Origin of the sequence: Streptomyces sp. NPDC001904 (genome assembly GCF_040297005.1) — a bacterium.
Lineage (GTDB): Bacteria > Actinomycetota > Actinomycetes > Streptomycetales > Streptomycetaceae > Streptomyces.
On sequence record NZ_JBEOYI010000027.1, the window covers coordinates 1 to 57,069 of the forward strand.

Genomic DNA, 57,069 nt, shown 5'->3' on the forward strand with positions numbered 1-57,069 from the left:
CGTCGTGGCTGGTCGCGCAGTTCCCCGCGCCCCTGAAAGGCCTGCGGCCTTCAGGGGAGGCTGCGCGCAGCGCATGCCTCAGGGGCGCGGGGAACTGCGCGAGAAGCCCCCACCGGGCCGCAGCCGGGGACGAAAGCGTCCGGCGGCCGGAGACTTCCCGGCTGCCGGACGGCAAAGGCACAGGTCAGCGCGCGTACCGCATCAGCGCCCGCACCATGTGACACGTCGTGTCGGACGGCGGATGGATACCGACGAGCTCGGCCGTGGCACGGATCCTTCGGTTGTGGGCCTGCTGAGGAAGGTAGACGCCGGAGTCGAGCAGAGCGATCGCCAGCCGCATGGCCTTGAGGCGACGGTTGTGCGTGATGTACCAGTCGCGGGGCTGCCCCGCGGGCAGCGCCTTCTTCGCCACTGGTGTGTACGGAAGATCGATCAGCATGGGTGCGGCAGCGGGCACGGGCATCCTCCTGTCGCGCATTCTCAAGAGCCCCCGAAGCTCTCGAACACTGCTTCTATTCTACTGCTCACCACTGACAAAAGCCGCTGGCCAAGCCCCAGTTGACGGTGTCTCTCGCGTACCGTTGGCCCCATGGAAATCTGGCTCAACCCGGCCTGCTCGAAGTGCCGCAGCGCGCTCTCCCTGCTCGACGCGGAGGGCGCCGACTACACCGTCCGCCGGTACCTGGAGGAGGTCCCGACCCCGGACGAGATCCGTGCCGTGCTCGGCCGGCTCGGGCTCGAACCGTGGGACATCACCCGCACCCAGGAGGCCGCCGCGAAGGAGCTCGGCCTCAAGGAGTGGGCGCGCGACGCGTCCGCCCGGGACCGCTGGATCGAGGCCCTCGCCGCGCACCCGAAGCTGATCCAGCGCCCGATCATCACCGCCGACGACGGCACCGCGGTGGTGGCCCGCAGCGAGGAGGCGGTACGGGACGCGCTGGCCCGGCGCGGCTAGGACAGGAGCGGAGCCTTCGCATACGAGTTCACGGGCCACCCCCCGCCCCGCGCGGCCCCGGTAACACGGGGTTCACAGACGGGCAACCGACGGGAAATCGCCCGTTGACATGCTTCCGGCCAGAAAGAGACCCGCTCCTAGAGGATGTGGCCCCGTGACGTTCAAGGCTGAGTACATCTGGATCGACGGCACCGAGCCGACGGCCAAGCTTCGTTCGAAGACGAAGATAATCGCCGGCTCGCCGGACGGCCTGGACGCGCTGCCGATCTGGGGCTTCGACGGGTCGTCCACGAACCAGGCCGAGGGCCACGCCTCGGACCGCGTCCTCAAGCCCGTCGCCGTGTACCCGGACCCGATCCGCGGCGGCGACGACGTACTCGTCATGTGCGAGGTCCTCAACATCGACATGACCCCGCACGAGTCGAACACCCGGGCCGCGCTCGCCGAGGTCGAGGCCGAGTTCGGCGCGCAGGAGCCGATCTTCGGCATCGAGCAGGAGTACACCTTCTTCGAGGGCGACCGCCCCCTCGGCTTCCCGGTCGGCGGCTTCCCCGCCGCGCAGGGCGGCTACTACTGCGGCGTCGGCACCGACGAGATCCACGGCCGTGACGTCGTCGAGGCCCACCTCGACAACTGCCTGAAGGCCGGTCTCGGCATCTCCGGCATCAACGCCGAGGTCATGCCCGGCCAGTGGGAGTTCCAGGTCGGTCCGCTCGCCCCGCTGGAGGTCTCCGACCAGCTGTGGGTGGCCCGCTGGCTGCTCTACCGCACCGCCGAGGACTTCAAGATCTCCGCGACCCTCGACCCGAAGCCGGTCAAGGGCGACTGGAACGGCGCGGGCGCGCACACCAACTTCTCGACGAAGGCGATGCGCGAGGGTTACGACGCGATCATCACCGCGTGCGAGTCGCTGGGCGAGGGTTCCAAGCCGCTCGACCACGTCAAGCACTACGGCGCCGGCATCGACGACCGCCTCACCGGCCTGCACGAGACCGCCCCGTGGAACGAGTACTCGTACGGCGTCTCGAACCGCGGCGCCTCGGTCCGCATCCCGTGGCAGGTCGAGAAGGACGGCAAGGGCTACATCGAGGACCGCCGCCCGAACGCCAACGTCGACCCGTACGTCGTCACCCGGCTCCTCGTCGACACCTGCTGCTCCGCGCTGGAGAAGGCCGGCCAGGTCTGAGAGACGGCTGAGTTTCGGCCATGAAGCGCTTGAGGGCGTCCGCATCTTGTGCGGGCGCCCTCTCTTTCGCGTACTCCATCTGCTTCAATACGGGTATGGCCAGCTTCCAGAACATCACCGCGCAAGGTCGTCGTCACGACCTTGAGCCGTTCTGGCCTTCCCGGCAGCACCACGACTTCGACCGGGTGTGTTGCCGCGCGTGAACGCGCAGGCCCTCTAAAGCCGCCGCTCGCACCGCGAGCAGGACGGCCTTCGGTCCGCGTGCATGACGTACGTCCTTTCCCAGACGGCTTCTCGCGCGAAGGTTGACCACTCATGTCTCACGCCCGCTCCCTCTCCGTCGCTCCCTCCCCCGCCCGTACCCGGCTGCGCGCTGTCGGCAGTGACGAGGTGGACCGCCTCGTAGACGTCTCCGAGTTCCTGCCGCCGGGCGCCACCCTGCTGCCCGCGCCGCCGCACACCCTGCCGACCCTGCCGGGCAACCCGCCGATGATCGGCTACCTGGTCCTCGTACCGGCCGACCAGCAGCCGCTGCTGCCGCCCCGGCCCGCCGCCGCGGAGCCGGCCGTCCGGTCGGACGGCGACGGCCTGATCGGCATCGACGGCGCGGAGCGCACCGCCAGTGTCGACGGACGCCAACTCGACCTGACCTACCTGGAGTTCGAACTCCTCGCGCACCTCGTCGCGCATCCGCACCGGGTGCACTCCCGCGACCAGCTGGTCACCACGGTGTGGGGCTACGGGCACGTCGGCGACGGCCGCACCGTGGACGTGCACGTCGCCCGGCTGCGCCGCAAGCTGGGCGCGGAGCACCGCAAGGTGATCCAGACGGTGCGCCGGGTCGGCTACAAGTACGCGCCGCCCGCGGGCCGCTGAGCCCTCACCCGCTCCGGGGGTGGTGCTGGGTACACCCCCGGGGACGGGTGCCCGCGCCACTGCCCCGGGCCGCCCGCGGCGGCCACACTGTGAGGACAGCGTGACACGGGCAGCGGAGCGGGACGGGGTGCGGGATGGGTGCGCGGGTACGGGGTGCCGTCGGGGCAGGGGTGCGGGGGCTGGTGCTCTCCGCGGTCGGGCTCGCCGGATCGATCACGCTGTTCGTGCTGTCCGTCGTCTCGATCGCCCTCGTACCGGTGGGGGCCGGGGCCCTGACCACACCCTGGGTCCTCACCCTCGTCCGGCACTGGGCGAACTGGCGGCGAGTGGTCGCCGCCGAGTGGTGCGGGGTCCGGATACCGGCGGCGTACCGGCCGTTCCCCGGCCATCTGCGCGGCGGGATCGTCGGGCAGCTGGAGCGGTGCCGGCTGCTGCTCGGCGATCCGGCGACCTGGCGGGATCTGCGGTGGCTGCTCGTCGACATGACGGCCGGATTCGTGACGGCGCTGCTGCCCGCGGCGCTGGTCCTCTATCCGCTCGAGGGATACGCGCTCGCGGCCGGCCTGTGGCGGGTCTTCACCGACGGCTCCCGTGTCGGCTGGTGGTACGGGTTCGTGCCGATCAGCGGTGAGGGGTCCGCGCTGCTGGCGGCCCTGCTGGCGACGGCGCTCCTCGCCACCGGGCTCCGCACCGCCCCCGCCCTGCTGCGGGTGCACTTCCTCCTGACGCGGTCCGTGCTGGCCCCGGCCGACGGCGAACTGGCCGCGCGCGTCGCGGTGTTGACCGAGACGCGGCGCGACGCCGTGGACACCTCGGCGGCCGAACTGCGCCGCATCGAGCGCGATCTGCACGACGGGGCGCAGGCCCGGCTCGTCGCCATGGGCATGGACCTGAGCACCGTCGAGGCGCTGATCGAGAAGGATCCGGCCAGGGCGAAGGCGCTGCTCGCGCAGGCCCGGCAGTCGTCCGCCGACGCGCTCACCGAACTGCGCGACCTGGTGCGCGGCATCCATCCGCCGGTGCTAGCCGAGCGCGGACTGGGCGATGCCGTAAGGGCGTTGGCGCTGCGGCTGCCCGTCGCGACGGAGGTGGAGGTCGGCCTGTCCGGCCGGGCCGAGGCCCCTGTGGAGTCGGCCGCGTACTTCGCGACCAGCGAGGCGCTGACGAACGCGGTGAAACACGCGGGCGCGGACCGGATATGGGTCGACATCAGCCACACCGACGGCCACCTGCGCGTCGCCGTCACCGACAACGGCCAGGGCGGCGCCGTGCTCCGGGACGGCGGCGGGCTCGGCGGGGTGGAGCGCCGGCTCGCTACATTCGACGGTGTCCTCGCCGTCAGCTCCCCCGCGGGCGGTCCGACCATGGTGACCATGGAGATCCCTTGCGTGTTGTCCTAGCCGAAGACCTGTTCCTCCTGCGGGACGGTCTCGTGCGGATGCTCGAGGCGTACGACTTCGAGATCGCGGCCGCCGTGGAGAGCGGGCCCGAACTCACCAAGGCGCTGGCGGAGTTGGCGCCGGACGTCGCCGTCGTCGATGTCCGGCTGCCGCCCTCGCACACCGACGAGGGATTGCAGTGCGCGCTCGCCGCTCGGCGGGCGCGGCCCGGGCTTCCGGTGCTCGTGCTGTCCCAGCACGTGGAGCAGCTGTACGCGCGCGAGCTGCTGGCGGACGGGACCGGCGGGGTCGGATACCTGCTGAAGGACCGGGTGTTCGACGCGGAGCAGTTCGTCGACGCGGTGCGGCGGGTGGCCGCGGGCGGTACGGCGATGGATCCGCAGGTCATCCAGCAGCTGCTCGCGCGGCGGGCGGTCCAGGAGCCGCTGGGCGGGCTCACCCCGCGCGAGCTGGAGGTCCTGGAGCTGATGGCCCAGGGCCGGTCGAACGCGGCGATCGCGGCCCAACTGGTCGTCACCGAGCGGGCGATCGCGAAGCACACCTCCAACATCTTCGCGAAGCTGGACCTGGCGGTCTCGGACGACGACAACCGCCGGGTCCTGGCAGTCCTGGCCTACTTGGACCGCACCCCGTAAGGATGCGGGCCCCTGTCCGCCCCGCCAGGGGCGCGGGGAACTGCGCGACCAGCCCCCACCGGGCCCGCACCCGCGAACGGCGCCGCACGGCGGACTGCCCAAGGCGGGGAAGGCAAAATCCCGGACCCCTTTGAACACGCGGGCCCGCCCTTGCGTACGTAGTCCCATGGGACGCACCTCACGGAAAAGGCGCTCATCGCTGGCGACGCGCATGACCATCGCGTCGGCCGCACTGCTCCTGGGCGGAGGTGGGCTGGTCGCGGTGAACGTGTACGCGCAGGCTCACGAAGAGAACTCCGCGGACACCGGGCAGCAGAGCGGCAGCGGCGTCGTAGCGAAGACCACCACCATCGACTGTCCGGACGTCGGCACCGCGCTGCCCGACGTGCCGGACGGCGCCCGCGGCCGGGTGGACGGCGAACTGGCCGCCATGGACACCCAGATCACCCGGGCCTACCAGCGCCTCGCGCAGAACCGGGCCGCCGCCGCCCAGGACCCCGGCTGGGTCGAGAACAGCGTCCTGGGCCCGCTGAAGGCCAAGCGCGGCGCCGCCCTCGACCGGATCGGACAGGAGATCCGGCGCTCGGGCGGCAGCGCGCCGCAGGGGCTCGGCGGGATGGCGCAGTGCACCCAGCGCGCCACGGACGACAACGGCGGCGACTCCCCGGCCCCGTCCACCGCCCCGTCCGCCGATCAGACCGCCGGTCAGGCCGGCGCTGCCTCGGCCCCCGCCCCGTCGGCGCCCGCCGCCTCGGCGCCCCCGCAGCAGGGCGGGACCGCGGGCGGCCCGGTGGCGGCGGACTTCCAGGACATCACCAAGGTCCGGCCGAACGTCCAGCAGGCCAGGAACGGCCGCTCCGCGTCGACCGGCACCTTCACCACCGCCTGCGGCACCAACGCCAACAAGCTGCGCAACAGCGACAACGTGATCGTCGCCCCCGGCGTCACCAACGGCGCGCACCACATGCACGACTACGTCGGCAACCAGAGCAACAACGCCTTCGCGAGCAACGACACCTTCGCGGGCGCCGCCACCAGCTGCCGCAACCAGGGCGACAAGTCGACGTACTACTGGCCGGTGCTGCGCGTGCAGGACGGCACGCAGGAGGCCGACGCGAACCAGGACGGCGGCGGCAAGGAGGGCAACGTCGGCAAGATCCTCCAGGCGCGGACGGCGAGCATCAAGTTCGTCGGCAGCCCGCGCGGCAAGGTCGTCGCGATGCCGAAGTTCCTGCGCATCATCACCGGTGACGCCAAGGCGTTCACCAACGGCACCGCGAACGCCAACGCGCACTGGAGCTGCACCGGCTTCGAGAACCGGCAGCTGACGGACAAGTACCCGATCTGCCCCCGCGGCAGCCAGGTGGTGCGCAGCTTCAAGTTCCAGAGCTGCTGGGACGGCCAGAACACCGACAGCGCCAACCACCGCACGCACGTGGCGTTCGCCGACGCCCAGGGCAACTGCCAGGCCGGCTTCAAGGCGATCCCGCAGCTGACCATGCGGCTGGTCTACGACGTGCAGGCGCCGAAGATCGCGAACGGTCAGGTGAAGAACCCGTACGCGGTCGACGGCTTCCCCGAGCAGCTGCACAAGCCGATCACCGACCACGACGACTTCATCAACGTCTTCTCCGACCAGCTGATGCAGCGGGCGACGAACTGCATCAACCGGGGCGACCGGTGTAACTGACCGGCCGCCCCTCCCGGCCGCTGCGCGGCCGGTTCAGTGGTGACCCGTGTGCCCGGAGCCGGGCTACTCCTCGTGACCCCCACCACCGCTACTCCCCGAGTGGTGCGAGGAGACCCGCTCCACGGTCCCGCCGAGCCGGCCGCGCAGCTTCGTCACGACCGCGTCCGGGCCGACCACGATCCACTTACGGCCCACGAGATAGTCGCCGCCGTAGTCGTCGGCGACGTCCAGCCACTCGGCCTGGCCGCGGTCGGTGGCGAAGGTGGCGAGAACGTAGCGTCCGGTGCCGGTGCCGCAGGTCGCCTGGCGCAGTTCGGCGGCGTCGGTCTGGACCTCGGGGTCGCAGCCTGCCCGACGGGCGATCTGCTCCAGCGTCCCGGTGGCCGTTCGGGGGATCTTCGGTGCGTCGTCGTGGGCCGCGCCCGACGTGCATCCGGCCGCGGCCGCGGCCAGTACGACCCCTGCCACCAGCAGCTTCCTCATCGCGCTCTCCTGTCCGGTACGTGTCCGGCGGTCGTTGTGTTCCCGCCAGCTCCGCGCGCACCGTTGAGCACGGACCTGCACCCGGTTAGCGTGCGCCGCACCATCCGTGACGCACAGGGGGTAGCAGGTATGTCCGCGCCAACGCGACGCACGGTCATCGGCACGGCAGGTGCCATCGGTCTCGGCTCGGCCCTCGGAATGGGTCCTGGCGCACCGGCCGCACATGCCGCTCAGGCCCTTGATACGTCGGCGGCGCGCGCCGCGCTCAAACGGCAACTGCCCCGTCATGCGGACCAGTTCCGGCTCACCCTGGTCGCGGCGCGAGGCGGCGTGGACCGTTTCCGGGTCTCCGGGACACGGGGCCGCATCGAGGTGTACGGGACGACCCCGGCGGTGCTGCTCGCCGGTGTCCACTGGTACCTGAAGTACACGTGCGGGGCGCAGATCGCGTGGAACGGCAGCCAGCTGGACCTGCCCGCGCGGCTGCCGGCGCCGTCCCAGCCGCTGGAGAGATCGACGTCGCTGCCCCACCGCTTCGCGCTGAACGACACCAACGACGGCTACACGGCGCCGTTCGCCGGCTGGCCGTACTGGGAGCGCGAGCTGGACGTCCTGGCGCTGCACGGCTGCAACGAGGTGCTGGTCGTCGCCGGCATGGAGGCCGTCTACCACCGTGTCCTGAAGGACTTCGGCTACAGCGACGAGGAATCGCGGGCGTGGCTGCCGGCCCCGTCCCACCAGCCGTGGTGGCTGCTGCAGAACCTGTACGGGTACGGCGGCCCGCTCTCGGCCGAACTGATCGCCGAGCGGGCCGCGCTGGGCCGCAGGATCGTCGACCGGCTGCGCGAGCTCGGCATGCGGCCGGTCATGCCCGGCTACTACGGGCACGTGCCGAAGGGGTTCGTGGAGCGCAACGGCGGGGACGCGCACGTCGTGCCGCAGGGCGTCTGGCACGGCTTCCAGCGGCCGGACTGGCTGGACCCGCGCACCGAGTCGTTCGCGAAGGTCGCGGCGTCCTTCTACGGGCACCAGCGGGACCTGTTCGGCGACATCGACGCGTTCAAGATGGACCTGCTGCACGAGGGCGGCACCGCGGGCGACGTGCCGGTGCCGGACGCGGCACGCGGGGTGGAGACGGCGCTGCGCGCGCACCGGCCGGACGCGACCTGGGTGATCCTCGGCTGGGAGGCGAACCCGCTGCCCGAGCTGATCGCCGCCGTCGACAAGGAGCGGATGCTGATCGTCGACGGTGTCTCGGACCGGTACACGTCGGTCACCGACCGGGAGAAGGACTGGGCGGGCACCCCGTACGCGTTCGGCACCATCCCGAACTTCGGTGGCCGCACCACGATCGGGGCCCGCGCGCACATCTGGCAGGAGAAGTTCTTCGCGTGGCGCGACAAGCCGGGCAGCGCGCTCGCGGGCACGGCGTTCATGCCGGAGGGCACGGACCGTGATCCGGCCGCCTTCGAGCTGTGGTCCGAGCTGGCGTGGACGGACGGCGGCCTGGACCGGGCACGGTGGTTCGCCGGGTACGCCGACTTCCGGTACGGCGGCCGGGACAGGGCCGCCCGCGCCGCCTGGCAGGCGCTGCACGAGACGGCGTACCAGCACAAGGCGGTGGAGCGCTCCGACCCGCACGACTCGCTGTTCGCCGCCCGCCCCGACCTGTCCGCCGACCGCGCCGCCTACTACGCGCCGCGCGCCCTGGCCTACGACCCGGCCCGGTTCGACGCCGCGCTCACCGGGCTGCTGGGCGTGGCGGCCGGGCTGCGGGGCAGCTCCGCCTACAAGTACGACCTCGTGGACGTCACCCGGCAGGCCCTCGCGCACCGCAGCCGCCAGCTCCTGCCCCAGCTGAAGGCGGCGTACGCGGCGAAGGACCAGGCGACGTTCAAGGCGCTCGCCACGCTGTGGCTGAAGCTGATGCGGCTGTCGGACGACGTGACGGGCACCCATCCGGCGTTCCTGCTCGGCCCGTGGATCCAGGACGCCCGCGACCTGGCGACGAGCGCCGCGGAGCGCGCCGAGTTCGAGCGCTGCGCCAAGGTGCTCATCACCGTGTGGGGCGACCGGGCCACCTCCGACCCCGGCAATCTGCACGAGTACGGCAACCGCGAATGGCACGGCCTGATGGCCGACTTCTATCTGCCGCGCTGGCAGAAGTGGCTCGACGAACTCCAGGACGCGCTGGCGGCGGGGCGCGCGCCGGCGGCCGTGGACTGGTTCGCGTTCGAGGAGCCGTGGACGCGGGAGACGAAGGACTACCGGCTGCGCCCGTACGGCGACGCGTACCGCACGGCCGCCCGGGTCCGTGACGTGCTGGCGGCCGCCCCCTACCAGGGGTCCGTGACGGTCACGGCGGAGCCGCCCGCGTTCCCGCCGAACGGGCACGCGCGGGTGGCCGCCACCTTCCACAACGTCAACGGGCTGCGCGCCACGGGCCGCGTCGACTTCACCCTGAAGGGCCTCGACGCCGAGCCGGAGGGCGCCACCCACCTCAGGAGCGTCGCCCCGGCGGGCACGGGCACGGTGGCCTGGCGGGCGAGCGCGCCCGCCACCCCGCTCGACAAGCCGCTGCGCCCGCTGCCGTACGAGATCGACGTCGCCTACGGGCCCGCGGGCGCGGAGCGGATCACCGCCGTGCACCGGGGCACCCTGTTCGAGGCGGGCCCGCTGGACGGGGGCTGGAAGACGTACACCAACAACGGGGCGTTCTCCGGGCAGTTGGGGGACGCGTTCGCGATCGACGGCGGCGGCGCCGACCTGTGGAAGGGCACGACGGAGTTCGGGACGGTGTACCGGCCGGACGCCTTCACGGACGGCACGTCGGTGGTGCTCCGCGTCGACAGCCAGGACGTGACCGGCGCCTGGGCGCGGGCCGGCATCATCGTGCGCAACGCGCTGGCCACGCCCGGCTCCGCGGGCTTCGTCAATCTGTCGGTCACCCCGGCGAACGGGGTCGTGCTCTCCTACGACACGAACGGTGACGGCACGCTGGACACGTACAAACGGATCACGGGCATCAAGGCCCCGGTGCTGCTGCGGCTGACCCGCTCCGGGGGTTCCGTCACCGGCGCGTGCTCGACCGACGGCGGCGCGACCTGGCGGACCGTGGCCACGGCGGCCCTGACGGGGGCGGCGGCGACGCAGGACGTGGGCCTGTTCATGAGCGCGACGAACGGCGGGAACGGGGCGCGCGGCACGGTGGAGTTCAGCGGCTGGCAGCTGACGTAGCGGCCGGCCGCCGTGCGCGGCGGCGGTGACGGGGGCGGGACGCTGTGACCATCCCATGATTCGCTCGTTCAGCTGAGCGTGCAGTCAAAGGTGCAGCAATCCGAGCCCTCGTCCCCCGCCGCACCCGCCCCGGCCGACGTGATCGACGTCGAGCAGGCGGAGGCCGCCCTGGTCGAGCACTATCCGCGCCTGGTCCGGCTCGCCTATCTGGTGCTGCCGCCCGGCCTGGGGCGCAACCGCCGGGTGCTCACCGCCCACTCCGTCGCGCAGCGGGCGCTGCCCCGCGGCCGGACGGAGTCCACGCCGACGGCCGGCGGCGACCCGGGGTACGGGTACGTACGGCTGCGGGTGCTGCGCAGCGCCCTGGAGGCGGGGCTTCCGCTGCGCCGTGCCGCCTGGCCCAAGCGGGCCCAGCTGCCGCCGCTGCTGCCGCAGGTGTGGGGGCTGCGGCTCTTCCCGAAGTCCGGCGGCGCCGATGAACTCGCGCTGGACCAGAAGCTCTCCGCGCTCGACGGCCCGGCGCGCGCCGCGTACGTGCTGCGCGGTCTGGAGCGGCTCGACGACACCGCGGTCCGCGCGACGCTGCTGGCCGCGGGCTGCACCCCCGAGGTTGTTGCGACGGCGCTGACCACGGCGGCGACGGTCGAGCCGCAGCCCGCGCTGCTCGCCTCCCCGGAGTTCGACCCGTGTTCCCTGCACGCCCGCCCCACCGATCTGATGCGCCGCCGCCAGCACGCGAAGGCGGCCGTCGCCGGGCTCGCCGCGCTCGTGGTGTGCGGGGCGCTGCTCGGGCTGCCCGGGCGCGACAGCTGGGGTCCCGACGGCGCGGCGGCGCCGCCGTACGCCCGCAATCCGGCGGGGCAGGCCGCGCTGGATCCGGCGAAGCTGACGCGGGTGGCCCCGACGGCCTGGCAGAGTTCCGCGCGCGTGGACTTCTCGGTGTGGCCGGCACGCGGGTCGCTCGCCGACGACACGGGCCTGCTGCGGCGCGCCCTCGCGGTGTGGGCGCGGCCCGGCCCGGCCGTGCAGGTCTCGGCGACGCCCGGCACGGCGGCGGGCGCCCCGCCCGGACCGGCGCAGTTGCTGTACGCGGGCGAGATCGACCAGGCGCGGGTCGTCGTCCTCTACGACGGTCTGCGCGTCGTGCGCTACGCCGAGCCGACGAGCGGGACGAGCGGCGCCGCCCTCGACTTCGCGCGGGTCGACGGGGCGGACGCCGCACAGTCCGGCGCGGTCGTCCTGGACCGCTCCGACGGCAACGTCCGCTATCTGACGGCCCCCTGGGTGACCGGCGCGTCCGTCCACGATCTGCTGAAGCCGGACGCGGCGGCCCAGAAGCTGTCCCGGTCGGCGGACGGTGCCACCGCGCCGTTCGCCAGCCCGGCCCTCTCCCGGTCCTGCACGTCGTGGAACGCGCTGGCGCTGACCGATGCCACCGGCACCCGGCTCACCACCGACCTCGGCGAGCTCGTCCCCGCACACCTCACCACGGGCAGCCCGGACGCGCCGCACGACTCGGTGCCCGCCGACTGGGCGGCGACCGCCTGCTCGCTCGCCGCGGCCCGCTCGCACGGGGTGCGCTCGGTCAACTCCTGGTCGTACGCGCGGCAGGAGCTGCCCGAGGCCAACGGCACCGCGGAGTGGGTGTGCACCCGCGCCGAGACCTGGCAGGGCGGCAGCCCGCGCACCCTCGGCCTGTTCCGCACCCCGGGCGCGACGGCCTCGGTGGTCGCCGCGAAGTCGCAGACCTCGCCCGCGTGCGGCTCCCGCGATCCGCTGGTCCTGGCCGGCGTCCGCTGGAAGTCGCGGGCCGGGGTCTGGTACCTGGTCGCTGCGGGCAGCAAGAAGGTCGACTCCGTGACGGCGGCCGGTTCCACGGTGCCGGGGAACCTGCTGGCGGTGAAGGTGGCGCGGGGGGCGAAGGTGTCGCTGACCGGGCGCACCGCGGGAGGTGCGACGGTGGCGACCCTGAAGTGAGCGACCCTTGCTGACGATCACGTAAAGAAAGTCGCCGCAAAGGGCTGTACCCCTGCCGCTACCCGTCAGTACATTGACGCCATGTCTAATACGCGCGTCACGCTGAAGGCACGCCAGGTGTCCTTCGCCTGGGACAAGACCCCGCTGCACTGGCTCCCGGACGACCCGTTCGCCACGCACACCATCAACGTGCTGCACCTGCTCCTGCCGGCCGGTGAGCGCTGGTTCGTGCACGTGTACAAGCAGGTCCTGCCCCTCATACGGGACGACCGGCTGCGTGAGGACGTCATCGGGTTCATCGGGCAGGAGGCCATGCACTCCCAGGCCCATGACGAGGTGCTGCCGCACCTGCGCGAGCAGGGTCTCGACCCGACGCCGTACACGGCCCAGGTGGACTGGTTCTTCGAGAAGCTGCTCGGCGACCGCACGCTGCCGCCGGGCAGGGCGCGCGAGTGGTGGCTGATGGAGCGGGTCGCGCTGATCGCGGCGATCGAGCACTACACGGCGTTCCTCGGCGACTGGGTGCTGAACGCGGACGAGCTGGACCGGCGCGGCGCCGACCCGACCATGCTCGACCTGCTGCGCTGGCACGGCGCCGAGGAGGTCGAGCACCGCTCGGTGGCTTTCGAGCTGTTCGAGCACCTGGACGGCGGCTACCGGCGCCGGGTGCGCACCTGGGCCACCGCCTTCACGGCGCTGGTCTTCCTGTGGCAGCGCGGCGCGCGGTTCTTCATGGAGAACGATCCGACGCTGTCCGACGGCAAGGCCTCCTTCAAGGCCTTCTACCAGGGCGGCAAGCAGGGCGTGCTGCCGTCGACCGGGGCGATGATGCGGTCCATCCCCCGCTATCTCAGCCGTGGTTACCACCCGGAGCAGGAGGGCGACACCGCGCAGGCCGTCGCCTATCTCGCCGCGTCCCCCGCGGCGACCGCCGCCGAGGCCCGCAGCGCCGCCCGCGCCGGAGCCGCCCGATGAACGCCCGCACCCTGACCAGGGCCGCCGTCGTCGCGGGCGCCGCGCTCGTCGTCCGGCGCGCGCTGCGCCGCCGGGTGCAGGGCTCCCCGCTGTGGCCGATGCCCGCCCTGGAGGAGCCGGTCTCGGGGCGGCCGCGGGCCCGGGCGCTGCGCCTGCTCGTGGCGGGGCACGAGGAGATCGCCGACGGCGTGGTCCAGCTCCGCCTGGAGGGCCGTGAGCTGCCCGCGTGGCGGCCGGGCGCCCACCTCGATCTGGTGCTGCCGTCCGGACTCGTCCGGCAGTACTCGCTGTGCGGCGACCCGGAGGACTCCTCCTCGTACACCGTCGCCACCCGGCTGATCCCGGAGAGCGAGGGCGGGCGCGGCGGATCGCGCGAGGTGCACGAGGGGTTGCCGGCGGGCGCGGAGGTCGAGGTGCGCGGGCCGCGCAACCGCTTCGCGCTGGACGCGGACGCCCCGGCCTACCTGTTCATCGCGGGCGGCATCGGCATCACGCCGATCCTGCCGATGCTCCGCGAGGTGGCGGCGCGCGGCGCCGAGTGGCGGCTGCTGTACGGGGGCCGCGGCCGGTCCTCGATGCCGTTCCTGGAGGACGTCGCGAAGCTGGGCGCCGACCGGGTCACCGCCGTCCCCCAGGACGAGGCGGGCCTGCCCGACCTCGCCGCCGCGCTCGACGCCACCGCACCCGGCACGGCCGTCTACTGCTGCGGGCCCGAGGGGCTGATGGCGGCCGTGGAGGCGGCGCTGCCGGAGGGCCGGACCCTGCACCTGGAGCGGTTCGCGCCCCGCAACACGGCCGACGGGAACGGCGCGTTCGAGGTGGAGCTGCGCCGCAGCGGCAAGGTCGTCGGCGTCCCCGCCGGGTCCACGGTGCTCGCGGCGGTCCGCGCCGAGGTGCCCGCCGTCTCGTACTCCTGCGAGCAGGGCTTCTGCGGGACGTGCCAACAGCGGGTCCTGGAGGGCGAGATCGACCACCGCGACGAGCTGCTCACCGACGCCGAGCGGGACGACTCGATGCTGATCTGCGTGTCGCGGGCACGCGGTGACCGTCTGGTGCTCGACCTGTAGCGACCACGGCGATGACCGGCGTCGACGCTCGGTAGAGTGTTCGGTATGGCTACCGGGGTGCGGCGCAGAATGGGAGTCGAGGAACGGCGACGGCAGTTGATCGGGGTCGCCCTCGAACTGTTCAGCCACCGCTCCCCCGACGAGGTCTCCATCGACGAGATAGCGGCCGCCGCGGGGATCTCGCGGCCGCTCGTCTATCACTACTTCCCGGGCAAACTCAGCCTCTACGAGGCCGCACTGAAGCGGGCCGCGGAGGATCTGGCGGAACGTTTCGAGGAGCCGCCCGAGGGTCCGCTCGGGGCCCGGCTGCTGCGTGTCATGGGCCGGTTCTTCGACTTCGTCGACGAGCACGGTCCCGGCTTCTCGGCGCTGATGCGCGGCGGCCCGGCCGTCGGCTCCTCCGCGACGAACGCGCTGATCGACTCCGTGCGGCAGGCCGCGTACGTCCAGATCCTGGCGCACCTGGGGATCGTGTCCCCGTCGCCGCGGCTCGAACTCGTCGTCCGCTCGTGGATCTCGCTCGCCGAGTCGACGGCCCTGATCTGGCTCGACGGGCGGCGGATTCCCCGCGCGGAGCTGGAGCTTCAGCTGGTGCACGACTTCGCCGCGCTGGCCGCTGTCAGCGCCGCGTACGACTCCGAGATGGCCGCGTTGCTGCGCCGGCTTCTCGCCGGGGAGTCCGTCGACGGGCCGTTCGCCGAGCTGATCGGGCGGTTGTCCTCGCTGGCCGCTGTCTGAGTTCTCAGCCGCGCGCCGACTTGTAGCCGGGCTCCAGGTCCCGTACCTCCACCGAGAAGTGGGCGCCCTCCGGGTTCTTGATGTGGGTCGGGAGCAGGGCGAGGACCGCCTCCGTCAGGGCCTTCTTCACCTCCTCGGTGCGGCCCGACAGCAGGGCGATCTCGATGTGGACGAGGTCCGCCGGTTCGGTGCCGTCGCCGACGACGGTCTCGTCGGCCCGGCGGAACCGGGTCTTGCAGGCCGCCGTGCGCGCGGACACGGTGTCGACGCAGGCCTGGTGCACGGCGCCGGCGAGTGCGGCGCGGTCGATCCGGTCGTCGAGGCCGGCGGAGTGGTCGACGGTGATGTTCGGCATGGGGGCTCCGGGGGTCTGGTGCGGGCGGTGTGCCCCTCACCTTTACGGTGATCGGCATGACGGCACAACTCGCGTTCCGCAGAGCGGACGCCGACGACCTGGACGTTCTCGTGTCGCTCTACGACGACGCGGCCCGCTGGATGGTCGACAGGGGCATCGACCAGTGGAAGCCCGGCGAGAAGGACGCGGACCACTTCCGGCTGCGGATCAAGGAGGGCGAGGTGTGGATCGCGGCCCGCGACGGCGGCGTCGCGGGCGCCTTCGAGCTGTGGTGGGAGGACGAACCGGCGTGGGGCGCGCAGCCGCCGGTGGCCGGGTACGTGCACCGGCTGATGGTGCGGCGCGGCGCCCCGGGCGGCACCGGCGCCGCGCTGCTGGCCCACGCCGAGCGGCGCATCGCCGAGACGGGCCGCTCGCTGTGCCGCCTCGACTGCGTGGCGACCAACGCGCGGCTGCGCGCCTACTACGAGGGCCGGGGCTACGCGGTCGTGGGCGAGCAGCCCTTCAAGGCCGGTGCGGGCGGCAGCAGTTACGGCGTCACGTTGCTGGAGAAACCCCTGGGCTGACGCGCAGGGCGAGGAGGGCGATGTCGTCCGCGCGGTCCTGGCCGAAGCAGGACATCAGGGTGTCGCACAGGGCGTCGGGTCCGGCCGGGGCGACGGCCGCGGCGCCGCGCAGTTGTTCCATGGAGACGGCGAGGTCGGTGCCGCGGGTCTCGATGAGGCCGTCGGTGACCATGAGCAGCCGGTCGCCGGGCGCGAGGGTCAGCTCCGTGGGGGCGGGGCGCGGCAGGCCGAGGCCGAGCAGCGGGCCCGCGGCCGCCGCGTAGTGGGGCGCGCCGTGCGCGGGCAGGACCAGGGGCGGGATGTGTCCCGCGTTCGCCACCTGGACGCGGCCGCTCTCGGGGTCGACGAGGATCAGGCAGAGGGTCGCCGTGGTGTCCGGGTGGTAGTGCTGGAGCATCCGGTCGATGCGGTCCACCAGCGGGCCGGGCCGCGGGTCCTCGATGCTGTAGGCGCGCAGCGCGTGCCGGATCTCGACCATCACGGTGGCGGCGTCGAGGGAGTGCCCGACCACGTCGCCGATACCGGCGATGACCCCGGCGGGAGTGGGCAGCGCGGCGTAGAAGTCGCCGCCGATCTCGGCCTGCTGGGAGGCGGGTTCGTAGCGGAAGGCGACCTGGAGGCCCGGTATCCGGGGCAACTGGGCGGGCAGGAAGCTGCGTTGCAGGGTCAGGGCCACGTGGCGCTCCTGCTCGTACCGGAGGAGGGGTTCGGCGGCGAGCACGGTGGCCCGCGCCAGCTGGGTGACGAGCGGGCCGATCCGCCCGTTCGGGTCGGAGTGGACGGGGGTGACCAGGCACACCGAGAGGCCGTCGCGGCTGCGGGCGAGCACCAGCCGGACGTCGCCCGGCCCGACGTACATCCCGGGCCACAGCGCGCCGGGCAGGACCGCGGAGCGGCTGCTGCCCCGGGCACACAGCACCCGCCGGATCAGGGCGGCGGCCCGCTCCTCGTCGCCCGCGCCGGGCAGCCCGGTGCGCTCGGCGTGCCGGGACAGGCCGGCGTGCACCTCGCTGTCGTCACCGAGGACGAACACGGCGGCCGGCCGGCCGGTCAGCCGGGCCGCCGCGTCGGCCGCGGCGTCGGCCAGCTCGGCGAGACAGCGGGCGCCCTGCACCTCGACGACGGCTTCGGAGAGCAGAGTGAGGCGGGTGAACTGGGCCTGTGCGTCGGTGAGTTCGCGGGCGCCGCGCAGGGCGGCCCGGACCACGGCGCGGATCTCCTCCGGCTCCGCGGGCACCGTCAGATACGCCTCGCCGCCCGCGTCGAGCCCCTGGCAGCGGTCGACCGGGCCCGAGGGGCGGGCGGAGAAGTGGACGACGGGGATCCCGGCCAGCGAAGGCAGCGCCTTGACCCTGCGGCACAGCTCGAAGCCGCTGAGGTCGGGCAGCCCCACGTCGACGAGGGCCAGGTCGGGCAGACAGCCGGCCCGCAGCCGGACGTCGAGTTCGAGCAGGGCCTCCCCGGCGGAGGCGACGGGCACGACGAGGTGTCCGGCGCGGCTGAGCACGGCGCTCAGCGCGAAGCGGTTCGCGGCGGTGTCGTCGACCACCAGGACCGTACTGCTGGTGCTCTCCCCGGTACGGGGATCCAGGGCGGTGGCGCTCACAGGCAACAGCCCCTCGCAGCGGACCGGTGCGGGCTCCGTCGGCCCGCACCACCAAGCTACCGCCGCCCGCAAGGGGCATGTCGGCCGTTCGCGGGCCTTCACCGTTCCGAGTGGTGATGACCGCTTGTCGCCCCCAACCGCCCGTATCCGTACCGCAGTTGTGCGACGAGGGCGTTCGGCGGGCGATACGGCGGGTGACCGGGCCGGCCACTCCCGTGGCCACACGCCCGTCCGGCACCACCGGGCGCCTGCCACCCCTGGAGTGCATGCATGTGCACGTCGGAGCCGCTGGCCAGGGGGTCGACCGCCCTGCCCCCTGGGGTCCGGCCTCGTCCGCAGGGCGTAGCAGGTGCGGGCGTGACCCGACCGAGGGATGATCTGGCAGGGGCCGGAAATCTGGCAGACTCGGTGACTATGGGTGAAACGACCGTGACAACACTGGACGGCCGACCAGGACCCGCCGCCTCGTCCGCAGCGGAGAAATCCCGCGCGACGCAGGGCGCCGGCGGTCTCCTGCGCCGCCTGCGTCTACCGCGGCGTCCCCGGCTCTGGTTCGAGGTCCTGCTGATCGCGGTGAGCTACTGGACGTACTCCCTGATCCGCAACGCGGTGCCGGAGCAGAAGGCAAAGGCGCTGCGGAACGCGGACTGGATCTGGTCCGTCGAGCACCATCTCGGCATCGCCGTGGAGCAGAGCGTCAACCACGCGGTGAACTCGGTGTCGTGGCTAATCGTCGGTATGAACTATTACTACGCGACCTTGCACTTCGTGATCACGCTCGGGGTGCTGGTGTGGCTGTTCCGCCGCCATCCGGGCCGGTACGCGGCGACCCGGCTCGTACTGTTCGCGACGACGGCGGTCGCCCTGGTCGGCTACTACTTCTTCCCGCTGGCCCCGCCGCGCCTGATGACCGGCGGCCACTTCGTCGACACGGTCGCGGTGCACGAGACCTGGGGTTCGATGGCCTCCGGGAACCTGAAGAACATGTCGAACCAGTACGCGGCCATGCCCTCGATGCACATCGGCTGGTCGCTCTGGTGCGGCCTGACGATCTTCGCGCTCGCCTCGGCGCCGTGGGCCAGGATCCTCGGCCTGCTCTACCCCGCGGCGACCCTGACGGTCATCGTGGCGACCGCCAACCACTTCTGGCTGGACGCGGTGGGCGGGATGCTCTGCCTGGCCTTCGGTTTCCTGGTGGCGCGGCTCTGGTACGGGACGCTGCCCTACGCCCTGCCGCGCGCGGTGGCGACGCGGCGGCCGGGGTTCCCGACCAAGGCGTAGGGCGATTTCTCCACAGATCCGATGGAAAGCCTGTTCTGATCTTGGGGCCTCGCCCCGGGGCCGCGTCGGCTCTCAGCGGGTACGGTGCGTGATCCTGCCGCCCACCGTGGTCAGCAGCACGGGCGCCTCGGCCACCTCGTCGGCCGGTGCCGTCACGGGGTCGAGGCCGAGCACGGTGAGGTCGGCGCGCAGGCCGACCGCGATCCGGCCCGTCACGTCCGCCTCCCCGGCCGCGACCGCCGCGTGCGACGTCACTCCTTCGAGCGCTTCGAGCCCGGTGAGGCCCTGCCCCGGTCCGGCGGCGCCCTCGGGGACCCGGGCCATGGCGAGGACCCGCCGTACGTCGTAGGGGGCGATCGGCCAGTCCGAGCCGAGGGCGAGGGCGGCGCCCGCGTCGCGCAGGTCGCGGGTGCGCCAGGCACGGGCCGCCCGCTCGTCGCCGAGCCGCCTGGACCACTCGTCGCTGTGGTCACCCTTCGTGTACGCGGTGTGCGGCGGCTGCATGGACGCGGTGACGCCGAGCGCGGCGAACCGCGGGAGGGTGTCGTCCGGCACGGACTCGATGTGCTCGATCCGGTGGGCGCCGCGGCCGCTCGCGCCGAGCGCCCCGATCGTGTCCAGGACGTGCCGGACGGCGGCGTCGCCGATGGCGTGGGTGGCGGTGCGCACCCCGGCGGCGTGCAGGTGCCGTACGGCGGCGCTGTACGCGGCCGGGTCCGGCCAGAACGCCTCGGTCCCCTGCCCGTGGCAGTCGGGGTGCTCCAGCCAGGCGGTACCGCCCTCGACGGTGCCGTCCATGAAGAACTTGACGCCGCCGACCCGCCAGTCCCGTCCGTGCCTGCGCTGGAGCGCGACCAGCTCATCGAGGCCGGCCGTGTCGACGCCCGGCATGCACCAGGGCGCGAGCGTCAGGCGCAGCGGGAGGTCGGTGTCCGCCTCGACCGCGGCGAGCAGGTCGAGACCCGTGCCGTCCATGACGTGGGCGCCGGTGAGGCCGGTGGCGGCCATGGCGGTGAGCAGGTCGACGAGCCCCTTGCGGCGGTCCTCGTACGACAGCGCGGGCACGACCGCGTCGACCAGGTCCATGGCGGCGTGCTCGATCAGGTGCCCGGTGGGGCGGCCGTCGGGGTCGCAGACGATCTCGGAGCGCTGGGCGAAGGAGCGCGGTCCGGTGACGCCCGCCGCGGCCAGGGCGGCGGCGCTGACGAGTGCGGAGTGGCCGTCGTACAGGCGCAGGAACGCCGGGGCGCCGTCGAGGACGTCCTCGATGAGGTCGCGGTGGAGGGGGCGGCCGCCGAACGCGTTGTGGTCGAGGCCCCAGCCGACGACCCAGCCGTCGATCCGGTCCGCGCGGCGCAGGGCGTCCCGCAGCGCGTCCAGGTCCTGTACGCCGGTGAGATCGGCGCCGCTCGCCATGCGCAGGCCCCACACCGGGTGGCTGTGGGCGTCGACGAGTCCCGGGGTGACGGTCGCTCCGGCGAGGTCGAGGCGTTCGGTGCGGGGGCCTGTGCAGTCCTGGATCAGGGTGGCGGTGTCGCCGATCGCGGTGATGCGGCCGTCGGTGACCGCGAGGGCGGTGGCCTCCGGCCCGGGGCCGGTCATCGTGCGGAGGCGGGCGTTGGTGAGGAGGAGGTCGGCGGGGGGTGTCATATGGCTCTCCGTTTCGTCGTGGCTGGTCGCGCAGTTCCCCGCGCCCCTTACGGGGCGCCCGTGGCGTCGGCTACGACTGGCCGAACCGTTCGTACACCTCGGGACGGGTGCGCTTCAGGCGGTGGGCCAGGGGGAAGCCCAGGACGAAGACCGCGGGGGCCACCGCGACCATCACCGCGTTCGCCAGCGGGGACGCGCCGGTGAAGAGGTCGATGTGTGTGATGACCAGGGCTATTGCGGCGCCGAGCAGCAGCGTCGCCGCCACGGGAGCAACGATCGTGCGCAGGACGCCCTCCTGGTGGGTGATGCGGCGGAAGAAGAACGGGACGGCGATCGCCGCGAGGAGTTGCAGGGCCATCAGGCCCAGCATGCCCGGGGTGTTCACCCACAGCAGCAGTTGCGCGTACGGGTCGAGACCGGCCGCCCAGAAGACGAGGACGACGACGGCGCCGAGGGCGCTCTGCGCGAGGCCCGCCATGTACGGGGAGCCGTGCCGGGGGTGGATCCGGCCGAAGGCGCGCGGCAGGACGCCTTCGTCGGCGAGGGCCAGGCCGTAGCGGTTGATCGCGTTGTGGAAGGCGAGGAGGGAGGCGATGACGCTGGTGACGATGAGGACGTGCATGACGTCGGCCGCCCAGCCGCCGACGAAGGTGGTGATCGCGGTGAAGAAGAGGTCGGCGGGGTTGCTGCCCGCCTCCTGCACCACCCGCGCGTCGCCGAAGGACTGGATGGCGATCCAGACCGTGAACGCGTAGAAGAGGCCGAGGAAGGCGACCGCGATGTACGTGGCGCGGGGCACGGTGCGGTCCGGGTCGCGGGCCTCGCGGCGGTAGATGACGGTCGACTCGAAGCCGGTGAACGCGGCGAACGCGAAGGCCAGGACGGCCGCGGTGCCGGGCACGAGGACGTTGCCGGGGGCGAAGGAGGCCAGGGAGAGGCCGTGGGCGCCGCCCTTGAGGAGGACTCCGGCCGCGAGGAGGACGAGGATGCCGGTCTCGGCGATGAGCAGGACGCCGAGCAGCTTGGCGCCGAAGTCGATCGAGCGGAAGCCGCCGTACCAGATGACGGCCAGGCCGATCAGGGAGACCGGGAGCCAGGGGATGTCGGCGCCGAAGAGGGCGTGGACGGTGTCCTGGGTGGCGGAGCCGAGGAGCCCGTAGACGCCGATCTCCATGCCGTTGTAGCCGATCATGGCGAGCAGCGCGGCGCCGATGCCGGCCGGGCGGCCGAGGCCCTGGGTGATGTACGCGTAGAAGGCGCCGCCGCCGGTGACGTGGCGGCTCATCGCGGTGAAGCCGATGGCGAAGACGGCGAGGGTGAGGCCGGCCAGGAGGTAGCCGGCCGGGGCGCCGATGCCGCCGAGGGCGATGGCGAGCGGGGCGACGCCCGCCATGACGGTGAGCGGGGCGGCGGCGGAGACGACGAAGAACGCGATGTCGGCGGTGCCGAGGGAACCCGTGCGCAGGCCGGCCCCGGCGGGGGCGGGCGGGGCCGGCGTGACGGTCTTCGGGGAGGTTGCGGGCATGCGGAAGGAGGCCCTTCTGGTGGCAGGCAGCAGAGGACGGGAAAGGGCGTGAGCGGGTAAACCTAAAGCCTTTTGGTTTCCGCAATGTAACCTCCCGTTGGGGATACGGGAAGACCCGTCTTCACGGGCGGGACGGGGATCTGACGGAGGAGCACATCGGATGGGGCGGCCGAGCAAGCCACTACTCGACCGGGAGCGCATCGGCGCGACGGCCCTGGCCCTCGTCGACGAGCAGGGCGACTTCAGCGTGCCGCAGATCGCGCGGCGGCTCGGGGTGCAGACCGGTTCGGTGTACCACCACGTCGACGGCCGGGACGGGATCGTGGAGCTGCTGCGGGACCGGGTGGCGGGCGGGATCGACGCGGAGGCGCTCCGCTCGGGGCTGCCGTGGGACGAGGCGCTGACCCAGTGGGCCCGCGCCTATCGCGCCGCGTTCGCCGCGCATCCGAAGGCCATTCCGCTGCTGACCACCAATCCGGTGCGGGCGCCGCGGGTGCTCGCGCAGTACGAGCTGGCGGTGGGGCTGTTGCTGGATGCCGGGTTCGCGCTGGGCGACGTCATGACGGTGATCATCGGGCTGGACAACGTCGTGCTCGGGTCCGCGCTGGACATGGCGGCGCCGGAGGCGATGTGGGAGCTGACGGACGAGGTGCCGATGCCGTTGCTGGAGCGGGCGCTCGCGGCGATGGCCGGGAGCCGGTCCGACGCCGCCTTCGAGCTGGCGCTCGGCGCGTTCGTGGGGGGCGTTCGGGGGTTGCTCGGGGCCTAGTTCGGTGGGCGGGTGCGGGTCGAGTGTGGCTGGTCGCGCAGTTCCCCGCGCCCCTGAAGGCATGCGCTGCGCGCAGCCTTCCCCTTGAGGCTGCGCTGCGCGCGCCTCTTGATGAGATGGCGCACGCAGTGCGCATCTCAGGGGCGCGGGGAACTGCGCGAGAAGCGGCCACCGGGCCGCGGACGAAGAACTACCCAGGGGCGCGGGGAACTGCGCGACCAGCCACGACGGCGGTGGCACCCCTACTGATAGAAGCGCTCCTCGGCCACGGCCCGGGCCCGCCGGGTCGTGCGGCGGTAGTCGTCCAGCATGTCGCCGACGTGCCCGGGGTCGTAGCCCAGGTAACGCCCCACGGCGCCGAGTTCCCGCCCGTCGGAGGGGAACGTGTCACCGGCCCGCCCGCGCACGAGCATCACCGCGTTGCGCACCCGGGTCGCGAGGACCCAGGCCTCGTCGAGGACGGCGGCGTCCTCGGCGGGGATCAGCTCGGCGGCGCAGGCCGCGGCCAGCGCCTCCCGGGTACGGGTCGTGCGCAGCCCGGGCTCGGCCCAGCCGTGCTGGAGCTGAAGGAGCTGCACCGTCCACTCCACGTCGGACAGACCGCCGCGGCCCAGCTTGGTGTGCAGCGTGGGATCGGCGCCGCGTGGCAGGCGCTCGGACTCCATCCGGGCCTTGAGGCGGCGGATCTCGCGCACGGCGTCGTCGCCGAGCCCCTCGGCCGGGTAGCGCAGCGGGTCGATCAGCTCGATGAAGGCGCGGCCCAGATCCTCGTCACCGGCGACGTACTGGGCGCGCAGCAGCGCCTGCGACTCCCAGACCAGTGACCAGCGGCGGTAGTACGCCTCGTAGGACTTGAGCGTGCGCACGAGCGGCCCGGACTTGCCCTCGGGGCGCAGGTCGGCGTCGATGAGCAGCGGCGGGTCGGCGCTCGGCAGGGCGAGCAGGCGGCGCATCTCGGCGACGACCTTGTTCGCGGCCTCGGCGGCCTCCTGGTCGCCGACGCCCTCGCGCGGCTCGTGCACGAACAGGACGTCGGCGTCGGAGCCGTAGCCGAGTTCGTGTCCGCCGAAGCGGCCCATGGCGATGACGGCGAACCGCGTCGGCAGGGTGTCGCCCCAGCCGTCGCGGACGACCGCCCGGAGCGTGCCGGCGAGCGTGGCCGCCGTCAGGTCCGAGACGGCACCGCCCACCTGGTCGACCAGGGCGCCCTGGTCGGCGACGGCCGGGGTGTCCTCGGTGCCGTACGAGGCGATGATGTCGGCGGCGCAGGTGCGGAACAGCTCGCGTCGCCGCACTCCGCGCGCGGCGACCACGGCCTGTTCGCCGCCCGGGGCCCGGCCCACGGCGGCCAGCACCTCCTGCTCCAACTGGGCGTGCGGGCGCGGATCGAGGCCCCGCGCGTCGCCGAGCAGCGCGACCGCCTCGGGGGCGCGCATCAGCAGATCGGGGGCGAGCCGGCCCGCCGACAGGACACGGGCCAGGTTCTCGGCGGCGGCGCCCTCGTCGCGCAGCAGCCGCAGGTACCAGGGGGTCTTGCCGAGGGCGTCCGAGACCTTGCGGAAGTTGAGCAGTCCGGCGTCCGGGTCCGCCGAGTCCGCGAACCAGCCGAGCAGCACCGGCAGCAGCGTGCGCTGGATGGCCGCCTTGCGGGAGACGCCGGAGGACAGGGCCTCCAGGTGGCGCAGGGCCGCGCCGGGGTCCGCGTACCCGAGGGCGACCAGCCGTTCGCGGGCCGCCTCCGTACTCAACCTGGTCTCGCCCGGGGCGAGTTGGGCGACCGCGTCGAGCAGCGGGCGGTAGAACAGCTTCTCGTGCAGCCGTCGGACCACCGAGGTGTGGCGCTTCCAGGCCCGGTTGAGGTCGGTGATGGGCTCGGTGCGCATGCCCATCGAGCGGCCGATGCGGCGCAGGTCGGCCTCGTCCTCCGGGACCAGGTGGGTGCGGCGCAACTTGTAGAGCTGGATGCGGTGTTCGAGCGTACGGAGGAAGCGGTAGGCGTCGTCGAGCTGGACGGCGTCGACCCGGCCCACGTAGCCGCCGTCGGCGAGTGCGGCCAGCGCGACCAGGGTCGTACCGCTGCGCAGCGAGGGGTCGGACCTGCCGTGCACCAACTGAAGGAGCTGGACGGCGAATTCGACGTCGCGCAGCCCGCCGGGGCCCAGCTTCAGCTCGCGCTCGACCTCTCCCACCGGGATGTTGGCGACGACGCGCTTGCGCATCTTCTGCACGTCGGGCACGAAGTTCTCGCGCTCGGCGACCTGCCAGACGAGCGGGGACACGGCGTCGACGTACGCCTGGCCGAGCTCGGGGTCGCCGGCGACCGGGCGGGCCTTGAGCAGCGCCTGGAACTCCCAGGTCTTGGCCCAGCGCTGGTAGTAGGCGAGGTGCGAGGAGAGGGTGCGCACCAGCGGGCCGTTGCGGCCCTCGGGGCGCAGGTTGGCGTCGACGGGCCAGATCGTGCCCTCGATGGTGGTGTCGGAGCAGATCCGCATCATGTGGGAGGCGAGGCGGGTGGCGGCCTGGACCGCCTTGCCCTCGTCGGCACCTTCCACGGCTTCACCCACGAAGATGACGTCGACGTCGGACACGTAGTTCAGCTCGTGGCCGCCGCACTTGCCCATCGCGATCACCGCGAGGCGGCACAGCGCGGCGTCGGCGGGCGCGGCGGCCCGCGCCATGGCGAGCGCGGCCCGCAGCGTCGCCGTCGCCAGGTCGGCCAGTTCGGCGGCGGTCTCCACTATGTCGGTGGTGCCGCACACGTCACGGGCGGCCAGGGACAGCAGGCACCGCCGGTAGGCGACGCGCAGCGACACCGGGTCGGTGGCGGCGGCGAGGCCCCGCTCGAACTCCTCGACGCCGGGGTGCAGGTCGCTCGGCTCGTAGGTGACCAGGGCCCGCCAGTCGCCGCTGTGCCGGGCGAGGTGGTCGGCCAGCGCCTCGGAGGCGCCGAGCACCCCGAGCAGCCGGTCGCGCAGCGGCTTCGCGGTGATCAGCGTGTCGAGGAGTTCGCGGCGGGCGGTGGCGTCGGGCTGCGCCTCGACGAGCCGGACCAGGCCCAGCAGCGCCAGATCCGGGTCGGCGGTGGCGCCGAGCGCGTCCAGAAGCAGCGGGTCGGAGCGCACCGCGGACAGGGCCTCGGCGTCCAGCAGCCGCTCGGCGCCGGACGGATCGGTGAATCCGTGCCGCAGCAGCCGCGTGAACGTGCTGCTCCTTCTCCCCTGCGGCACCGACATCGCCCGGCCTCCTGTTCGATCACTCACTGGTGCTGAGCCTACTGCTCAACGTGCTGGACCGATGAGTCGTGGAGGGGTGCGCGGTCCTACCTCCCGAGGGACGATCCCTCGTAGGCCCGTGCGTGTCTAAGGAAGGACAGGCCATGGAATGGACCCTGGAGGTCGTCGTGCTCCCCGTCTCGGACGTGGACCGCGCCAAGGAGTTCTACGCGGACAAGGTGGGGTTCAAGGTCGACCTCGACCGTGAGGTGGCGCCCGGCATCCGCATCGTGCAGCTGACCCCGCCCGGCTCGCGCTGCTCCGTCTCGCTGACCCAGGGGCTGCCCGGCGCCCCGGGGCAGCGGGGCATGGAGCCCGGGTCGCTCAGCGGGCTCCAGCTGTGCGTCACCGACATCGCGGCCGCGCACGGCGAACTGGTGGCGCGCGGTGTGGACGTGTCGCCGGTGCGGCACGCGGGGCCGGGCGGCTGGGAGGACGGGCCCGGCGAGGAGTGGAACTCGTTCCTCTTCTTCAGCGATCCGGACGGGAACGGGTGGACGGTGCAGGAGGCGCCCGCGCCACTGGCCGAACGCTGATCCGGGCGCCGAGGATTCACCGACGGTTCACCCGGCCGAACCGGAACACGTGACACCGCGGCGGCTTGGCGTGTGCATGCTCTGCTCGCACCGCCAGCATCCGCTCCCTCCCCCACATCGGAGGTCCCACGTGCCCGGCAGCAGTACCGCACGTCCCCTTCCCGTTCCGGCCCGCACCCGCGGCAAGGCGTTCCTCTCGGCCCTCGCGCTGACGGCCGCCGCCGCGGGCAGCTGGCTCGCGCTCGGCGGCGGCTCGCCCGCCCACGCCGCGGCGACCGTGCCCACCCCCGACCACACGATCGTCGTGGTCTTCGAGAACCACGCGTACAGCCAGGTCATCGGCTCCTCCAGCGCGCCGTACATCAACAGCCTGAAGTCGGGCGGCGCCAGCCTGACGGCCTCGTACGCCGAGACGCACCCCAGCCAGCCCAACTACTTCGCGATGTTCTCCGGCTCCACCCAGGGCATCACGGACGACAGCTGCTACACGCCCGGCTTCTCCTCCGCCCCGAACCTCGCCTCCGAGCTGATCGCGGCGGGCAAGACGTGGGGCAGCTACAACGAGACGCTGCCGAGCCAGGGTTCGACGACCTGTTCCTCCGGCGACTACGCCCGCAAGCACAACCCGTGGTTCGGGTTCAGCAACGTCCCCACGTCGTCGGCGAAGACCTTCGCCCAGTTCCCGACCGACTACACGACGCTGCCCCAGGTCAGCTACGTCGTGCCGAACCTGTGCAGCGACATGCACGACTGCTCGGTGTCCACCGGTGACACCTGGCTGAAGAACAAGCTGGGCGCCTACGCGACCTGGGCCAAGACCCACAACAGCCTCCTCGTCGTCACCTTCGACGAGGACAACCGGCTCAGCGGCAACAAGATCCCGACCGTCTTCTACGGGCAGAAGGTCACCCCGGGCGCCACGTCCTCGACCACGTACAACCACTACGACCTGCTGCGCACCCTGGAGGACATGCACGGCCTGACCTCGCACGCGGGCAACGCGGCGTCGGCCAAGGACATCACCGGCATCTGGACGTCCTGACATGTACGTAGCGGACTCTCGCGCGAGCGGTACGGCGCCGGTGTCCGCGGAGCCCGCCGTCCGGCCCCCGGCCGGGCGGCGGCGCGCCGTGGGTTCCACCGTGTTCGCGCTCGGCACGGTCAGTCTCATCACGGACGTGTCATCGGAGATGGTCACGGCGGTGCTGCCGCTGTACCTCGTCGCGGGGCTCGGCCTGAGCCCGCTCGGCTTCGGCCTCCTCGACGGCGTCTACAACGGCTTCTCGGCGCTGGTCCGGCTGGTCGGCGGCCGGTTCGCGGACAGCGGCGGCGGCCGGCACAAGACGGTGGCGGTCATCGGCTACGGCCTGTCCGCCCTCTGCAAGCCCCTGCTGCTGCTCGCCGGGACGCTGCCCCTGATCGGCGCCGTCCTCGCCGCCGACCGCACGGGCAAGGGGCTGCGCACCGCGCCCCGCGACGCGCTGATCTCCCTGTCGAGCACGCCGGAGACACGGGGGCGGGCGTTCGGTGTGCACCGGGCGATGGACACCGCGGGCGCGCTGCTCGGCCCTCTGGTGGCCTTCCTGATCCTGCGCCGGACGGTGGACGGCTACGACGCCGTGTTCACGGTGAGTTTCTGCGTGGCGGCGCTCGGCGTCGTGGTCCTGCTCCTCTTCGTCCCCCGAACCCGGGGCTCCGCTCCTCGATCGCCGGAGCGGCCCGATCTGCCGGCGCCCCGCCAGGAGCGCGGGGAACTGCGCGAGCAACCAGAGACAACGCGCACCCGGCAGCGAACCGGACCCTCCCGAGCTCTCCTCCGCATTACCTTGTGCGCGACCCTGCTGGGGCTCGCCACGGTCAGCGACGCCTTCGTGTACCTGATCCTCCAGCGCCAACTCGGCGTACCGGAGCGCTGGTTCGCGCTGCTCCCGCTGGGCACGGCCGCCGCATTCCTGCTGCTGGCCGCCCCGCTGGGCCGTCTCTCGGACCGCGTCGGCGCCTGGCCGGTGTTCGTCGGCGGGCACATCGCCCTGCTCGCGGTGTACGCGCTGCTGCTCACGCACGCGCACAGCCCCGCGCTGCCCTGCGCCGTGCTCCTCCTGCACGGCACCTTCTACGCGGCGACGGACGGCGTCCTGATGGCCGCGGCCTCCGCCGGCATCCCGGAGGAACGCCGCTCGTCCGGTCTCGCGGTCGTGCAGACCGGGCAGGCCGCCGCCCGTTTCGGCTGCTCCCTCGGGTTCGGCGCGGCCTGGACGGCGTGGGGCGACCGGACGGCACTGTCCGTCGCGGCGGTCCTGCTCGTCGGCTGCGTGGCGGCGGTCTGCACCCTGCGGCCGGCCGCGCGACCGGCCCCGACGAAAGCGAACGCATGACGACGACCCGCACCAAGCTCACCGTCCTGATCGCGGCGGTCCTCGCCCTGGCGGCGGTGGCCACCGCCGCCGTGCTGCACGCGTCGGCCCGCGCCGACCGCCGTGACCAGGCCCGCCCCGGTGGCCCGGCCGTGACCACGGGACAGGTCCGGCTCACGTCCGGAGGCCACCGCCTGGTGTTCCGGAACATGGCCTGGGGCCCGCACCGCGACGAACTGGCGACCACCCCGGCCGACGCGCCGTCGGGCCCGCGCCGGACGACCGCCACCGGCCTCAAGTGCCTGCGCTTCTACGCCGCTTCGGGCACCGGCATCTGCCTCCAGGCCGTCCACGGCGCCCTCTCCGACACCTACCGCGCCACGCTCCTGGACGCCCGTCTGCACGAGAAGGCCCACTACCCCGTCCCCGGCATCCCGTCCCGCGCCCGGGTCTCGCCGAGCGGACGGTACGCGGCGTGGACGGCGTTCGTCGGCGGCGACAGCTACGCGGGCACGGACTTCTCCACGCGCGCCGCGATCCTCGACACCTCCACCGGCGAGCTGACGCCGACGCTCGAGACGTACCGCATCGTCAAGGACGGGCACCCCTACCGGGCCGCGGACGTCAACTTCTGGGGCGTCACCTTCGCCGCCGACGACCGCCACTTCTACGCGACGCTCGCCACGCACGGCAAGACGTACCTGGTCCGCGGCGACCTGCGCACGCGGACGGTCACCACCCTGCACGGCAACGTCGAGTGCCCGTCCCTCTCCCCCGACGGCACCCGGATCGCGTACAAGAAGCGCGTCGACGGACTGCCCGCCGACGCGCCCTGGCACCTGTACGTCCTCGATCTGGCCACGCTGCGCGAGACCGCGCTGGCGGAGTCCCGCAGCGTCGACGACCAGGCGGTGTGGAGCGACGACCGGCACCTGACCTACGCGCTGCCCGGCGACTACGGCGCCGACCTCTACACCGTCCCGGCGGACGGTTCGGGCGCGCCGCGCAGACTGCTGACGGCGGGCGTCTCCCCCGCCTACCTTTGACCGATGGAGATGACCCTCGAAGTGATCCCGCTGCCCGTGTCGGACATCGACCGGGCGAAGTCCTTCTACGTCGACAAGGTCGGCTTCCACTGCGACGTGGACCGGGAGGTGATGCCGGGCTCCCGGATCGTGCAGCTCACCCCGCCCGGCTCGGGGTGTTCGGTGGTGCTGGCGGCGGGCATCCCGGTCCCGACCGGTACCCCCGTCCCCGGCACCTACCACGGCCTGCAACTGGTCGTGAGCGACATCAAGGCGGCGCGGGAGGAGCTGACCGGCCGGGGCGTGGAGGTGTCGGAGCCCGTGTCGTTCGGAGCGGACGACGGCGGTACGTTCATGTACTTCTCCGACCCGGACGGCAACGGCTGGTCGGTGCAGGAGTACCGCCGGCGCGCGAGCGTGCCGCTGCGGGACGCCATCACGCCCGCGCCGTGACGGTCAGCCGGCCGCCTGCTTGACGAGCGCGGCGATGCGGTCCTCGGTGTCGGGGGTCAGTTCCGTGACGGCGAAGGCGGTCGGCCACATCGTCCCGTCGTCGAGGGCCGCCGCGCCGTCGAAGCCGAGGGTCGCGTAGCGCGCCTTGAACTTCGCGGCGGGCTGGAAGAAGCAGATCAGCTTCCCGCCCTTGCCCGGCTGGGCGTAGGCGGGCATGCCGTACCAGGTCTTGGCGATCAGCTGCGGCGCGGTCGCCTTGACCAGGGCGTGGATGCCCTCGGCGAGCACGCGGTCGGTGCCCTCCATCTCGGCGATCTTCGCGAGGCAGTCGGCCTCGGTGTCGGCCTTGGCACCGCGGGGCCGGGCGGCCTTGGCCTCCTTGGCCCGCTCCTTCATCGCGGCCAGCTCCTCGGCCGAGAAGGCGCCCTGTCCGGTGGTCTTGTCCGCGCTCATGAGGTCTGCCTCTCCAGGTTCGTGTGGTGTCGCAGGACCGCGGCGCGCTGGGCGCGGCGCGCGGTGACGTAGGCGTACGGGGACCTGCCGTAGGCCGCGGTGAACTCCCGGCAGAGCTGCCGCCCGGGCAGCCCCGCGGCGCGGGCCAGCGCCTCGACGTCCAGGGGCCGGGCGCAGTCCCGGTCTATCCGGTCGCGGACCCGGCGCAGCCGTGCCAGGTCGCGCAGGTGCTGTGCGGCGATGAGGGCCTGCCGCCAGGCGGGCGGGCACACGGCGGCCTCAGCCCTTGCCGGCGGTGCCGTCGATCTCCTGGATGCGGACCATGTTCCCGGCCGGGTCCCGGAACGCGCAGTCGCGGACGCCGTAGGGCTGCCGGGTCGGCTCCTGCACCACCTCGGCGTCGGCGGCCTGCACCTTGTCGAACACACCGTCGAGATCCCGGGTGGACAGCATGATCCACCCGTACGTCCCCTTGGCCATCATCTCGGTGATCACCCGCCGCTCGTCGTCGGTGACCCCGGGATCGGCGGCGGGCGGCGCCAGCAGGATGCAGGTCTCCGGCTGATTCGGCGGCCCGACGGTGATCCACCGCATCGCCCCCTGCCCGACATCGCTCCGCACCTCGAACCCGAGCACGTCCCGGTAGAAGACGAGGGAGGCGTCGGGATCGTCGTGCGGGAGGGCGGTCGTATGAATGGTGAGGTCCATGAACCCCAAATTAGCTGCGGCGGAGGGCGGTCGCTTCTCGAATCCTGATCGGATCCGAGCCCCCACACACGGAGGCCGACGCTCCGCTCACGAGCGGAACGTCGGCCTCGGAGGAGCGCTGTCTACAGCACCGGCAGGTTCTTCCGCAGCTCGAACGCGGTGACCTCGCTGCGGTACTCCTCCCACTCCTGCTTCTTGTTGCGCAGGAAGAAGTCGTACACGTGCTCGCCCAGCGTCTCCGCCACCAGTTCCGAGCGCTCCATCAGGGCGATGGCCTCGCCGAGGTTCTGCGGGAGGGGCTCGATGCCCATCGCGCGGCGTTCGGCGTCCGAGAGGGCCCAGACGTCGTCGTCGGCGCCGGGCGGGAGCTCGTAGCCCTCCTCGATGCCCTTGAGGCCCGCGGCCAGGAGGACGGCGTAGGTGAGGTACGGGTTGGCGCCGGAGTCGATCGAGCGGACCTCGACGCGGGCCGAGCCGGTCTTGCCGGGCTTGTACATCGGGACCCGGATGAGGGCCGAGCGGTTGTTGTGGCCCCAGCAGATGTACGAGGGGGCCTCGCCGCCGGCGCCGGCCGTGCGCTCGGAGCCGCCCCAGATGCGCTTGTAGGAGTTGACCCACTGGTTCGTCACCGCGGAGATCTCGGCGGCGTGCTTCAGCAGGCCCGCGATGAAGGAGCGGCCGACCTTGGAGAGCTGGTACTCGGCACCGGACTCGTAGAACGCGTTGCGGTCGCCCTCGAAGAGGGAGAGGTGGGTGTGCATGCCCGAGCCCGGGTACTCCGAGAAGGGCTTCGGCATGAAGGTCGCGTTGACCCCCTGCTCCAGCGCCACCTGCTTCATGACCAGGCGGAACGTCATGATGTTGTCCGCCGTGGAGAGCGCGTCGGCGTAGCGCAGGTCGATCTCCTGCTGGCCGGGGGCGCCCTCGTGGTGGCTGAACTCGACCGAGATGCCCATGGATTCGAGCATGGTGATCGCCTGGCGGCGGAAGTCCATGCCGACGTTCTGCGGGGTGTGGTCGAAGTAGCCGGAGTTGTCGGCCGGGGTGGGGCGCGAGCCGTCGAGCGGCTTGTCCTTGAGCAGGAAGAACTCGATCTCGGGGTGGGTGTAGAAGGTGAAGCCGAGGTCGGAGGTCTTGGCGAGGGCGCGCTTGAGGACGTAGCGCGGGTCGGCGAAGGACGGGGAGCCGTCGGGCATCAGGATGTCGCAGAACATGCGGGCGGTGCCGGGGGCCTCCGCGCGCCACGGCAGGACCTGGAAGGTGCCCGGGTCCGGCTTGGCGATCATGTCGGACTCGTAGACACGCGCGAAGCCCTCGATCGCGGAGCCGTCGAAGCCGATGCCCTCGTCGAAGGCCTGCTCCAGCTCGGCCGGGGCCACGGCCACCGACTTCAGGAAGCCGAGAACGTCCGTGAACCACAGGCGTACGAACCGGATGTCGCGCTCCTCCAACGTACGGAGCACGAATTCCTGCTGCTTGTCCATCTTCCGCTTCCACCCATCCTTGCTGGTCAGGCCGCCTGCTCCCACGCCCGCGGGCGCCATCGGGGGGACCTCGAAAAGAAACCGTAAAAGGGCCTGGTCACATCCCACCACACGCCCGTTTCGAGCGCGTTGCCGACCATGATCGTCATTGACCGGCCGGTGTCGCACTCATAGTGCCTCCTGGACCCCCCTCGGCCATAGTGCCTGCCGTTCGCCCCGAGCTCGACAGCGGGCCCGCACCGCGTGCTCCCGCGACGACTCGTTCCCCACTACGATCAGCGGGCCAGCCCCGCCTCATCCTTTCCTCATAAGGACTTGCCATGGGTTCCGCCAAGAACACCTCGACTCCCTCCGCATCGGACCGCAGGGAGCGCATAGAGGAGATGCGCCGTGCCGAGCGCGCCCGCGCCCGGCGTGGCCGGATCGCCGTCATCTCGGTGAGCACGGTCGTCGTGGCCGCGTTGATAGGAGTGGGCGCGTGGGCGGTGACCAAGGGCGGCGACGACAAGGACACGTCCTCCGACGCCAAGCCCGCGGGGCACTTCACCTACGACAAGGACGGCGTGGGCACCTGGAGCGCCAAGCTCACCCGTAACCACGTCGGGGGCAAGCCCACCTATCCGATGAACCCGCCGGTGGGCGGGGACCACAACCAGGTGTGGATGAACTGCAACGGCGACGTATACGAAAAGCCCCTCGCGAACGAGCACGCGGTGCACTCCCTGGAGCACGGCGCCGTCTGGGTGACGTACAACGACAAGGCTGCGGATGCGGACGTCAAGGCGCTGGCCGCGAAGGTCAAGCAGACGCCGTACACGCTGATGAGCCCGATCGCCGACCAGAAGGACCCGATCATGCTGAGCGCCTGGGGCCACCAGCGCACGGTGAAGTCGGCGAGCGACCCGGCGGCCGCCAAGTTCTTCGCCGCGTTCGTGCAGGGCAAGCAGACGCCCGAGATGGGCGCGCCCTGTACCGGCGGTCTCGGACAGTGAGGCGCCGTACCGGGTGGCTGGTGTCGGCCGTGGCGGCGCTGGCCGTCACGGCGGGCGCCGTCACCTACGCGGTGGCCGACGGTGACGGCGGGCCGAAGGATCTGGTGGTGCCCGCGGCCGAGTCGGCGGACGCCGGGTTCGCCCGGGACATGTCCGTGCACCATCAGCAGGCGGTCGAGATGGCGTACATCGTGCGCGACGCGACCGACGACGAGGACGTCCGCCGGCTCGCGTACGACATCGCGCAGACGCAGGCCAATCAGCGGGGCATGATGCTCGGCTGGCTGGAGCTGTGGGAGCTGCCGAAGGTGTCGGAGAAGCCGCCGATGGCCTGGATGGGCATGGGCGACATGCCGCCCGGTGAGGACGGCGCGCTGATGCCGGGCATGGCGACCGACACCCAGCTCGGTCAACTCCGCAAGGCTCGGGGGAAGTCCGCCGAGGTGATGTTCCTGCGGCTGATGATCGCCCACCACAAGGGCGGGGTGCACATGGCCGAGGGCTGCGTCGAGCGGTGCGAGGTCGGGGCCGAACGACGCCTGGCGCGCGGGATGGTGGCCGCCCAGCAGTCCGAGATCGATCTGATGACGAAGATGCTGAAGGAGCGGGGGGCCAGGCCCTGAGTGCGCGGAGTCTCAAATCGGTTCATCTCGGCTTGAGTTGCAGCGACTTGACGGCTTCTTGATCTATCCATTCCCCCCGCGTGAATGGTTCGTGACGAGAGTGGGACCCCTCTGCGTGTGCATTACACGTGCACCTCACCCAGGGGGTTTCCACTATGAGATCCAACAGCGGCATACGTCGCAGCCGCACCGGCCTCGCCATCGCAGCGACACTGCCACTCGTCGCCGGCGCTCTGGCGATCGCCACCCCGGCCGACGCCGCGACGGCGCGCGACCACCTCACGGGCACCAGGCCCACGTGGGCCACGGGCTCCGCCGACCGGGGCGCCACCGCCAACGGCAACAAGGTCACCGCCCGCGTGTACCTGGCCGGCCGGGACGCCAAGGGACTGGCCGCGTACGCGAAGGCCGTGTCCGACCCGTCGTCGGCCTCGTACGGCAAGTACCTGACCGCCGCCCAGGCGCAGGCCCGCTTCGGCGCGACCAAGGAGCAGATCTCCGAGGTCACGCAGTGGCTGAAGGACTCCGGTCTGACGGTCACCGGCACCACCGCGCACTACGTCTCCGTCTCGGGTGACGTGGCCGCCACCGAGCGCGCCTTCGGCACCCAGCTGCACAACTACGCCAAGGGCAAGCACACCTACCGCGCCCCCTCCGGCACCGCCTCCGTGCCGGCCTCGCTGGACGGCGCCGTGCTCACCGTGACGGGCCTGGACAGCGCCCCGCACAAGGCGACCAAGAAGGACGAACTGCCGCCGCCGGACGCGGTGTTCCGCAACGCGGGCCCGTTCTCCTCGTACTACGGCTCGAAGACCGCCTCGACGCTGCCCAAGGCCTACGGCCAGAAGATCCCGTACGCCGTCAAGGGCTACACGGGCAAGCAGCTGCGGGCCGCCTACGGCGCGGGCAAGGCCACCGGCAAGGGGGTCCGGGTCGCCATCACCGACGCGTACGCCTCGCCGTACATCGAGAAGGACGCGAAGCAGTACGCGGCCAAGAACGGTGACGCGCCGTACGCGAAGGGCCAGTTGAAGCAGGTCCTGCCGAAGAACTACACCAAGACCGAGGAGTGCGGCGCCTCCGGCTGGTACGGCGAGGAGACCCTCGACGTCGAGGCCGTGCACGCCGTCGCCCCGCAGGCCGACATCACCTACGTGGGTGCCGCGTCCTGCTACGACGACGACCTGCTCGACTCGCTCCAGAAGGTCGTCGACAAGCACCTGGCCGACATCGTCTCCAACTCGTGGGGCGACATCGAGGCCAACCAGACGCCCGAACTGGCCACCGCCTACGACCAGGTGTTCCAGCTCGGCGCGATCGAGGGCATCGGCTTCTACTTCTCCTCCGGCGACAACGGCGACGAGGTCGCCAACACCGGTGTGAAGCAGGTCGACACCCCCGCCAACTCGGCGTGGGTGACCGCGGTCGGCGGTACCTCGCTGGCGGTCGGCAAGCACGAGAAGTACCAGTTCGAGACCGGCTGGGGCACCGAGAAGGCCAACCTGTCGGCCGACGGGAAGAGCTGGACCGACTTCCCGGGCGCCTACACCTCCGGCGCGGGCGGCGGCACCAGCAAGACCGTCGCGCAGCCCTTCTACCAGAAGGGTGTCGTGCCGAAGTCGCTCTCGTCGGCCAACGGCGGCAGCAACCGTGTCGTGCCGGACATCTCGGCGGTCGCGGACCCCAACACCGGTTTCCTGGTGGGCCAGACGCAGACGCTGCCCGACGGCTCGCTCGGCTACGACGAGTACCGCATCGGCGGTACGTCGCTGGCGGCTCCGGTGATCGCGGGCGTGCAGGCGCTGGCGCAGCAGACGCGGGGCGGGCGGGCCATCGGCTTCGCCAACCCGACGATCTACGACCACTACGGTTCGTCGGTCTACCACGACGTGACGGACAAGCCGACCGGCAAGGATCTCGCGGTGGCCCGCGTGGACTTCGCCAACGGTTACGACGCCGCCGACGGGCTGCTCACCTCCGTGCGCAGCCTGGGCAAGGACGCCTCGCTGAAGGCCGTTCGCGGCTACGACGACGTCACCGGGGTCGGGTCGCCGGCGCCGGGGTACGTGTCGTCTTTCCGCCGGCACTGAGGGTTCTGTAGCGGGTGAGCGTGCGGGCCGGTGGGTGGCTGGTCGCGCAGTTCCCCGCGCCCCTGGAGATGCGCACTTCGTGCGCGATCTCCATCGATGAAGGCACGCGGCGAAGCCGCGGCCTTCAGGGGCGCGGGGAACTGCGCGAGAAGCCCCACCGGCCCGCACGCGACCACCCCGCGATCAAGCCACCCGCGCCAGATCCCCCCGGTCCGTCCGCCCGGCGAACCCGCGCCCGGTGACGTACCGTTCCACCTCCTCCACGGCGTACCGCCCGAGCCGTTCCACCTCCGTGCCCTGCGCCCCGGCGATGTGCGGAGTGACCAGCACGTTCGGCAGGGCGAGCAGCGGGTGTCCGGCGGGCAGCGGTTCCGGCTCGGTGACGTCCAGGAAGGCCGACAGGCGTCCCGTCGCGCACTCGGCGGCCAGCGCGTCCGTGTCGACCAGTGCGCCGCGCGCGGTGTTGATCAGCGTGCCGCCGTCGGGGATCAGCCGGAGCATCCCGGCGCTCACCAGGCCGCGCGTCTCGGGGAGTTCGGGCGCGTGCACACTGACGACCGCGCTGCGCCGGCACAGCCCGGCGAGATCCGTCAGCTCCGCGCCCAGGCGGGCGGCCCCCGCCTCGTCGACGTACGGGTCGCACAGCAGGATCCGGTAGCCCGCCGCGTCCGCGCGCAGCGCCTCGATCACCCGGCGGCCGATCCGGGACGCCCCGATGACACCCACCGTGCGGCCGTCGGCGCCGCTGCGCTCGTCGAACCGCGGCCAGGCGTCGGCATAGCGGGCCGCCGTGGCCAGGGCGTTCTTCACCGCGAAGGTGACCGCGGCGACGGTGAAGGCGACGACCGGCCCGGCGTTGGCGTCGGCCGCCGACGAGACCAGCAGGCCGCGCTCCCACACCGCGTCCGTGACGAGCGGCCGTACCGAGCCCGCCGCGTGCACGACGGCCTTCAACCGCGGCGCACAGGACAGCACTTGGGGCGTGAGCGGCGGGCAGGACCAGCCGGTGACCAGGATCTCCGTGGCGGCGAGCACATCGGCCGCGCCCGGACTGTCGAGCGGGCCCGTCAGCGGGCGCGGGGCGAGCCGCACGCTCCGGCCGAGCCGCGCGCGCAGCGCCGGCGGGAAGACCCGCTCCACCACCTCGGCACCCATGGCCAGTGCCGCGGTCGGTCGGTATGCCGTCGTCACTCGGTCCCACCTCATCTCCTCGCCCTGCATGTAACCGGTTACTAAATCGCGTCAGGCTCCGGGGCGCCACCCCTTCACGAAGCCAATATTCAACAGGCCCAGAGGGGTTGACCGGCCTCTGTAACCGTTTTAGATTCCCGCTCACCTTGTTCCAACGACGGAGGGGTTCCCGTGCCCACGGTGGCGAAGGAAAGGCCCGAGACCGGGGTGCTGGAGCCCTCGGACAGGCCGCAAAACGGGTCAACTGACCAGATACAGCAGCGCGATTCGGCATGGAAACGGTTTCGTGGCAGCCGAACGCTGCTGCTGCTCATGGTCCCGGGCCTGGTGTACTTCCTGGTCTTCCACTACGGCGCCTTCGTCGGCAACGTCGTGGCGTTCAAGGAGTACGACCCGTTCGCCGGGCTGTGGGCCAGCCCCTGGACCGGCTTCGGCAACTTCAGCCGGATGTTCGCCGACCCGGAATTCTGGCACGCGACGTGGAACACGCTCTTCATCGCCGTGCTGCAACTGGCCTTCTACTTCCCGGTACCGCTGGCGATCGCGCTGCTGCTGCACAGCCTGACGTCGGACCTCGTACGCCGCTTCGTGCAGTCCGTCGTCTACCTGCCGCACTTCCTGTCGTGGGTGATCGTGGTCGCCCTGTTCCAGCAAGTCCTCTCCGACACCGGCCTGTTGAACAGCTTCCTGAGCGACACCGGCCTGCACACCGTCGACATCATCGGCAATCCGGACGCCTACCGGCCGCTGGTCGTCGCCGAGGTGATCTGGAAGGACGCCGGCTGGGGCACCATCATCTTCCTGGCCGCCCTGATGCAGGTCGACGAGCAGAGCTACGAGGCCGCCGCCATCGACGGGGCGGGTCCCTGGCGCCGCTTCTGGCACGTCACGCTGCCGTCGATCCGGCCGATCGTCGTCCTGCTCCTCATCATGCGGCTCGGCGACATCCTCTCCGTCGGCTTCGAACAGATGCTGCTGCAACGGCAGTCGGTCGGCCCGGAGGCCGGCGAGGTGCTCGACACCTTCGTCTACTGGCAGGGCATCGTCGGCGGCGACACCGGCTACGCCGCCGCGGCCGGACTCTTCAAGGGCCTGGTCGGCGCCCTCCTCGTCTTCGTCGCCAACCGGATCGCGCACAAGCTCGGCGAGCAGGGGGTCTACAAGTGAGCACCGCAGTCCGTCCGGCGTGGATGGAGAAGCCGAAGCCCGTCACCAAGGCCGCCAAGGGCCTCGCGGTGCTGGTGCTGCTCGCGCTCGTCCTCATACCGTTCCTGGTGATCGTCTCCACGTCGCTCGCCTCCAACGAGGAGGTCGTGGCCAACGGCGGCTGGGTGCTGTGGCCCACCGACCCGAGCCTGCGCGCGTACCGGAACATCCTCTCCGGCGGCATCGTGACGCACGCGCTGGGCGTGAGCGTCGGCATCACCGTCGTCGGCACGTTCCTGTCGCTGGCGTGCACCGCGTGCCTCGCCTACGCGCTCAGCCGTCCCGGCGTCTTCGGCGGCAAGCCGGTGCTGCTGCTCGTGCTGTTCACGTTCCTCTTCCCGCCCGGCATGATCCCGGCGTTCCTGCTGGTCAAGGGGCTCGGCCTGGAGAACATGTACGCGGCGGTGGTCGCACCCGTCCTCATCAACGTCTTCAACCTGGTCGTCCTGCGCGGCTTCTTCCAGGGCATCCCCGAGGAGCTGTACGAGGCGGCCCGGCTCGACGGGGCCGGGGACTGGGCCACGTTCCGGCGGATCGCGCTGCCCCTGTCGAAGGCCGCGCTCGCGGTCGTCGGGCTCTTCTACGCGGTCAGCTACTGGAACTCCTGGTTCAACGCCTCCATCTACCTGGAGTCCGACCACTGGCCGCTGTCGCAGGTGCTGCGCATGTACGTGATCGGGGGCGCGCAGATCGCCGACACCGGCCTGAGCGAGGCGGGCATGGTCTCGGCGCCGCAGACGACCCAGATGGCCGTCCTCGTGATCGCCACCGTGCCGATCCTGCTCGTCTACCCCTTCCTCCAGAAGTACTTCACCAAGGGCGTGCTCACCGGCGCCATCAAGAGCTGAGCCCCCACACCTCACCCCAGAAGGGTTCTTCACCATGTCCGCGAACCTGTCGCGCCGTACCCTGCTGCGCTCCATCGCCGTCGGCGGCGCCGCGCTGGCCGCCCCCTCCGTGCTCACCGCCTGCTCCACCGAGACCGCGGGCGGCGGCGACGTCTCCAACGCGGGCAAGAAGGCGGCGGCCTGGCCCACGTACACGCCGGCCAAGGGCGCGACGCCCGATCTGGCCGCCACCGCCGAGGGTGTGCAGGCCGGCTTCACCCGCTATCCGTCGGACCTGGTGAAGGCGGTCGCGGAGAAGCCGGGCACCGGCAAGCAGAAGATCAGAGTCATGACCATCACGTACGGGACTCCGCCGAAGCCCGCCGCGCAGAACAAGTACTGGGCGGCGGTCAACGAGGCGCTGGGCGTCGAGATCGAGTTCGTCGTGGTCGCCGACGCCGACTACCGCTCCAAGATGGCGACCGTGTTCGCCGGGGACGACATCCCCGACGTCATCAACCTCGGCGGCGGCTACGTCCTGCCCCGCCAGGCCCAGTTCATGAAGACCCGCTGCGCCGACCTCACCGAGTACCTGTCGGGCGACGCCATCGCGAAGTACCCGAACCTGGCGGGCATCCCCACCTACGCCTGGGAGGGCATGGGCCGGGTCTCGGGCCGCATCTACGGCGTCCCGGTCGAGCGGCCCAAGCCGCAGGACACCCTGTACTTCAACCGCGGGGCGTTCACGAAGGCGGGCTACAAGCCGGGCATGACCTCCGACGACTTCGCGGCGATGGCCAAGGAGGCCACCAGCGGCAAGAAGTGGGCGCTGGGCGGGTCGGCGACCTCGTTCTTCGGCTACAAGACGCAGGCCAACTGGTTCGGCGCGCCCAACGAGTTCGCCATCGAGGGCGGCAAGGCGGTGCACTGGGGCGCCACCGACGAGTTCCGGGCGACCCTCGAGTACCTGTCGAAGCTGCGCGCGCAGGGCTCGTACTACCCGGAGGCCACCTCGGTCTCGCAGGTCGACCTGAAGACGCAGTTCTGGAACGGCTCGGTGCTGTCCATGACCGACGGCTTCCTCGCCTACCCGGGCGCCGCCCAGGGCATCAAGGACGCCTTCGACCTGGACGCGCTCGTGCCGTACACCGTCGACGGCGCGACCACCCGCTACCAGCAGAGCCAGGGCCTCTTCGGCACCACCGTCATCAAGAAGGCAGCCAAGGACCGCGTCGAGCTGATCCTGCGCGTCCTCGACTACCTGGCCGCGCCGTTCGGCACCGAGGAGTACGAGCTGACCCACTTCGGCCTGGAGGGCACGCACTTCAAGAGGGACGGGGACAACAACCCGATCGCCACCGAGCTGGGCCTGGTCGAGTCGAAGACCAACGTGCCGTTCATGTACCTCTCCGACGCCCCGCAGGTCCTGTACGCGCCCGGCTCCCCGGACGTGGTGAAGCGGCTGCACGCCTGGCAGCGCGAGGTGGTCCCGCTGATGCAGCCGAACATCCGCTTCGGCCTCCAGTCGGACACGTACAACAAGCAGGGCACCGCGCTGCAGCAGCTCTTCGACGACGGGGTGACCGCGATCGTCAGCGGCCGCAAGAAGCTCTCCGACTGGGACGCCGTCTACGCCAAGTGGCAGGCGCAGGGCGGAAAGAAGGTGCTGGAGGAGTTCGGTGCGGAGTACGCGGCTGCGCACTGATCCGGCCTGAGAGGCCGGACGGGCGCAGGCGATGATGGTGCGGGGCGGACAGGCCCCGCACCACGGAGATCGAGGGGACGGACCAGTGGGCGAGAAGGTCACCATCCGGGACGTGGCGGCGCGGGCGGGCGTCTCGGTGGCGACGGTGTCGCGGGTGCTCGCGGGCTCCTACCCGACGTCGGCCGCCTCGCGCGCGAAGGTGCTGCGCGCGGCGAAGGACCTGGACTACGTGGCGAACGCGCACGCCCGCGCGCTCGCGGGCGCGGGCCGCAAGACCATCGCGGTGCTGATGCTGGACGTGGTGAGTTCGTTCTACGCGGCCGTGGCGCAGGGCGTGGAGATGGAGGCGGCCCGGCACGACCGGCTGACGCTCGTCGCGTCCACGGGCGCCGATCCGGCCCGCGAGCTGGCCCTGGTGCAGATGATGCGGGAGCAGGCGGCGGAGGCGGTGGTGCTGGTCGGCGGGGTCGTGGCGGACGACGAGTACCGGGAGCGGATGGCCCGGTACGCGCAGTCGCTGGCCGCCGCGGGTTCACGTCTGGTGCTGTGCGGCCGGCCGGCGCCCGCGCCCGACGTGCCCGCGCTCGTCGTCGAGTACGACAACGAGGCGGGCGCCCACGCCATCACCAGCCATCTGCTAGGCGCGGGGCACCGCAGGATCGCGCTGATCGGCTACCAGCCGGGCAACACCACGGGCGAGGACCGGGTCCGGGGCTATCTGCGGGCCCTGGAGGACCACGGGGTGCCGCGCTCGGAGGCGCTGCTGCACGGCGTCGGCTTCGGGCGCTTCCACGGCGACGAGGCCATTCGCGACCTGCTCCGCAAGTGCGACGGCAAGCCCGACTTCACCGCGGTGTTCGCCGGTGACGACCGGGTGGCCGCCGCCGCGATCAGGGCGCTCGCGGAGTACGGGTTGCGGGTCCCCGAGGACATCTCGGTGGTCGGCTACAACGACGACCCGGTCGCCGCCGACATCACCCCGGGCCTGACCACGGTGCACATCCCCGGCGAGGAACTGGGCCGCACGGCGGTCCGCCTCGCCCTCGACGGCGCGGGCCGCACCAGCCAGCAGCGCCACCTGCTGGGGACGCACATCGTGGTGCGGGAGAGCGTGGGGCGGGTGCGGCCTTAGGACGAGTGCCGAAAGTACTGCCTGCCCGGACCCCGGCTCCATACCGGGTGGGGGTAAGGTGCGGGCTGTGCCGCCGCAGTCGACCCCGTCGTCGAACGGCCGCCCGGGCGTGCGCCCCGGCGGGCGGCTGCTGCTGTTCGTGGCCCTGCTCCTCGGGATCTTCGGCATGCACACGCTGGGGCATCCGACGGGGCACTCCATGGGGCACGGGACGGCGTCCGGGCACAGCATGGCGGCACCGGCCGCCGTGCACGCCGCCCCGGTCACCGCGCACCGGCACGAGATGCCGGGCGACGGCGGTATGGACCCGCTGAGCGTGTGTCTCGCGGTGCTCGGTTCGTTCACGCTGCTGCTGTTGCTCGCGGCGGCGCCGCTCCGGCCGGCGGGCACGGCCGCGCCCGGTCCCGCCCTGCGCGGTCCGGGCCACGCGCACAGGCCGCGTCCTCCCCCGCCCCGTTCGGCGTTGTCGCTCCTGTCGGTGCTGCGCATATAGGCCCGCGCACGCGCCGCCTCGCCCTGCCCTGATGCGGTGGGGTCGATGCGGCGGACGCGTTCGGCACAGCACGCAGCACGACACCGACATCGAGGTGCGACTCAGTCATGCGCAACACTCCGCGATCCCCTCAGACTTCTCCGGTCACCCGCCGTACTCTCCTCGGCGCGTCGATCGCCGTGGCCGGTACGGGAGTTCTGGCCGCCTGCTCCGGATCCGGCCCGGACTCCGGGCACGGGAACCACGGCGCCCCGCCTCGGGGTTACGTCGATCCGGCCGGCCCCGAGGTCGCCGCGGCCGAGCGGCGGCGCGGGCCGGGCGGGCAGGTCCGCAAGGTCTCCCTCACGGCCGCCGCGACCCGGCTCGACCTGGGCGGGCGCACCGTCAGGTCGTGGTCGTACGGGGACGAACTGCCCGGCAAGGAGGTGCGGGTGACCGCGGGCGACACGCTCGCCCTCACCCTCGCCAACCATCTTCCGGAGCCCACGTCCCTGCACTGGCACGGCCTGGCCCTGCGCAACGACATGGACGGCGTCCCCGGCCTCACCCAGCGGCCGGTCGCGCCGGGCGCCGACTTCACGTACCGCTTCAAGGTCGCGCACCCGGGCACGTACTGGTTCCATCCGCACTCGGGCACCCAGCAAGACCGCGGCCTGTACGCCCCGCTCATCGTCGACGACCCCGACGAGCCCCTCTCCTACGACAGGGAGTGGGTGGTCGTCCTCGACGACTGGGTCGACGGGGTGGACGGCTCGACGCCGGACGCGGTTCTGGAGGAGCTGCGCAGGGGGATGGGCTCCGGCCACGGTTCAGGGGGCCACTCGGGCCACGACATGCCGGGGATGAGCGGCATGTCGATGACGTCCGGGTCGGCCTCCCCCGGTCCCTCGGGCCCGGCCGGTCCGTCCCGCATGATGATGGGCGCGAGCAGCGAGCTGCTCGGCGGTGACGCGGGCGACGTCGCCCATCCGTACCACCTCGTCAACGGCCGCACCCCGAAGGCCCCTTCCTCCTTCCGGGCCCGCCCCGGCGACCGCGTCAGGATCCGGTTCATCAACGCGGGCGGCGACACCGCCTTCCGGGTCGCGCTCGGCGGCCACGAGATGACGGTGACGCACACGGACGGCTACCCGGTCCGGCACGCGACGACGGACGCGCTGCTGCTCGGCATGGGCGAGCGCTACGACGTGCTGGTCACGGCGGGCGACGGCGTCTTCCCGCTGACGGCGCTCGCGGAGGGCAAGAAGGCGTCCGCGCTCGCGGTGCTGCGCACGGGCGGCGGCTCGGCACCCGCCGCGTCGGTCCGCCCGAAGGAGCTGGACGGCCGCCTGCTGACGGCCGACGGGTTGAGGGCGGCGGACGAGGTGGCGCTGCCCGCCCGCGAGCCGGACCGCACGGTCGAACTCCAGCTGACGGGCGGGATGGCCGCGTACGACTGGGCGTTCGACAAGAAGCCGTACACGGCGGACCAGCGGCACCCGGTGCGCGCGGGCGAACGGGTCCGCCTGGTCTTCGCCAACTCGACGTCGATGTGGCACCCGGTCCATCTGCACGGCCACACGTTCTCGCTGGCGAACGTGGCGGGCGGTCCCCGCAAGGACACCGCGATCGTGCTGCCGAACGGGACGCTGACGGTGGACTTCGACGCCGACAACCCCGGGCTGTGGATGCTCCACTGCCACAACGTCTACCACTCGGAGGCGGGGATGATGACGGTGCTCGCCTACCGGAGCTGACCCGCGAGCGGCCGGGGCGGGGTCCGTGTCAGCCGTGCACGGACTCGGCCTCGGCCGCCACCGCGGTGCTGCCCGCCACCAGCCGTCCGGCCGCCCGGGCGGGCTCCCGGCGCCGGTCGACGGCGAGGGCGATCCCGGCCACGACGAGGCCCAGCACGGCCAGCGCCGCGCCCGCGAGCGCCGGGGAGGTCACGCCGAAGCCCGCGGCCAGGGCCAGACCGCCGATCCAGGCGCCGCCCGCGTTGGCCAGGTTGAAGGCTCCCTGGTTGGCGGAGGAGGCCAGGGAGGGGGCCGACGCGGCCTTCTCCATGACCATCAGCTGGAGCGGGGAGCCGGTCACGAACGCCGTCAGGCCGAGGAGCAGCACGCCCAGCGGGGCGCTCCACTCCGTGCGCATCAGGAGCGGGAAGAACGCGAGGACCACGCCGAGCGAGGTCAGTCCGCCGAAGAGCGTGGCGCGCAGCGAGTGGTCCGCGAGACGGCCGCCGAGCAGGTTGCCGATGGTGGCGCCGACGCCGAAGAGGGCGAGGAGCAGCGTCACGCTGGAGTCCGCGAAACCGGCGGCGTCCGTGAGCATCGGCGTGATGTAGCTGTAGGCGGCGAAGAGCGCGCCGAAGCCGGCGACGGTCGTGCCGAGGGCGAGCCAGACCGGCAGCGACTTCAGGGCCCGCAGTTCGCCGCGGATGCCGACGGTGGCGCCGTGCCCGTGGTCGGCGGGGACGAGCGCGGCCAGGGCCCCGATGGCGGCGAGGCCGATGGCGCTGACCGCGAGGAACGTGGCGCGCCAGCCGAGCTGCTGCCCCATGGCCGTGGCGACGGGGACGCCGATGACGTTGGCGACGGTCAGGCCGAGGAACATCAGGGAGACCGAGCGGGCCTTGCGTTCGGGGGCCACCAGCGAGGTGGCGACGACCGCGCCGACGCCGAAGAACGCGCCGTGCGGCAGGCCGCTGACGAAGCGGGCGGCCATCAGCCAGTGGTAGTCGGGGGCGGCGGCCGACACCGCGTTGCCCGCGACGAACAGCACCATCAGGCCGATCAGGACCCGGCGGCGGGGCATCCGCGCGGTGACGGCGGCGAGCAGCGGTGCGCCGATGACGACACCGAGCGCGTACGCGGAGACGAGGTGTCCCGCGGTGGGGATGGAGAGGTGCAGGTCGTCGGCGACGTTGGGCAGCAGGCCCATCATCACGAACTCGGTCGTGCCGATGCCGAAGGCGCCCACGGCGAGCGCGAGCAGGGCGAGGGGCATGAAGGATCTTCCCGGAAGTACTGGAGTGGGCAGAGTGAGCGGAACTCATAAGTTTACCGGCGAAACAAAGCCTGACGCATCCAGTATTCCGGCAGGTCAAAGCCGTGTGTACGCGAAGGTGCGGGGAGCGGGACCGGGGAGGAACCTACGTCACACCTGCACGCGCGCGGCGATCGGAAGGTGGTCGCTGGCCGTCCTCGGCAGCGTCCACGACGACACCGGCTCGACGCCCCTGACCATGATCTGGTCGATCCGCGCCATCGGGAACGCGGCGGGCCAGCTGAACCCGAATCCGCTGCCCGCCGCGCCCTGCGTGGAGCGCATCTGGGCGGTGACGGGGCTCAGGGCACGGTCGTTCATCGTGCCGTTGAGGTCGCCGAGCAGGATGACCTTGCCGAGCGGTTCGTGGGCGATGGCCTCGCCGAGGGCGTCGGCGCTCTTGTCGCGCTCGCTGGCGGTGAACCCGGAGTCGAGCTTGACCCGGACCGACGGCATGTGGGCGACGTAGACGGCCACCTTGCCCTCGGGGGTCGCGACCGTGGTGCGCAGCGCGCGCGTCCAGCCCAGCTTGATGTCGACGGGCGCGGTGGCGGAGAGCGGGTACTTGCTCCACAGCCCGACGGTGCCCTGGACCGCGTGGTACGGGTACGTCGACGCGAGCGCCTTCTTGTACGTCGGCAGCGCGTCGCTCGCCAGTTCCTCCAGCGCGACGACCTGGGCGCCCGAGGCGGCGACGTCCCTGGCCGTGCCGGTCGGGTCGGGGTTGTCCGCGTTCACGTTGTGCGTGGCGACCGTGAGGTCGCCGCCGCTCTTCTGCTTGTCGGTGAGCAGCCCGCCGAAGACGCTGAACCACACGATCAGCGGGACCAGCACCGCGATCACCGCCGTCGCCGACTTCCGTACGAGGGCGAGGATCAGCAGCACCGGGACGAACAGGCCCAGCCACGGCAGGAACGTCTCGGTCAGCGAGCCGAGGTTGCCGATGGTGTTGGGGATCTGCGCGTGGAAGAGCATCACCAGGGCGACCAGCACCGCGAGGACCGCCAGCACGATGCCGCGCCGCCAATAGCCCCGGTCGCGCCGCAGCCGCTCACCCAGGCGCCGCAGCCGGGCACCCGGTCCCTGTCGCCCGGAACCCTCGGCGTCTGTGCCGTCGTACGCCTGCGCCATGCCCTCGTCGCCTCACTGCCTGCCGTGCCCGCCGTCGTCGCCCGTCCGACCCTAGGCGATGCGCGGCGCCTTTCCGTCCCGTCACACCCTTCAGCGGGTGGTTCGGTGACGTCCGTACTGCCACGAGGACGAGCAGGGCGGCGTGGGAAGTTCCGGTCGTGGAGGTTTCTGACCTTCTCTGTGACGAAACCCGCACATTCGTCGGCTCTGCTCGAACCACTCGGCCTGCGCGCCCAGTTCCGTGTGTTCGGGTCCGCGGGTGCCGTTCCCCGTGGTCAGCTCCGTGCCTTCAGTCCCGCGAGCACGGTGTCGACGATGCGTTCGGAGAGGTCGTCGGCGAGCGGCGCGTCGGACCGCAGCATGGTGCGCAGCAGCATCGGCCCGGTGAGCAGGTCGCCGGACAGCTCGACGTCGGTCCCTGCGGGGAGTTCGCCCTCGGCGACACCGCGCCGCAGCACGTCGTAGAGGAGGCGGCGCCGGGGTTCCACGACGAGCGAGTGGTACGCGTCCCAGAGCTTGGGCAGGGTCTTCATCTGCGCGAGGACGTTGTGCAGCAGGGCCGAGGTGCGCAGGTTGAGGCCGCGTCGGCGCATGTGTTCCAGGAGCCGGACCAGATCGTCGCGGAGCGAGGTGCCGGGCAGGTCGGGGTCGGGCTCCTCGATGGAGGCGACCACGTCGACGAAGAGTTCCTCCTTGCCGGACCAGCGCCGGTAGATGGTGGCCTTGCCGACGCCCGCGGTGCGGGCGATGCGCTCGATGGACAGCTCGGCGAGCGGCACCCCTTCCTCCAGGAGCCGGACGACGCCCTCGACGATGGCCAGCTCGACGGCCTCGCTGCGCGGGCGGCCGCGGGCGGGCGGCGCGGTGTCCGGGGCCGGGACCCGGGAGGCGGGCAGCGGCCGCGTCCCCGCCCGTCGCGCGCCGCGCCCCGTATCGACGCCCTCCATGCTTCCCACGGCTTCCACCTCGCGCCTCGTCCGTCTCGGCCCACTCCGGTCCGCGCCCGGAATCGCGGTGTCCCGGAATCCGGTCCTCCGACCGGAATCCGTTCCTCCGGCCGGGCTCCGGGGCGATTGTCCCAGCGCCGACCGCCCCGGTGCACCCGGCTCAGCCGCCCGTGCCGACCTTCTCCTGCTCGTCGCTGCGGGCGGCGGGCGCGGCGGGCGTCCTGCCCGGCAGGAAGAGCCCGGTGACCACGGCGCTCAGCAGCGCGATGGCCGCGCCCCACAGGGCGGTGACGTGCATGGCGTGCAGGAACGAGTCGTTGGCCGCCGTGACCAGGCCCTGGGCGCGCGGTCCCAGCTTCTCGGCGACGCCGAGGGTGGCCTCGATGGACGCGCCCGCGGCGTCGCGCACCCCGGCCGGGAGCATCCCCAGCTTGTCGGTGTGGCTTTCGAGTCCGTTGCGGTACGTGGTCGAGAGCACCGAGCCGAGGACGGCGATGCCGAGCGCGCCGCCGACCTGCCGGAAGGTGTTGCTCAGCGCGGACGCGGAGCCCGCCTTCTCGCGCGGCAGCGCCTGCATGATGACGACGCTGGTCGGCGTCATCACGTGCGCCATGCCCGTGCCCATGAGGAAGAAGATGATCTCCAGGAGCCAGATCGGGGTGTCGGCGTCGAGGATCGTGAACGCGGCGAGCATCCCCGCGAGCAGCACGAGGCCGCCCGTGGTGGTGGCCTTCACGCCGATCTTCTCGACGACGATCCGGGCCCGGGGCGCGAAGATCAGCTGAGCCACGGCGAGCGGCAGCATCAGGGCGCCGGTCTGCAGCGGCGAGTAGCCGCGCACGCTCTGCGTGTAGAAGACGGAGAAGAACGTGACGCCCATCAGCGCGAAGAAGACCAGCGCGATCGCGGCGATGGCGGCGGAGAAGACCTTGTTCTTGAAGTAGTCGATGTCGATCGACGGGTGGTCGCTGCGCTTCTCGTAGAGGACGAACGCGGCGAGGACGACGAGGCCCGCGACGATCGTGGCGAGGACCTTGGGGCCGGTGAAGTCGCCCTCGTCGCCGCCCTTGATGATCCCGTAGACCAGCAGCACGAGGCCGACGATGGACAGCACGACACCGACCAGGTCGATCCGGCCCGGCTTCGGGTCCTTGGAGTCGGGCACGAGCGCGAGCATCAGGATCACGGCGAGGATCACGATCGGCACGTTCACCAGGAAGACCGAGCCCCACCAGAAGTGGTCGAGCAGCAGCCCGCCGGTGATCGGTCCGATGGCGATGGCGAGGCCGACGCCGCCGGCCCAGATGCCGATGGCCTTCGGCTGCTCCTCGCGCTCGAAGACGTTCATCAGCACGGCGAGCGTGGCCGGCATGACGAAGGCGGCGCCGAGGCCCATCGCCGCGCGGAACGCGATGAGCTGGGCCGGCGTGCCGGACTCGGCGGCGAGCGCGGAGCCGATGCCGAACACCACGAGTCCCCCGATGAGGACCTTCTTGCGGCCGATGCGGTCGCCGAGGAGTCCGGCGGTGAACAGCAGCCCGGCGAAGACGAGGGTGTACGCGTTGATCGCCCACTCGAGCTCGCTCTGCGTGGCGCCGAGGCCCGTGGGCGCGGGGGTCGAGATCGTCTTGATCGCGACGTTCAGGATGGAGTTGTCGAGGACGACGATCAGCAGGCTCAGCATGAGCACGCCGAGGATGGCCCAGCGACGGCGATGCACGGCCTCCGGTATCCGGGGAGACGCGGGCGCGGCAGGAGTGGTCATGTGTACGACCGTAGACTCATTTCGATACGGCCCCGTCTCGTATTGAAAGTATTGAGAGTATCCGGGCGAATCCCTTACCCGGGCTTTACGCGCGGGTGGCCTCTGGCGCCGGAGCGACACCGGGTGCCACCATGGAGGTGATCCGGGGACGCCGTCAGGGCGCCTCGAGACGACGGAATTGAAGGAGCGGTTGCGATGACGCAACACACACCACTCCAGGCTGCCCAGACGCAGTCCTCCGACAGCAGCGGTACGGGTTCCGGGGCTTCCGGCAACCCGAAGGCGCTGTACGGAGGCACCAGCAGCCGGCGCATCACGGTGCGCGACATCTCGCTCGCCAAGGAGCGGGGCGAGAAGTGGCCGATGCTGACCGCGTACGACGCGATGACGGCCTCGGTCTTCGACGAGTCCGGCATCCCGGTGATGCTGGTCGGCGACTCGGCGGGCAACTGTCACCTCGGCTACGACACGACCGTCCCGGTCACCCTCGACCAGATGATCATGCTCTCGGCGGCCGTCGTGCGCGGCACGTCGCGCGCGATGATCGTGGGCGACCTGCCGTTCGGCTCGTACCAGGAGAGCCCGACGCAGGCGCTGCGGTCCGCGATGCGGCTGGTGAAGGAGGCCGGGGTCGGGGCCGTCAAGCTGGAGGGCGGCGAGCGCTCGCACAGCCAGATCAAGCTCCTCACCGAGGCCGGCATCCCGGTCATGGCGCACATCGGGCTGACCCCGCAGTCGGTGAACACGCAGGGGTACCGCGTGCAGGGCCGCGGCGAGGAGGCGGCGCAGCAGTTGCTGCGGGACGCGAAGGCGGTGCAGGACGCGGGCGCGTTCGCGGTCGTCCTGGAGCTGGTCCCGGCGGAGCTGGCGGCCGAGGTGACGCGGATCCTGCACATCCCCACGGTCGGCATCGGCGCCGGGCCGGAGACGGACGCGCAGGTTCTGGTCTGGACGGACGCGCTCGGGCTCACCGGGGGCAAGATGCCGCGGTTCGTGAAGACGTACGCCAATCTGCGGTCGGTGATGTCCGACGCGGCGAAGGCGTTTGCGGAGGATGTCGTCGGCGGAACGTTCCCTCTGGAGGAGCACTCCGTCCACTGATCCCCCCCCTTTGAGCCATAGCGGCACCAACGCGGCCCGCCGATCTTCCCCCGTCGGCGGGCCGCGGCCGTTTTTCGTGGCGGGTGGGTAGCGACCGCCCGGCCGCAGGCCGGGGCGCCTGCAGCCGACCTGTCAGCGACATATCGGTGGCTGTCGGTCGGCTGTCGGTGGATTGTCGGTGGGGGGTGACACCTTGAGGGCATGACGCGAAACGACAAGACCGCAGAAGGCGGCGCGCAGGCCCGCCCGGTGGCCGTGTCCGTACGGGGACTGGTCAAGCACTACGGCGAGACCAAGGCCCTGGACGGCGTGGACCTGGATGTGCACGAGGGCACCGTGATGGGTGTCCTCGGGCCGAACGGCGCCGGCAAGACCACCCTCGTACGCTGCCTGTCCACCCTCATCACCCCCGACGCCGGCACGGCCGTGGTCGCCGGCTACGACGCGGTGCGCCAGCCCCGGCAGCTGCGCCGGGTGATCGGCCTCACCGGCCAGTACGCCTCGGTCGACGAGAAGCTCTCCGGCCGGGAGAACCTGTACATGATCGGCCGCCTGCTCGACCTGTCCAAGAAGGAGTCGCGGGCCCGGGCCGACGGCCTGCTGGAGCGCTTCTCGCTGACCGACGCGGCCAGCCGCCCCGCGAAGACGTACTCCGGCGGCATGCGCCGCCGCCTCGACCTCGCGGCGTCGATGATCGGCCGCCCGCACGTCCTGTACCTGGACGAGCCGACGACCGGCCTCGACCCCCGTACCCGTAACGAGGTGTGGGACGAGGTCAAGAGCATGGTCCGCGAGGGCGTCACCGTCCTGCTGACCACGCAGTACATGGAGGAGGCCGAGCAGCTGGCCTCCGAGCTGACCGTCATCGACCGCGGCCAGGTCATCGCCGCGGGCGGCATCGAGGAGCTCAAGGCGAAGGTCGGCGGCCGCACCCTGCGCATCCGCCCGGCGGACCCGCTGGAGCTGCGCCCGCTCGCGAACACCCTGGACGACCTGGGCATCACCGGCATCGCGACCACCACCGTGGACACCGAGTCCGGCACCGTCCTGATCCCGATCCTCAGCGACGAGCAGCTGACGGCCGTCGTCGGCGCGGTCACCGCGCGCGGCATCACCATCGGCTCGATCGCCACCGAACTGCCCAGCCTGGACGAGGTGTTCCTCTCCATCACCGGCCAGAAGGCCTCCGCCCCGCAGGACGCCCGGCCCGAACTCGCGGAGGTCGCCGTATGAGTACCGCCACCCTGAACCCCACGGCGCCGACCATCACGGTCGACGCCGACCCCAAGATCGGTCTGCGCGGGCACCTGCGCCACACCGGCGCGCTGATCCGCCGCAATCTGCTGTGGATCAAGCAGGACCCGGAGTCGATGTTCGACGCCATCCTGATGCCGGTCATCTTCACCCTGCTGTTCGTGTACGTCTTCGGCGGCTCCATCGGCTCCGCGATGGGCGGCGGCCAGGACGCGTACGTCCAGTACGTGATCCCCGGCATGGTCGCCATGATGTCGATGAACATCGCGCAGGGCGTCGGCACCGGCTTCAACGAGGACTTCCAGAAGGGCATCATGGACCGCTTCCGGTCCCTGCCCATCGGCCGCGGCTCCGTGCTGATGGCCAAGGTCGTCGTCGAGATGCTGCGCCTGCTGTGCGCCACCACGGTCCTGATGATCGTCGCGCTGCTCGTCGGCTTCGACATCACCAACTGGGCCGGACTGTTCGGCGCGATCGGTCTGACCGCGCTGTTCGGCTCGTCCCTGATGTGGATCTTCCTGGTGCTCGGTGTGACCATGAAGAGCGCGCAGGCCGTGCAGGCCATGGGCTTCCTGGTGATGATGCCGTTGCAGTTCGGCTCGTCGATCTTCGCGCCGACCCAGTCCATGCCGGGCTGGCTGCAGTCCTTCACGAACTGGAACCCGATCTCGGCGCTGGCCGACACCTGCCGCGCCCTGATGACCGGCGGCCCGGTCGCCCACGACCTGTGGGTGACCCTCGCCTGGACGGCGCTGCTGACCGCGGTCATGGCGCCGGTGGCGATCCGCAAGTTCACCACCAAGAACTGATCGCGGCTGTCGCAGGGACAGCACGTCAGTCGGTCGGCTCGCGTCTCAGCAGGGCGGTGGCCTCCTCCACGGAGAGGCCACCGCCCTCGGCGTTCTCCCGTGCGTACAGCTCGTCGCCGAGCCTCCCGCGTGCGCCGCGCTCGGCCCGCTCCCGCCAGTCCCGCTCCATGACGTTGCGCACGTGCCCGGGCGGCAGCGAGGCGTCGGAGGCGCCGATCAGCCGGGCGGCCGTCGCCGCGTCGCCCGCGTCGTCGCGCAGGGTCAGGGCGTTCGCCGCGGTGAGCAGGTGGAGCGCCGCCAGATGCGGTTCGAGCATCGTCGCCAGCGGGTCGTCGGCGACCTCGAGCGCTTCCCGGGCCTTCACCAGCGCGAGGTCGGCGGAGTCCTCCAGGACGTCGAGCATGCCCTCCAGGCCGAGGAGCACGGCCCGGAAGAACAGCACCTCGGCGACCTTGAACTCTTCGCGCAACTGACCCAGCAGGCCGCGCGCCTCCGCGGTACGGCCCGTCGAGGCGAGCCGCGTGAGCAAGAACATCCGGGCCGCCGGCCAGGCCTCGTTGTGGTGCTTGCGGGCCGGGTCGAGGGTGTCGCGCAGCATCTGCTCGCCGCGCTCCCCCTCCCCCTGCTCGATGAGCACGTTGCCGAGCCGTACCGACAGGATCGCGACCTGCGCGTGGGCGCCGACCTCCTCGGCGACCCGCTGGGCCCGGGTGAAGTCGGCCGCGGCCGCGTCGAACCGGCCCAGCTTCTCGTGCGCCTCGCCGCGCACCGACAGCGCCTCCGCCATCCCCCACTCGTCGCCGAGCCGGGTGAACAGGTCCAGGGACTCGTCGGCGTCGGCGAGCCCCGCCTCGGCGGTCTCGACGCGGTTGGCCCGCAGGTTGGCGCGCAGGTGCAGCACGTGCGCGAGCTCCCACTCGTAGCCGAGGGCGCGGCAGGTGCGCACCGTCCGGTCGCTCAGCCCCTCCATCCGCTCGCCCTGGCCCGACATCAGGACGGCGAAGTACCAGAGGTGCCCCGGCGGGCGGCAGGCCTGCGGCAGGTCGGGGCCGAGGGTGTCGACGATGGTGCGCAGCCGGGCCCTGCCCTCCTCGCCCTGCCACACGTCCAGCTCCATGTCCATGTAGCCGAGCCGGGTCAGGTGCACCTCGCGGCGGGCCTCGTCGAGGAGGTCGCCGGTGAGCGGGGGCGGCAGGTCGGTGCAGCGCTGGTAGATCGGCGGTGCGGGGCGGGCGTCCGGGCCGAAGGGGTCGGGGCCCAGTGCCGCCGCCTCCATGGTCCAGGTGCGGGAGTCGGTGCGCAGGTCGCGGATCATCCAGAACCAGATCAGGGAGAGCACCAGGCTAAGCATCTCCTGCTCGTCGCGGGCGGCGGCGGCCCGGCGCAGGGCGGTGCGCAGGTTCTCGTAGTCGCGCTCGATCCGGGCGATGGCCGCGCGCTGGCCCGCGCCGCGCAGCAACGGGTCGGTGGTGCGGGCGAGTTCCCGGTAGTACGTGAGGTGGGCGCGCTCGGCGGCGGTGCGGTCGGCGGCCTCGTCGAGCCGGTCGCCCGCGTACTCGGCGACGGTCTCCAGCAGGCGGTAGCGCATCTCGCCGCTGTCGTCGGGGGCGGCGACCACGAGGGACTTGTCGACGAGGGAGGACAGCGCGTCCAGCGCCTCGGGTCCGCAGACCGTCTCGGCGGCGGTGAGGTCGCAGCCGCCGCTGAACACGGAGAGCCGGGCGAGGACGGCGCGCTCGCCGTCGTCGAGGAGGTCCCAGGACCAGTCGACGACGGCGCGCAGGGTCTGCTGGCGGGGCAGGGCGGTGCGGGCGCCGGAGGTGAGCAGCCGGAAGCGGTCGTCGAGGCGGTCGGCGATCTGGCGCGGGGTGAGCATCCGCAGCCGGGCCGCGGCGAGTTCGATGGCGAGCGGGAGGCCGTCGAGGCGGCGGCAGATCTCGGTGACGGCGGCCGTGGTCTCCTCGGACCCGTCGACCCGGAACCCCGGGCGGACGGTGGCGCCGCGCTCGCCGAACAGCCGCAGCGCGTACGGCTGGGGCAGCGGTTCGACGGGGTACAGGACCTCGCCGGGCACGCCGAGGGGTTCGCGGCTGGTGGCGAGCACGGTCAGGCCCGGGCAGCGGGCCAGCAGGTGCTCGGCGAGGGCGGCGGCTGCCTCGACGACGTGCTCGCAGTTGTCGAGTACGAGGATCATGCGGCGGTCGGCGCAGTGCTCCACGAGGCGGACCAGCGGGTCGTCGCCCTGGCGTTCCCCGACGGCGCGCAGCTCCTCGGCGCCGGCGCCGCGCAGCACGGTCTCGCGGGCGCCGAGCGCGCTGACGACGGCCTCCGGGACGGCGGCGGCATCGCTGACCGGGGCCAGTTCGGCGAGCCAGACGCCGTCCGGGGCGGTGGTCTCCGCGAGGCCTTCGGCGGCCTCCTGGGACAGCCGGGTCTTTCCGGCGCCGCCCGGGCCTAGGAGGGTCAGCAGGCGGGCCTGCGTGAGCTCGGTCCGGATGGCGTCGATGTCGGTGCCGCGGCCGACGAAGGAGGTGAGGCGGGCGCGGAGGTTGCCCGGGGTGCGCGGTTCGGCCGGGGCCGGGGCGAGCGGTGCGGCGCTGTGGTCGGGGTCCGCCGGGAGCGCCTGCCCCGCGCCGGGGTGCCGCCGGGCGGTGTCCGAGTCCAGCAACTCGCCGTGCAGGGAGCGCAGTTCAGGGCCCGGGTCGGTGCCGAGGCGGTCGGCGAGGGTGCGGCGTATGCCGTCGTACGCGGCCAGTGCCTCGGCGGTGCGGCCCGCATCGCGGAGTGCGCGCAGGCGCAGCACCTGGAGGGCTTCGTCCAGCGGATGCGCGTCGCACAGCGCCGTCAGCTCGGGCAGCGCCTCCTCGGCCCGGCCCAGGGCGAGCCGGGCGGCGAGCCGGGTGCGGCGGGCGTCCAGGTGGCGAGTGTCCCAGCGGGCCGCCTCGCTCACCCGGTCGGGCAGGTCGGCGAGGGCGGGCCCGCGCCACAGCGCGAGCGCCTCGTCGAGCAGCTCGGCGGCCTTGCCCGGGTCGCCGTCGGCGAGGCCGCGGGCGCCGTCGGCGGTCAGCCGCTCGAAGCGGAACAGGTCGATGTCGTCCGTGACGGCCACCAGCCGGTAGCCGCCCTCGTCGGAGGCGACGGCCGCGGCGCCGAGGACCCGGCGCAGCCGCCCCACGAGCGCCTGGAGCGCGCCCTGCGCGTCGGCGGGGGGCTCGGCGCCCCACACCTCGTCGACGAGCGCCGCCACCGGCACGGTGCGGCCCGGCCTCAGGGCGAGCACGGTGAGCAGGGCACGCAGCCGCGCCCCGCCGACGGGGACGGCCGTGCCGTCGTCGCGGAGAGCCTGGGTGGTGCCGAAGAGGCGATAGCGCACCGGCCCATTGTCCCCGCCCGCGCGGGAACCGGCCGCCGGGTCCGCCCAGAGCGTCCGCCGGCGCCGCGAACGGCCGCTCACCGCTTCCCTCCGGCCGTCGCCGTCACCGATCCCGGCCGCCGCGGAACTCCCGCGCCCGCGCGACAC

At 72.3% G+C, this 57,069-nt stretch carries 48 protein-coding genes; 31 read left to right on the top strand and 17 right to left on the bottom strand.

Features of this window, described 5'->3' with window-relative positions; all coding sequences use genetic code 11:
• Positions 1 to 184: 184 nt before the first annotated feature.
• The gene (locus ABT127_RS31870) at positions 185 to 463 is read right to left on the bottom strand and encodes a hypothetical protein (RefSeq protein WP_351457628.1); all 279 of its coding nucleotides are present in this window, start codon (positions 461 to 463) and stop codon (positions 185 to 187) included.
• Positions 464 to 589: 126 nt separating this feature from the next.
• Between ABT127_RS31870 and ABT127_RS31875 the strand changes: the two genes are divergently transcribed.
• The 6 genes from ABT127_RS31875 to ABT127_RS31900 all read left to right on the top strand — a co-directional run bounded on the left by ABT127_RS31875 (position 590) and on the right by ABT127_RS31900 (position 6,742).
• Complete coding sequence (locus ABT127_RS31875; protein WP_351457631.1) at positions 590 to 955, top strand: arsenate reductase family protein; 366 nt, start codon at positions 590 to 592, stop codon at positions 953 to 955.
• Between the two features lie 154 nt (positions 956 to 1,109).
• Positions 1,110 to 2,141 carry a glutamine synthetase gene (gene glnII / locus ABT127_RS31880; RefSeq protein ID WP_351457634.1) on the top strand — a complete coding sequence of 344 codons (1,032 nt, stop codon included), beginning with the start codon at positions 1,110 to 1,112 and terminating at the stop codon, positions 2,139 to 2,141.
• Between the two features lie 315 nt (positions 2,142 to 2,456).
• Positions 2,457 to 3,017: a winged helix-turn-helix domain-containing protein gene (locus ABT127_RS31885; protein WP_351457637.1), complete on the top strand. Its 561-nt coding sequence runs from the start codon at positions 2,457 to 2,459 to the stop codon at positions 3,015 to 3,017.
• 134 nt (positions 3,018 to 3,151) lie between these two features.
• Positions 3,152 to 4,417: a sensor histidine kinase gene (locus ABT127_RS31890; RefSeq protein WP_351457639.1), complete on the top strand. Its 1,266-nt coding sequence runs from the start codon at positions 3,152 to 3,154 to the stop codon at positions 4,415 to 4,417.
• Positions 4,402 to 5,052, top strand: a complete 651-nt coding sequence (locus ABT127_RS31895) for a response regulator transcription factor (protein WP_351457641.1) — start codon at positions 4,402 to 4,404, stop codon at positions 5,050 to 5,052. The genes ABT127_RS31890 and ABT127_RS31895 overlap by 16 nt, the downstream gene beginning before the upstream one ends.
• A 166-nt stretch (positions 5,053 to 5,218) precedes the next feature.
• Entirely contained in the window at positions 5,219 to 6,742 is a 1,524-nt protein-coding gene (locus ABT127_RS31900) for a DUF1996 domain-containing protein (protein WP_351457644.1), read from the top strand.
• A 63-nt stretch (positions 6,743 to 6,805) separates the two neighbouring features.
• Here ABT127_RS31900 and ABT127_RS31905 read toward each other — a convergent pair whose 3' ends face one another.
• Positions 6,806 to 7,225 carry a hypothetical protein gene (locus tag ABT127_RS31905; RefSeq protein WP_351457647.1) on the bottom strand — a complete coding sequence of 140 codons (420 nt, stop codon included), beginning with the start codon at positions 7,223 to 7,225 and terminating at the stop codon, positions 6,806 to 6,808.
• A 129-nt stretch (positions 7,226 to 7,354) separates the two neighbouring features.
• Here ABT127_RS31905 and ABT127_RS31910 point away from each other — a divergent pair, with 129 nt between their 5' ends.
• The 5 genes from ABT127_RS31910 to ABT127_RS31930 all read left to right on the top strand — a co-directional run bounded on the left by ABT127_RS31910 (position 7,355) and on the right by ABT127_RS31930 (position 15,219).
• Complete coding sequence (locus tag ABT127_RS31910; RefSeq protein ID WP_351457650.1) at positions 7,355 to 10,462, top strand: alpha-N-acetylglucosaminidase; 3,108 nt, start codon at positions 7,355 to 7,357, stop codon at positions 10,460 to 10,462.
• A 90-nt stretch (positions 10,463 to 10,552) separates the two neighbouring features.
• On the top strand, positions 10,553 to 12,439 hold the full coding sequence (locus ABT127_RS31915) for a hypothetical protein (RefSeq protein WP_351457652.1): 1,887 nt from the start codon (positions 10,553 to 10,555) through the stop codon (positions 12,437 to 12,439).
• An 81-nt stretch (positions 12,440 to 12,520) separates the two neighbouring features.
• The gene (locus tag ABT127_RS31920) at positions 12,521 to 13,414 is read left to right on the top strand and encodes a metal-dependent hydrolase (RefSeq protein ID WP_351457655.1); all 894 of its coding nucleotides are present in this window, start codon (positions 12,521 to 12,523) and stop codon (positions 13,412 to 13,414) included.
• Positions 13,411 to 14,481 (top strand): PDR/VanB family oxidoreductase, encoded by a 1,071-nt coding sequence (locus tag ABT127_RS31925; protein WP_351457657.1) that lies wholly within the window; start codon positions 13,411 to 13,413, stop codon positions 14,479 to 14,481. The genes ABT127_RS31920 and ABT127_RS31925 overlap by 4 nt, the downstream gene beginning before the upstream one ends.
• A gap of 45 nt (positions 14,482 to 14,526) precedes the next feature.
• A complete protein-coding gene (locus ABT127_RS31930) occupies positions 14,527 to 15,219 on the top strand; it encodes a TetR/AcrR family transcriptional regulator (RefSeq protein WP_351457660.1) in 693 nt (230 codons plus the stop codon).
• A 4-nt stretch (positions 15,220 to 15,223) separates the two neighbouring features.
• Here ABT127_RS31930 and ABT127_RS31935 read toward each other — a convergent pair whose 3' ends face one another.
• Positions 15,224 to 15,574, bottom strand: a complete 351-nt coding sequence (locus ABT127_RS31935; protein WP_351457662.1) for a 5-carboxymethyl-2-hydroxymuconate Delta-isomerase — start codon at positions 15,572 to 15,574, stop codon at positions 15,224 to 15,226.
• 56 nt (positions 15,575 to 15,630) lie between these two features.
• On the opposite strand from ABT127_RS31935, the gene ABT127_RS31940 reads away from it, so the two are divergent.
• Positions 15,631 to 16,140: a GNAT family N-acetyltransferase gene (locus ABT127_RS31940; RefSeq protein WP_351457665.1), complete on the top strand. Its 510-nt coding sequence runs from the start codon at positions 15,631 to 15,633 to the stop codon at positions 16,138 to 16,140.
• Here the strand turns inward: ABT127_RS31940 and ABT127_RS31945 are convergent.
• Positions 16,112 to 17,746 carry a SpoIIE family protein phosphatase gene (locus tag ABT127_RS31945; protein WP_351457668.1) on the bottom strand — a complete coding sequence of 545 codons (1,635 nt, stop codon included), beginning with the start codon at positions 17,744 to 17,746 and terminating at the stop codon, positions 16,112 to 16,114. The two genes, ABT127_RS31940 and ABT127_RS31945, sit on opposite strands and share 29 nt — an antisense overlap.
• Positions 17,747 to 18,160: 414 nt before the next feature.
• Here ABT127_RS31945 and ABT127_RS31950 point away from each other — a divergent pair, with 414 nt between their 5' ends.
• Positions 18,161 to 19,027, top strand: coding sequence for a phosphatase PAP2 family protein (locus tag ABT127_RS31950; RefSeq protein WP_351457671.1), 867 nt, complete (start codon positions 18,161 to 18,163; stop codon positions 19,025 to 19,027).
• A 72-nt stretch (positions 19,028 to 19,099) separates the two neighbouring features.
• Here the strand turns inward: ABT127_RS31950 and ABT127_RS31955 are convergent, their stop codons facing one another.
• Positions 19,100 to 20,677: an amidohydrolase gene (locus tag ABT127_RS31955; RefSeq protein ID WP_351457673.1), complete on the bottom strand. Its 1,578-nt coding sequence runs from the start codon at positions 20,675 to 20,677 to the stop codon at positions 19,100 to 19,102.
• A 70-nt stretch (positions 20,678 to 20,747) separates the two neighbouring features.
• On the bottom strand, positions 20,748 to 22,202 hold the full coding sequence (locus ABT127_RS31960; protein WP_351457676.1) for an APC family permease: 1,455 nt from the start codon (positions 22,200 to 22,202) through the stop codon (positions 20,748 to 20,750).
• Between the two features lie 160 nt (positions 22,203 to 22,362).
• Here ABT127_RS31960 and ABT127_RS31965 point away from each other — a divergent pair, with 160 nt between their 5' ends.
• Positions 22,363 to 22,971: a TetR/AcrR family transcriptional regulator gene (locus tag ABT127_RS31965; RefSeq protein ID WP_351457679.1), complete on the top strand. Its 609-nt coding sequence runs from the start codon at positions 22,363 to 22,365 to the stop codon at positions 22,969 to 22,971.
• Positions 22,972 to 23,213: 242 nt separating this feature from the next.
• On the opposite strand, the gene ABT127_RS31970 is transcribed toward ABT127_RS31965, so the two are convergent.
• Positions 23,214 to 26,204 carry a bifunctional [glutamine synthetase] adenylyltransferase/[glutamine synthetase]-adenylyl-L-tyrosine phosphorylase gene (locus tag ABT127_RS31970; RefSeq protein ID WP_351457681.1) on the bottom strand — a complete coding sequence of 997 codons (2,991 nt, stop codon included), beginning with the start codon at positions 26,202 to 26,204 and terminating at the stop codon, positions 23,214 to 23,216.
• Positions 26,205 to 26,347: 143 nt separating this feature from the next.
• Here ABT127_RS31970 and ABT127_RS31975 point away from each other — a divergent pair, with 143 nt between their 5' ends.
• From ABT127_RS31975 to ABT127_RS31995, 5 genes are all read left to right on the top strand, one after another.
• Positions 26,348 to 26,779: a VOC family protein gene (locus ABT127_RS31975; protein WP_351457683.1), complete on the top strand. Its 432-nt coding sequence runs from the start codon at positions 26,348 to 26,350 to the stop codon at positions 26,777 to 26,779.
• A gap of 208 nt (positions 26,780 to 26,987) precedes the next feature.
• Positions 26,988 to 27,821, top strand: a complete 834-nt coding sequence (locus tag ABT127_RS31980; protein WP_502971816.1) for an alkaline phosphatase family protein — start codon at positions 26,988 to 26,990, stop codon at positions 27,819 to 27,821.
• Between the two features lies 1 nt (position 27,822).
• The gene (locus tag ABT127_RS31985) at positions 27,823 to 29,154 is read left to right on the top strand and encodes an MFS transporter (RefSeq protein ID WP_351457688.1); all 1,332 of its coding nucleotides are present in this window, start codon (positions 27,823 to 27,825) and stop codon (positions 29,152 to 29,154) included.
• The gene (locus ABT127_RS31990) at positions 29,151 to 30,179 is read left to right on the top strand and encodes a TolB family protein (protein ID WP_351457691.1); all 1,029 of its coding nucleotides are present in this window, start codon (positions 29,151 to 29,153) and stop codon (positions 30,177 to 30,179) included. The genes ABT127_RS31985 and ABT127_RS31990 overlap by 4 nt, the downstream gene beginning before the upstream one ends.
• Positions 30,180 to 30,182: 3 nt before the next feature.
• Positions 30,183 to 30,611 carry a VOC family protein gene (locus ABT127_RS31995; protein WP_351457694.1) on the top strand — a complete coding sequence of 143 codons (429 nt, stop codon included), beginning with the start codon at positions 30,183 to 30,185 and terminating at the stop codon, positions 30,609 to 30,611.
• Between the two features lie 3 nt (positions 30,612 to 30,614).
• Here the strand turns inward: ABT127_RS31995 and ABT127_RS32000 are convergent, their stop codons facing one another.
• The 4 genes from ABT127_RS32000 to glnA2 form a co-directional block, all read right to left on the bottom strand.
• Complete coding sequence (locus tag ABT127_RS32000) at positions 30,615 to 31,064, bottom strand: iron chaperone (RefSeq protein ID WP_351457697.1); 450 nt, start codon at positions 31,062 to 31,064, stop codon at positions 30,615 to 30,617.
• Positions 31,061 to 31,336, bottom strand: coding sequence for a helix-turn-helix transcriptional regulator (locus ABT127_RS32005; protein ID WP_351457699.1), 276 nt, complete (start codon positions 31,334 to 31,336; stop codon positions 31,061 to 31,063). The genes ABT127_RS32000 and ABT127_RS32005 overlap by 4 nt, the downstream gene beginning before the upstream one ends.
• Before the next feature lie 7 nt (positions 31,337 to 31,343).
• Positions 31,344 to 31,772, bottom strand: a complete 429-nt coding sequence (locus tag ABT127_RS32010) for a VOC family protein (RefSeq protein ID WP_351457702.1) — start codon at positions 31,770 to 31,772, stop codon at positions 31,344 to 31,346.
• Positions 31,773 to 31,894: 122 nt separating this feature from the next.
• A complete protein-coding gene (gene glnA2, locus ABT127_RS32015; RefSeq protein ID WP_351457705.1) occupies positions 31,895 to 33,256 on the bottom strand; it encodes a gamma-glutamylpolyamine synthetase GlnA2 in 1,362 nt (453 codons plus the stop codon).
• 320 nt (positions 33,257 to 33,576) lie between these two features.
• Between glnA2 and ABT127_RS32020 the strand changes: the two genes are divergently transcribed.
• The 3 genes from ABT127_RS32020 (at position 33,577) to ABT127_RS32030 (ending at position 36,961) form a co-directional block, all read left to right on the top strand.
• The gene (locus ABT127_RS32020; protein WP_351457707.1) at positions 33,577 to 34,248 is read left to right on the top strand and encodes a thioredoxin-like domain-containing protein; all 672 of its coding nucleotides are present in this window, start codon (positions 33,577 to 33,579) and stop codon (positions 34,246 to 34,248) included.
• On the top strand, positions 34,245 to 34,871 hold the full coding sequence (locus tag ABT127_RS32025; protein WP_351457710.1) for a DUF305 domain-containing protein: 627 nt from the start codon (positions 34,245 to 34,247) through the stop codon (positions 34,869 to 34,871). Before ABT127_RS32020 ends, ABT127_RS32025 begins: the two co-directional genes overlap by 4 nt.
• Positions 34,872 to 35,026: 155 nt before the next feature.
• Complete coding sequence (locus ABT127_RS32030; protein ID WP_351457713.1) at positions 35,027 to 36,961, top strand: S53 family peptidase; 1,935 nt, start codon at positions 35,027 to 35,029, stop codon at positions 36,959 to 36,961.
• A 183-nt stretch (positions 36,962 to 37,144) separates the two neighbouring features.
• Here the strand turns inward: ABT127_RS32030 and ABT127_RS32035 are convergent, their stop codons facing one another.
• A complete protein-coding gene (locus tag ABT127_RS32035) occupies positions 37,145 to 38,116 on the bottom strand; it encodes a hydroxyacid dehydrogenase (protein ID WP_351457874.1) in 972 nt (323 codons plus the stop codon).
• A 348-nt stretch (positions 38,117 to 38,464) separates the two neighbouring features.
• Here ABT127_RS32035 and ABT127_RS32040 point away from each other — a divergent pair, with 348 nt between their 5' ends.
• The 6 genes from ABT127_RS32040 (at position 38,465) to ABT127_RS32065 (ending at position 45,251) form a co-directional block, all read left to right on the top strand.
• Positions 38,465 to 39,319, top strand: coding sequence for an ABC transporter permease (locus ABT127_RS32040; protein WP_351457715.1), 855 nt, complete (start codon positions 38,465 to 38,467; stop codon positions 39,317 to 39,319).
• A complete protein-coding gene (locus ABT127_RS32045; RefSeq protein WP_351457718.1) occupies positions 39,316 to 40,206 on the top strand; it encodes a carbohydrate ABC transporter permease in 891 nt (296 codons plus the stop codon). Before ABT127_RS32040 ends, ABT127_RS32045 begins: the two co-directional genes overlap by 4 nt.
• Before the next feature lie 34 nt (positions 40,207 to 40,240).
• Complete coding sequence (locus ABT127_RS32050) at positions 40,241 to 41,890, top strand: extracellular solute-binding protein (RefSeq protein ID WP_351457720.1); 1,650 nt, start codon at positions 40,241 to 40,243, stop codon at positions 41,888 to 41,890.
• Between the two features lie 85 nt (positions 41,891 to 41,975).
• A complete protein-coding gene (locus ABT127_RS32055) occupies positions 41,976 to 43,022 on the top strand; it encodes a LacI family DNA-binding transcriptional regulator (protein ID WP_351457723.1) in 1,047 nt (348 codons plus the stop codon).
• 67 nt (positions 43,023 to 43,089) lie between these two features.
• A complete protein-coding gene (locus ABT127_RS32060) occupies positions 43,090 to 43,515 on the top strand; it encodes a DUF6153 family protein (protein ID WP_351457726.1) in 426 nt (141 codons plus the stop codon).
• Positions 43,516 to 43,622: 107 nt separating this feature from the next.
• Positions 43,623 to 45,251 (top strand): multicopper oxidase family protein, encoded by a 1,629-nt coding sequence (locus ABT127_RS32065; RefSeq protein WP_351457728.1) that lies wholly within the window; start codon positions 43,623 to 43,625, stop codon positions 45,249 to 45,251.
• 28 nt (positions 45,252 to 45,279) lie between these two features.
• Here ABT127_RS32065 and ABT127_RS32070 read toward each other — a convergent pair whose 3' ends face one another.
• The 4 genes from ABT127_RS32070 to ABT127_RS32085 form a co-directional block, all read right to left on the bottom strand.
• Positions 45,280 to 46,503, bottom strand: a complete 1,224-nt coding sequence (locus tag ABT127_RS32070) for an MFS transporter (RefSeq protein ID WP_351457731.1) — start codon at positions 46,501 to 46,503, stop codon at positions 45,280 to 45,282.
• A gap of 150 nt (positions 46,504 to 46,653) precedes the next feature.
• Complete coding sequence (locus ABT127_RS32075) at positions 46,654 to 47,673, bottom strand: endonuclease/exonuclease/phosphatase family protein (protein WP_351457733.1); 1,020 nt, start codon at positions 47,671 to 47,673, stop codon at positions 46,654 to 46,656.
• 275 nt (positions 47,674 to 47,948) lie between these two features.
• Positions 47,949 to 48,620: a TetR/AcrR family transcriptional regulator gene (locus ABT127_RS32080; RefSeq protein WP_351457877.1), complete on the bottom strand. Its 672-nt coding sequence runs from the start codon at positions 48,618 to 48,620 to the stop codon at positions 47,949 to 47,951.
• A gap of 160 nt (positions 48,621 to 48,780) precedes the next feature.
• A complete protein-coding gene (locus tag ABT127_RS32085) occupies positions 48,781 to 50,385 on the bottom strand; it encodes a DHA2 family efflux MFS transporter permease subunit (protein WP_351457736.1) in 1,605 nt (534 codons plus the stop codon).
• A gap of 195 nt (positions 50,386 to 50,580) precedes the next feature.
• Between ABT127_RS32085 and panB the strand changes: the two genes are divergently transcribed.
• From panB to ABT127_RS32100, 3 genes are all read left to right on the top strand, one after another.
• Positions 50,581 to 51,486, top strand: coding sequence for a 3-methyl-2-oxobutanoate hydroxymethyltransferase (gene panB, locus ABT127_RS32090; protein WP_351457739.1), 906 nt, complete (start codon positions 50,581 to 50,583; stop codon positions 51,484 to 51,486).
• Between the two features lie 201 nt (positions 51,487 to 51,687).
• Complete coding sequence (locus ABT127_RS32095; protein WP_351457741.1) at positions 51,688 to 52,719, top strand: ATP-binding cassette domain-containing protein; 1,032 nt, start codon at positions 51,688 to 51,690, stop codon at positions 52,717 to 52,719.
• Positions 52,716 to 53,549 carry an ABC transporter permease gene (locus ABT127_RS32100; RefSeq protein WP_351457743.1) on the top strand — a complete coding sequence of 278 codons (834 nt, stop codon included), beginning with the start codon at positions 52,716 to 52,718 and terminating at the stop codon, positions 53,547 to 53,549. Before ABT127_RS32095 ends, ABT127_RS32100 begins: the two co-directional genes overlap by 4 nt.
• A gap of 25 nt (positions 53,550 to 53,574) precedes the next feature.
• Here ABT127_RS32100 and ABT127_RS32105 read toward each other — a convergent pair whose 3' ends face one another.
• Positions 53,575 to 56,922 (bottom strand): AfsR/SARP family transcriptional regulator, encoded by a 3,348-nt coding sequence (locus ABT127_RS32105; RefSeq protein ID WP_351457746.1) that lies wholly within the window; start codon positions 56,920 to 56,922, stop codon positions 53,575 to 53,577.
• Positions 56,923 to 57,069 lie beyond the last annotated feature (147 nt).

Bases quoted from the DNA above. Each gene is read 5' to 3' on its own strand.
- ABT127_RS32030 (WP_351457713.1), top strand. From the start codon at position 35,027: ATGAGATCCAACAGCGGCATACGTCGCAGCCGCACCGGCCTCGCCATC.
- ABT127_RS32095 (WP_351457741.1), top strand. From the start codon at position 51,688: ATGACGCGAAACGACAAGACCGCAGAAGGCGGCGCGCAGGCCCGCCCG.
- ABT127_RS31935 (WP_351457662.1), bottom strand. From the start codon at position 15,574: ATGCCGAACATCACCGTCGACCACTCCGCCGGCCTCGACGACCGGATC.
- ABT127_RS31970 (WP_351457681.1), bottom strand. From the start codon at position 26,204: ATGTCGGTGCCGCAGGGGAGAAGGAGCAGCACGTTCACGCGGCTGCTG.
- ABT127_RS31885 (WP_351457637.1), top strand. From the start codon at position 2,457: ATGTCTCACGCCCGCTCCCTCTCCGTCGCTCCCTCCCCCGCCCGTACC.
- ABT127_RS32065 (WP_351457728.1), top strand. From the start codon at position 43,623: ATGCGCAACACTCCGCGATCCCCTCAGACTTCTCCGGTCACCCGCCGT.
- panB (WP_351457739.1), top strand. From the start codon at position 50,581: ATGACGCAACACACACCACTCCAGGCTGCCCAGACGCAGTCCTCCGAC.
- ABT127_RS32040 (WP_351457715.1), top strand. From the start codon at position 38,465: ATGGTCCCGGGCCTGGTGTACTTCCTGGTCTTCCACTACGGCGCCTTC.
- ABT127_RS31985 (WP_351457688.1), top strand. From the start codon at position 27,823: ATGTACGTAGCGGACTCTCGCGCGAGCGGTACGGCGCCGGTGTCCGCG.
- glnA2 (WP_351457705.1), bottom strand. From the start codon at position 33,256: ATGGACAAGCAGCAGGAATTCGTGCTCCGTACGTTGGAGGAGCGCGAC.
- ABT127_RS31950 (WP_351457671.1), top strand. From the start codon at position 18,161: ATGGGTGAAACGACCGTGACAACACTGGACGGCCGACCAGGACCCGCC.
- ABT127_RS32020 (WP_351457707.1), top strand. From the start codon at position 33,577: ATGGGTTCCGCCAAGAACACCTCGACTCCCTCCGCATCGGACCGCAGG.
- ABT127_RS32035 (WP_351457874.1), bottom strand. From the start codon at position 38,116: ATGGGTGCCGAGGTGGTGGAGCGGGTCTTCCCGCCGGCGCTGCGCGCG.
- ABT127_RS31995 (WP_351457694.1), top strand. From the start codon at position 30,183: ATGGAGATGACCCTCGAAGTGATCCCGCTGCCCGTGTCGGACATCGAC.
- ABT127_RS31930 (WP_351457660.1), top strand. From the start codon at position 14,527: ATGGCTACCGGGGTGCGGCGCAGAATGGGAGTCGAGGAACGGCGACGG.
- ABT127_RS31940 (WP_351457665.1), top strand. From the start codon at position 15,631: ATGACGGCACAACTCGCGTTCCGCAGAGCGGACGCCGACGACCTGGAC.
- ABT127_RS31910 (WP_351457650.1), top strand. From the start codon at position 7,355: ATGTCCGCGCCAACGCGACGCACGGTCATCGGCACGGCAGGTGCCATC.
- ABT127_RS32085 (WP_351457736.1), bottom strand. From the start codon at position 50,385: ATGACCACTCCTGCCGCGCCCGCGTCTCCCCGGATACCGGAGGCCGTG.
- ABT127_RS32010 (WP_351457702.1), bottom strand. From the start codon at position 31,772: ATGGACCTCACCATTCATACGACCGCCCTCCCGCACGACGATCCCGAC.
- ABT127_RS31925 (WP_351457657.1), top strand. From the start codon at position 13,411: ATGAACGCCCGCACCCTGACCAGGGCCGCCGTCGTCGCGGGCGCCGCG.
- ABT127_RS31905 (WP_351457647.1), bottom strand. From the start codon at position 7,225: ATGAGGAAGCTGCTGGTGGCAGGGGTCGTACTGGCCGCGGCCGCGGCC.
- ABT127_RS31920 (WP_351457655.1), top strand. From the start codon at position 12,521: ATGTCTAATACGCGCGTCACGCTGAAGGCACGCCAGGTGTCCTTCGCC.
- ABT127_RS31870 (WP_351457628.1), bottom strand. From the start codon at position 463: ATGCCCGTGCCCGCTGCCGCACCCATGCTGATCGATCTTCCGTACACA.
- ABT127_RS32075 (WP_351457733.1), bottom strand. From the start codon at position 47,673: ATGGCGCAGGCGTACGACGGCACAGACGCCGAGGGTTCCGGGCGACAG.
- ABT127_RS31875 (WP_351457631.1), top strand. From the start codon at position 590: ATGGAAATCTGGCTCAACCCGGCCTGCTCGAAGTGCCGCAGCGCGCTC.
- ABT127_RS32100 (WP_351457743.1), top strand. From the start codon at position 52,716: ATGAGTACCGCCACCCTGAACCCCACGGCGCCGACCATCACGGTCGAC.
- ABT127_RS32070 (WP_351457731.1), bottom strand. From the start codon at position 46,503: ATGCCCCTCGCCCTGCTCGCGCTCGCCGTGGGCGCCTTCGGCATCGGC.
- ABT127_RS32050 (WP_351457720.1), top strand. From the start codon at position 40,241: ATGTCCGCGAACCTGTCGCGCCGTACCCTGCTGCGCTCCATCGCCGTC.
- ABT127_RS31955 (WP_351457673.1), bottom strand. From the start codon at position 20,677: ATGACACCCCCCGCCGACCTCCTCCTCACCAACGCCCGCCTCCGCACG.
- ABT127_RS31975 (WP_351457683.1), top strand. From the start codon at position 26,348: ATGGAATGGACCCTGGAGGTCGTCGTGCTCCCCGTCTCGGACGTGGAC.
- ABT127_RS32080 (WP_351457877.1), bottom strand. From the start codon at position 48,620: ATGGAGGGCGTCGATACGGGGCGCGGCGCGCGACGGGCGGGGACGCGG.
- ABT127_RS32000 (WP_351457697.1), bottom strand. From the start codon at position 31,064: ATGAGCGCGGACAAGACCACCGGACAGGGCGCCTTCTCGGCCGAGGAG.
- ABT127_RS31965 (WP_351457679.1), top strand. From the start codon at position 22,363: ATGGGGCGGCCGAGCAAGCCACTACTCGACCGGGAGCGCATCGGCGCG.
- ABT127_RS31960 (WP_351457676.1), bottom strand. From the start codon at position 22,202: ATGCCCGCAACCTCCCCGAAGACCGTCACGCCGGCCCCGCCCGCCCCC.
- ABT127_RS31900 (WP_351457644.1), top strand. From the start codon at position 5,219: ATGGGACGCACCTCACGGAAAAGGCGCTCATCGCTGGCGACGCGCATG.
- ABT127_RS31990 (WP_351457691.1), top strand. From the start codon at position 29,151: ATGACGACGACCCGCACCAAGCTCACCGTCCTGATCGCGGCGGTCCTC.
- ABT127_RS31890 (WP_351457639.1), top strand. From the start codon at position 3,152: ATGGGTGCGCGGGTACGGGGTGCCGTCGGGGCAGGGGTGCGGGGGCTG.